This is a genomic window from Luteibacter jiangsuensis, assembly GCF_030812295.1.
Classification (GTDB): domain Bacteria; phylum Pseudomonadota; class Gammaproteobacteria; order Xanthomonadales; family Rhodanobacteraceae; genus Luteibacter; species Luteibacter jiangsuensis_A.
Genome location: NZ_JAUSSK010000003.1, coordinates 281,121 through 338,471 on the forward strand (window position 1 = coordinate 281,121; position 57,351 = coordinate 338,471).

The following is a 57,351-nucleotide window of genomic DNA, read 5'->3' on the forward strand; positions in this document are numbered from 1 at the left end:
ACGAGCCATCGCGTCCTACGTGGCCACCGGCGAATGTTTCGGCAAGGCGGGCGCCTATGCGATCCAGGGCGCCGCGGCGGCCTTCGTGGAACATCTATCGGGCAGTTACTCCGGTGTCATGGGCCTGCCCCTGTTTGAAACCTTCCAGCTCCTCCACGGTCAGTGACAGGCTGTCGACGCGCGGGCTATAAAGCACGATGACTCAAGGAAAAGGGGCGCCGGTGAGCGAGGAAATACTGATCAATGTCACGCCGCGTGAGACGCGGGTGGCGATCGTCGAGAACGGCATGCTCCAGGAAGTCCACGTGGAGCGTGCGCAGAAGCGCGGCTACGTGGGCAACGTGTACAAGGGACGCGTGCAGCGCGTGATGCCGGGCATGCAGGCCGTGTTCGTGGAGATCGGGCTGGAGCGTGCCGCGTTCCTGCATGCCTCCGATATCGTGCGCCCGCCGTTGCCACCGACCGATGCGCCGATGGACGGCAAAGGCAACGGCCATGGGCCGGTGCCGTCGATCTCCGAGTTGGTGCACGAGGGACAGGAAATCGTCGTGCAGGTGGTCAAGGACCCGATCGGCAGCAAGGGCGCGCGTCTTTCCACGCACTTGTCGATTCCATCGCGCTATCTCGTCCTCTTGCCGCATTCGCGCACGCTGGGCGTGTCGGTGCGCATCGAGGAAGAAGCCGAGCGCCAGCGGCTCAAGGACATTCTCAATCCGCTGATCGGCGAGAACCACCTGGGTTACATCGTGCGCACCAATGCCGAAGGCCAGTCGGAGGAATCGCTCGCGTTCGACGTGACCTACCTCGGCAAGGTCTGGCGCGTGGTGCAGGAAAACATCCAGAAGGCCAAGGTCGGCGAGCGCGTGTACGAGGAACTTTCGTTGCCGCTGCGCTCCCTGCGCGATTCGCTCAACGACGGCATCGAGAAGGTTCGCGTGGATTCACGCGAAACCTACGAGAAAACGGTCAAGTTCGTGCACAAGTTCATGCCGGTGCTGTCCGAGCGCATCGAACATTACGCGGGCGAACGGCCGATCTTCGACCTCTATGGCGTGGAGGACGAGATCCAGCGTGCGCTGCGCAAGGAAGTGCCGCTGAAATCGGGCGGCTACCTGATCGTCGACCAGACCGAAGCGATGACCACCATCGACGTCAACACGGGCGGTTACCTCGGTACCCGCAACCTCGAGGAAACCGTGTATCGCACGAACCTCGAGGCCGCGCAGGCGGCGGCCCGCCAGCTGCGGCTGCGCAACCTCGGCGGCATCATCATCATCGACTTCATCGACATGATCGACGACGAGCACAAGCGCCAGGTATTGCGCATGCTCGAGAAAGGCCTGGCGAAGGATCACGCGAAGACCACGGTTTATCCGATGTCGGCCCTGGGCCTGGTCGAGATGACCCGCAAGCGCACCACCGAAAGCCTGGAACGCCAGTTGTGCGAACCGTGCCCCGCTTGCAGCGGACGCGGCACGCTGAAGACCGCCGAAACGGTGATCTACGAGATATTCCGCGAGATCACGCGGGCGGTACGCCAGTTCAACGCGCAGAAACTCCTGGTGATGGCCAGCCCCAAGGTGGTCGGCCGCATCCTCGAGGAGGAATCGGCGGCTGTCGCGGAACTGGAAGAATTCATCGCCAAGAGCATCCGCTTCCAGGCGGAAGAGCATTACTCGCAGGAACAGTTCGATGTCGTCCTCCTCTGAACCCGGCGCGCACCGCCGGAACCCGGGCCGGTGAATCCGCACTGGCGCCATCGCGCACGACGCCTGCGGTTCTTCTTCCTGGGTCTGGTCGCGAGCCTGTTGGTCGCCCTCGCGATCGTGATGGCGCTCGGCCAGCTGTTGCTGCCCCTGGCGGCGCGTTATCCGGAACGGGTGGCCGCCATGCTCAGCGAACGCCTGCACCGGCCGGTGCGTTTCGCCTCGCTGGAAGGCTTCTGGCGACCCTCCGGTCCACTGTTCGTGATGCGCGACGTGAGCATCGCGCCCACGGAGGGCGGTGAACCGCTGCATTTGCCGCAGGCGGCGGTGAAGCTCGATTTCGGCGCGTTCGTGCTGCCGTCGCGGCATCTCGTCAACCTGCGCCTGAGCGATCTTCGCCTCGGCTTGCGCCGCGCCGTCGACGGGCGTTGGAGCATCGACGGTTTCGGTGCGGGAGGCGGCACCCAGAAGGTTTCCCTGGGCAACCTTTCGGCCGATCTCTGGCTTGGCAACCTGCACCTGGACATCGCCGACGACACCACCCAGCGGCATTACGGACTGGTCGCCGACAAGCTCCGGATCAGCCTGCAAGGCAGGACCATCCGCTTTGGAGGCACCTTGCGCCGCGAGCATGTCGGCGGGCTGCTCAGCGCCGCGGGCCGGTTCGCCGACGACGGCTCGAACGGACGCGTCTACGTAAAGGGCGCCGATGTCGATTTCGCGGCGCTCACCGGCGATTTCGACGCCAACGGCTATGCCCTGGCGGGTGGCAAGGGACGTTTCGAAACGTGGCTGGACTGGCGCGATGCGCACGTGGTGCGCGCGACGTCGCGGCTCGACCTCGATAACCTCGCCATCCGCGGGCCCGCACGCACGGTAAGCACGGCGGGGTTGCATGGCGTCGTCGATTTCCACCGCACCGCCGACGGGCAGCGGATCGACTGGGCGGGAAACGACGGCAGCGATGTCGCCCTCGTACTGCGCAAATCGGGTGAACGAAGCGACGGTACGCTGATGGGGCGCACGCTCGACCTGGCGCCCTTGCTGCCCTGGGCGGGCGTCTTGCCGCAGATGTCGCCATCGCTGGCGCGCTGGCTGGGCGAAGGGCATCCACACGGACGCTTCGACCAGCTGCGCGCCGACTGGAATTCCGTCGACGGAGTGAGCTTCGCGCATGCCACCTTCTCCGGAGTGGGCATCGATGCGAGTGGCGGGTTGCCGGGCGTGTCGTCGCTGAAGGGCGAGGTGTTCGGCGATGGCGAGGCACTGGCGCTCAGCCTGCCGAAGCAGCCCACCACGATCGACGCCACGGGTGTATTCCGCAAACCGTTCGTCATGTCTTCGTTCGGCGGCGACATCGCCGTCTACAAGGATGACGGTGACTGGCACGTCGGTGTCGATCCGCTGGATTTCCGTGGCGAGGGTTACGGCGGACAGGTGCGTGGCGAGCTGGTCCTGCCTGCCGCGGATACCGGGCCCTTCATGGACATGTACGTCGCGCTCGGCGAAGGCGAGGTGCCAGCCGCCAAGCTGTTCTGGCCGATCCATTCGATGTCCGAAGGCGCGCAGAACTGGCTCAACCGCGGTCTCGTGTCCGGTCGTATCGAAGGTGGGTCGGCGTTGCTGCGCGGCAACCTGCGCGATTTTCCCTTCAGGAACCAGGAGGGCCGTTTCGAGGCACGCGCGGCGATCGCCGATCTGGTGCTCGACTACGGCACGGGGTGGCCGCGCGCCGAGGGCGTCGCCGCCGTCGCCAACTTCATCGGCAACGGCATGTATGTCGAAGCGACCGAAGGCCATTCGCTCGGCAACGCGGTGAGTTCCGCGTCGGCCGCCATTCCCGATTTCGCCGATGGCATCCTCGATCTCAAGGTGAGCGGCGCGGGAACGGGCGGCAGCTACCTCGACTTCATCAAGAACAGCCCGGTCGCCAGTCGCAGCCGCGAGGCGCTCGACGCGATGAAGCTCGGCGGTACGGGCGAATTCGGCTTCAACCTGCTGATGCCCCTGAAGAGCGCGAAGGACTTCACGCTGCAAGGCAAGGCAACCATCAAGGACGCGGATCTTGTCGCCGACGCGTGGAAGCTGCGCCTCGACAAGATCACCGGGCCCATGACGTTCGATGGCACGGGCTTCTCCGCGAAAGGCCTGAAAACGGCATTTCACGGCCAGCCGGCGGATCTCGACGTCGCCATCGCGGGCGCCACTGGCGATCCGGCCAGGATCGTCGACGCCTCGCTCACCGGTGCCTTCACGGTCGGCGAGATGATCGGGGATTTCGAAAACCTGAAATGGCTGGCCGACATCGCGAAGGGACGCGGCACGTTCCGCATCGGCTTCGACCTGAGCAAGACGGGAGAGGGAGACGCTGCCGCGCAGACGCTGCGCGTCGATTCCGACCTGCGTGGCGTGGAATTGACGATGCCCGCGCCTGTGAAGAAACCGGCGAACGCCGCCACGCCGCTTTCGGTGCGTGTCGGGCTTCCCGTGGACGGGGCACGCCTGGATGTCGCGCTGGGCGATGTCGTGCGTGGCCGCCTGCGCCTGCCGACCGACACGGCTCCTATCGCCGCGGCGTTCAATCTCGGCAGCACGGTGCCGGCGACGATGCCAGCGCAGGGTTACCTGATCGGCGGTCGCGCCGCCCGGCTCGATGTCTCCGGCTGGGTCCAATACGTGGTCGGCCTTTCCACCGGCGGCAGTGGACCTGGCCTGTCGGCACTGGACGTGAGTGCGGACGACGGCGAAGTCTTTGGTCAGCATTTCGCCAACATGCATCTTGTCGCCCGTCCCGGCACGCAAGCGTTGTCACTGCGCGTGGATAGCGACGCCATGGCTGGCCAGATGACCGTGCCGAACGATGAGTTGCGCCGGCGCGGCATCACCGCGCGCATGGATCGTCTGTGGTGGCCCGCGGCCGACGACGCGGCCGACGCCGCGAAGAAAGGCAAGACGGTGGCGTCTGCCGCCACGACCGTCGCCGCCACGGTGACCAAGGCGGAAGAGGCCAGGGAAACGCCTGCTCAGGCACCGAAACCGCCGGATTCGAACGAAGCCGGCGTGGCTCCCGCCAGCCTGCCGCCATTGCATCTGCAAGTGACCGACATGCGGCTGGGCAAGGCGCGCCTCGGCGAGGCGCGGCTGGAAACCTGGCCGACCGACGAAGGCATGCACATCGACCAGCTGCGGGCGCAGTCGAAGAACATCCAGATCACCGCCACAGGCGACTGGAACGGTGACGAGAAGCGCAGCCGCACCCATCTGTCGATGGATTTCGCTTCCGAGGACGTCGCGCGCATGTTCGATGCGCTCGGCTTCGCCGGCATCCTGCAAGGTGGCCGCGCCGAGGCACGCCTGGACGCGGCGTGGCCGGGCGGACCTTCGGCGCTGGCATTGGCGAACATGGATGGCACCCTGAGGGTCGACGTCGCCAACGGACGCATCCTCGAAGTACAGCCCGGCGTGGGCCGGCTGTTCGGACTCGTCTCGGTCACCGAACTTCCCCGGCGCTTGTCGCTGGATTTCGGCGACGTCCTCGGCAAGGGTTTCGCCTTCGATTCGATCACGGGCGATTTCCGTTTCGCCGACGGCAACGCCACCACGCAGAACCTGAAGATCCGCGCACCCGCCGCGGAGATCACGATCACCGGCCGCGCCGGCCTCAAGGCGCGCGATTACGACCAGGAAGTGCTGGTCGTCCCACACCTGGGCAGTAGCCTGCCCGTCGTGGGCGCCCTGGCCGGCGGACCGGTCGGCGCGGCGGCAGGCCTGGCGGTACAGGGCATCCTGGGCAAGGGCCTCAACCAGGCCGCGCGCAAGCGTTACCACGTCACGGGCAGCTGGGATAAACCCGTCTTCACACCCATCGACAAGGGTGGCCCCTCGACCGCTCCCGAAGCGCGCTGACCGATCGGGGAAATCCAAGTGTGACTCCGGGGTTTAACCTGATGGTTCCAGGCCCCATCATCGGGGCTCCCGTTTCCGCTACCGGCTGCCCAGATGGATTCCCTGATTTCCCTCGCCGAACGTCGCCTGCTCACGCCGGGCGGCCTTGCCTCGAATGACTTGGACCGGGTGTTTTCACAGCTCATGGGTCCCTCGATCGATGCCGCGGACCTGTATTTCCAGCATTCGCGCAGCGAGTCCTGGGTGCTGGAGGAAGGCATCGTGAAGGATGGCAGCCATTCGATCGAGCAGGGCGTCGGTGTACGGGCCATATCCGGCGAGAAGACCGGCTTCTCGTACTCCGACGAAATCGTCCTGCCGCAGCTGCTGGAAGCGTCGCGCGCCGCGCGCGCCATCGCCCAAGGCGGTGCGGGCGTGGGCAAGCCGCTGGCGATCGCCACCGGTCGTGGACTGTATCCGGCGATCGATCCGGTGGAGAGCCTGCCCAACGAAGAGAAGATCGCCCTCCTGCGCGAGGTGGACGCCTATGCGCGTTCGCGGGATCCACGGGTGAAACAGGTGGTGGTGAGTCTGGCGGCGACCATGGATACGATCCTTGTCGCCGGTTCCGACGGCACGCTCGCCGCCGACGTGCGCCCGCTGGTGCGCCTGAACGTGCAGGTGATCGCCGAACAGGGCGGGCGCCGCGAGCAGGGGCATGCGGGTGGTGGCGGCCGCTATGGGTACCGTGAGTTGATCGAGAACGGCCGGGCGCATGCGTTCGCCGCCGAAGCCGTGCGCCAGGCGCTGGTCAACCTAGAGGCCGTGGACGCCCCGGCGGGCAGCATGACCGTCGTGCTCGGTCCCGGCTGGCCGGGCATCCTCCTGCACGAGGCCATCGGGCACGGTCTCGAAGGCGACTTCAATCGCAAGGGCAGCTCCGCCTTCGCCGGCCGCATCGGCCAGCGCGTGGCGGCCGAGGGCGTCACCGTGGTGGACGATGGCACGCTGCCGGGCCGGCGCGGTTCGCTCAGCATCGACGACGAAGGCACGCCCACCGAGTGCACCACGCTGATCGAGAACGGCATCCTCAAGGGTTACATGCAGGACAAGCTCAACGCTCGGCTCATGGGCGTGAAGTCCACCGGTAACGGCCGTCGCGAATCGTTCGCGCAACTGCCGATGCCGCGCATGACCAATACGTACATGCTCGCAGGCAACCGCGAGCCGGAGGAAATCATCCGCTCGGTGAAGCGCGGCATCTATGCCGTGAACTTCGGTGGCGGGCAGGTGGACATCACCAATGGCAAGTTCGTCTTTTCCGCGAGCGAGGCGTACCTCATCGAGGATGGCAAGGTCACCCGTCCGGTGAAGGGCGCCACCCTGGTCGGCTCGGGCCCGGACGTGCTCACGCGCGTGTCGATGATCGGCAACGACCTGGCGCTCGACGAGGGCGTGGGCGTGTGCGGCAAGGATGGCCAGAGCGTGCCGGTCGGCGTCGGTCAGCCGACGCTGCGTGTGGATGGCATGACCGTCGGTGGCACCGCGGCCTGACCTCGCTTCGGCTCCCCTGCCTCGAGGCTAAAAAGCCGTCTTGTCCAAACCTATCCACTTGCGCTAAACCGGACGCGTGTCACGGAACGCGAGCGTATGGTGGACGTTTTCGGGGCGGTACCCCTAATTGGTATTGTGACTGTCATTACGCAGGCGGATGATCCGCGCAGACAGCGTATGGATGGCTAAACCCGGTAGAGCTGCAGGGGCTCGCAGAGACCGGCATCAGGGTTGACAGTCCACTCACCGCAGAACGACACAGGCAGCCGGCGATTCATTCGCCGGCTCATGGCGTCGTGCGCGCCGAGCATCGCGCTGTTCCCACGCGGCACAAACAGGGGACTCCGATCCAATGAAACGACCATCCGCATCACCCGGCAGTACGCAAAGGCGAGCGAGGCTATGCGCCTTGCTCGCCTTCGCGTTCGTCGGCGTTACCGCGACGGCCCAGGCCGTCACGCTCGCGCCGTCGGATCGCCAGGACATCAACCTCGGCGCACGGCCCTGGAAGTACACCAAGCAGGCCGTCGTCAATCCGAACGATCCGGTGGTGTACGCACCGGTGCCCAATGGCGACGACGGTGCCAATCCGGCCTTCAACGACAGCGGCTGGCTGACCGTCGGTATCCCGCACGCCGCCAACGACTTCACCACCTTCATCAACCAGGAGTCCGGTGGCGGCCAGGGCAGCCTCGATGGCGAGACCAGCTGGTATCGCGTCAAGCTGACCGACTCGGCGAAGTTCGCCGGTAAAAAGGTGATGGTCGAGTTCGAGGGGGCGCACACGGGCGACCGTGTCTACCTCAACGGGCAGTTCATCCACGGCACCGGTGTGCTCAACCAGGCGGGCCAGCCGGACGAGAACGCCACCCACGTCATCGGCTTCCTGCCGCATATCGTGGATCTGACGCCGCTCATGAAGTTCGACGGCACCGACGTGCTGGCGGTCAAGGTCAGCCGAAGCGGCGGCGGCTTCTTCGAGGACCCGGGATTCTCCGGCTCGTTCCGTTTCGGCCAGGCCGAAGCCGGCCTGTTCCGTCCGGTAAAACTGCACGTGACCAACTTCGTGCACATTCCGGAAAACGTGTACGCGGGACAGAACACATGGGGCACGTACGTCGGCACGCAAAGCATCGCCGCAGACCACAGCACCGCCACCGTCCGCGTACAGACCAACGTCGTGAACGAGACGAAGGACCCGAAGTCGGTCATCCTGACCACGCAGATCGTCGACGCCCAGGGTAACCTCGTCGCGACGGACCAGCAGCAGAAGACGCTCGCTCCGAATTTCGTACCGAATGACCAGACGCCGGTCTTCGACGAGACGCTGACGGTTCCGCATCCGACGCTCTGGTATCCGAACAACAGCCTGGACGGCAAGCCGTACCTCTACAAGGTATTGCACACGGTCAGTATCGACGGTGTCGTGGTGGATGCGAAGCAGAGCACGCTCGGTATCCGCACCATCACGTGGGACAAGGATTTCCCCTACGTCAACGGCAAGAAGCAGTACATGTGGGGTGGCTCGGGCCGCTACGATTACCCGGCGCTCGGTTCCTCGGTGCCCGAGGAACAGCAATGGCGCGATCTGCAGCAGCTTGCCGCCGGTGGTGGCAATCTCTGGCGTCCGGGCCACTCGCCCTCCAGCCCCGAATTCGTCGAGGCGGCCGATGCGCTGGGCGTGTTCATCGTGCAGCCCAGCGGCGACGGCGAGAACGGTTTCGCCAATCCCTGTGCCGCCGGCGACAAGGCCTGCAACGACATGTGGACGATCAAGCGGGAGGTCCATCGCGACATCGTGATCCGCGATCGCAGTCACCCGTCGATCCTGGCCTGGGAACACGACAATGGCGCGATGTTCACGCCGTTCGCGGTGGAACTGCGTGCTCTCGCGCGTTCGTGGGACACCATCGCCCCTCGCGCCGCCGCCGACCGCACGCCCGATGCCGCCAATGGCGACATCCTCAGCTGTTCGAAGGCAGGATGTGAGACCTACCTGCACTCCACCGAATTCCCGAACAAGCCCGCATGGGGCGCGGAATACTGGGGGCCGGGTACGCTGCGCCACTCGTACGACCACGAGCTGGCCTTCGCCTTGAACTACCTTGTGCCGTACTCGCAGGCGCGCAAGGTCGGCACGTTCGGCATGGCGCAGTGGTACATGTCCGATACCCCGGGCGAAGTCATCGAGATGGTGGAAGGCCTCGAGGACGATACCCATTGGGTATACCAGCGCGACGCGAACGGCAACATCATGAACCACCCGGACGGAAACCCCATCAAGGCGTTCCGTCACAACGTCCGCGGCAACAACGCGTCGATGACCGATGCGAACCGTTTCCCGCGCATGCTGTACTACATCTACGAATCGGTCTGGGTTCCTTACGAACTCCGTCCGGTCGTCAAGCTGGCGCACCACTGGAATCGCGCAGGCGATATCCAGGTCAACGCGTTCAGTAACTGCCCGAAGGTTCGCCTGTTGATCAACGGCGTGCCACAGGGCCTCGACCAGACGCCGAATACCTGGGATACGATCGACGATGCGTCCTATAACGCCGAGAACGGCGCGACGGACGAACTGACGGGCAAGATCGTCGGTTCCGACAAGGCGCAGATGACCACGAAGTTGCCGGGCCAGGTCCACTGGAACGTCACGTGGCAGCAAGGCAACGCGACGGCACAGTGCATCGACGCGCTGGGTAACGTGCGGACCGACGACAGCGGCAACCCGGTGGCCGATACGGTGACGACCGCGGGCAAGGCCGACCATATCGAACTCGATGTCGTGCCGGCGGTGGTGAGGCCGGACGGCACCCGTTTCCAGGTGACCGCGAACGGTTCGGACGCCGCCTTCATCGTCGCCAAGGTGGTCGATGCCAACGGCGTCGTCGTGCCGGACGCGTCGCAGAAGGTGACCTTCGACGTGGCATCGGGTGCCGACATCGTCACCTACCAGGGTGGCACGCAGCAATATGTCGACTACGGCGCCGGTCTTCAGCCGGGCGAGCAGCCGGCCAACCCGGGCGTTTATGTTCCGGAGCCGTTGCACAGCTACCATTCCCCGGGCTCGCATGAACTGCAGTTCGAAGGCGGCCTGCAGAAGATCGCGTTGCGCTCGAAGTTCGCGGCCGGCCAGGTCACGGTGACCGCCTCGGCACCGGGTCTCCTGACGGGCTCCGCGACGTTCAACATCGTCGACGTGCCTGCCGCGCCGACCGTCTCCGGTCCGCCCGCCATCATCGCGCAGCCGATCGGCCAGCAGATCACCGTCGGTGACGTCGGCCGCTTCTCCGTGACGGCCTCGGGCGCTCCGCCGCTGACCTTCACCTGGAAGAAGAATGGCGTGGAGATCCCGGGTGCGACGGGTGCGAGCTATACCACCCCCGCAACGACGCTGGCGGACGACGGTTCCACGTATTCGGTCGTCGTCCATGGCCAGGGGCCGGACCAGGAATCGGCACCGGCCACGTTGAAGGTATTCCCCTTCAGCCAGGTCGTGATTTCGGCCCAGCCGCAGCCGCAAAACGTGGACGAGGGCCAGAGCGCCCACTTCCAGGTCACGGCATCGGGATCGCCGACGCTGACCTACCAGTGGATGAAGAACAACGTCGTCATTCCTGGGGCCACGAACCCCGGCTACGACACGCCGACACTGGGCGTGGCCGACAACAACGTCGGTTACTCCGTGGTTGTCAGCAACTTCGGCAGCTCCGCGCCGTCGATCACCGCACCGCTCACCGTGAATGCGGCGCGCCCGCCGGTGATCACCGGAACGATGGCCGACGTTCGCGCGAATCCCGGGCAGCCGGCCATCTTCGATGCATCCACGCTGGTGGCCGGCACCTCGCCGTTCCACTACAAGTGGTCGCACGACGGTACGCCGGTCGGCGACGACCTGCCGACGCTGACGATTCCGTCGGTGCAGCCGGGCGACGTTGGCACGTATACCGTTTCCGTCACCAACATCACCGGCGCGTCGGCGACCGTATCCGCCAAGCTCACCCTTGCTCCGCCGGGTGCGAACCTGGCACGTGAAAAGGCGACGCTCGCGTCGGAAGTGGAAAATCCGCAGGGTACCGCGGCGTGGCAGGCCGTCGACGGCGACGAGACCACCCGCTGGGGTTCGAAGATCGGTGACGACAAGGCGTTCATCACGGTCGATCTCGGTGCTTCGCGCACGTTCAACCGTGTGGTGCTCAAGTGGGAGAACGCGCACGCCACATCGTACGAGATCCAGTACTCGGATGATCCGGACACCGGTTTCGACACCCATGTCGCGTACCACACCGACACGAGCATCGGCGGCACCGAGGATGTCACCTTCGACAAGCCCGTCACGGGACGCTATGTCCGCATGCAGGGCCTCGTCCGTGCGACTGACTACGGCTACTCGTTGTACGAGTTCGAGGTGTACAACTCGCCCACCTGCTGCAACCTGACCGACCGTTACACGACGACGGCCGGTTCCAACCTCGTGACCGACACCCTGAGTGGCCTGCAGTGGGACCGCATCCAGCGCGGCTTCCCCGACCAGGGTGCGCAGTTCACGCAGTCCGTGGCGATCTCGACCTGTACAGCGGCCAGCATGCGCCTGCCGACGGTCGCCGAAGCGCTGGCCATCAGCGGCCAGAACTACTCGACGGCGGCGTTCCCCGGTGCCTGGACCACCTGGACGGAAGGCAAGGATCCGAACGATTCGACGTTCGCCTTCCAGGTGAACTCGACCGGCGATGTCCATCGCGAAGTGGCGGAGAACAATCCGGGCCACGTGCTGTGCGTGAAGGGAGCCAAGGCGGTCGCTCCGGTGATCACCGGCCAGCCGGCCGACCAGAAAGCGGGCGTCGGCCGCTCGGCGCATTTCGCGGTGACCGCGTCGGGCGTGGGTCCGTTGACATACGACTGGTACACCGTGACCAAGGACGCCAACGACCAGGATGTCCTGTCCCTGCTCTCGAGCACGGCTGATGGTACGTACGCGACGCGAGCCCTCACGGCGGCGCAGAACGGCAGCGTCCTGCGTGTGAACGTGGTCAGCGCCCAGGGGATCACGACGGCAAGCGACGATGTGACGCTTACCGTCGACAACTCCACCGACGGCTTCAACCCGCCTGCGTGGGCTGGTCCGGCCCCGCAGCAACCCCAGCAACCGGGTGATGGTGGTGGCAGCAACCCGCCAAGCCCGGGTACGCCGGGTGACGGCAAGGGTGGCGTGAACATCGCCCTCGGCGCCACCGCTTCGTCGCACGTCGATCCCGAGCGCGGCGACCTGGATGCGTCCAAGGCGGTCGATGGCGACTTCACGACCCGCTGGAGCTCGGCACCGGGCGTCGACCCGACCGACCTGGTACTGAACTTCGGCACCCCGAAGACCTTCGACCACGTGATCCTGCGCTGGGAGAACGCCTATTCGAGCTCGTACACGCTCGACACGTCCAATGACGGCCAGACCTGGACCCCCGTGTTCAAGGACCCGATCGTCGGCAAGGGTGGCGTGGATACGCAGACGTTCGCGGCGGTGACCGCCCAATACGTGCGCATCAACAGCACGGCGCGCGCCACCGGGTACGGCAACTCGCTGTTCGAGTTCGAGGTCTACCAAGCCGCCGCCACGTCGCAGCCGCAACAACCGGTGAGCGACCAGCCGCAGCAGACCCAGCCGCAACAGCCCGACGTGGGCGTTCCCGCCACGGGCAATCTCGCCCTGAAGAAAACGGTGCTCGCGTCCGACAGCGAGAACGCGGTCGCCTTCAAGCCCGAGAACGTCAATGACGGCGATGCCGGGACACGTTGGTCTTCGGGTTTCACCGACGACCAATGGATCCAGGTCGACCTCGGTTCGGTGCAGGTGATCGGCAAGGTGGTGCTGTCGTGGGAGAACGCGCATGCGCTCGCCTACCGCATCGACACCTCGATCGATGGCAAGACCTGGACGCCGGCGTACGACAACGAGAACAGCCAGGGTGGCGTGGAAACCGTTGCCTTCCCGGCCAGATCGGCCCAGTACGTGCGCATGACGGGCCTCAAGCGTTCGAGCCCCTATGGGTACTCGCTGTGGGAAATGGGCGTCTATGCCGCCGATGGCGGTGGCGACACCGGCACCCCGCCGGAAAACCCGCAGGCCAACGATCCGTCGCAGGGCTTCAACTACGAGACGTACCCGGGCTTCATCGGCACGCAGCTGCGCAACACGACCAACGGCAAGTACCGCGACGACCAGATCTACGTCGCCGTTATCGGCCGCGATCCGACATCGCAGGTGTTCTCGTGGGTCAAGCCGGACGGCACGCTGACCGCCGCCGCGGTGGAAGACAACGATGGCCCCGGGCATCTGACCAAGAACGGCCAGAACTACCCGAACTACTTCTTCACCCTTGCGCAGGCGAAGTTGCTCAAGCTGCCGAAGATGGATTCGGGCCGGATCTTCGTGTCGGTCGGCGAGCCGATGTACATCAAGATCCTCAAGGCGGCCGATGGATCGATCGGTTTCGCCGGTCCGAACCCGCTCAACGGCACCGATCCGAACATCGGCGTGTACTACGACTGGTATGAGTTCACCTGGAACGACAACGCCATCTTCATCAACACGACGCAGGTCGACCAGTTCTCGATCCCGTTGTCGCTCGATGTGTATGGCGGGGACAAGACGAGGCACGAGTCGTCGGGCATCACCCAGACGCGCGCGCAGATCTTCGCCCAGTACAACCAGGAGGTCCCCGCTGAGTTCCAGTTGACCGATGCCGACCCGATCCGCATCCTCGCACCGGGCAAGGCGGCGTTCGATGCCGGGCAGCCGCAGGGGCATTACTTCGACGACTACATCGACCAGTCGTGGACGTACTACCAGAACCATGTGCTGCAGATGACGATCGGCAACAAGCAGTTCGAAGGTACCGTGATCGACGGCGTGTTGACCTTCACCCACACCAATTGGGCCGACACGCACGAACAGGACGAGCCGGAAGGCATGCTGTTCAAGGTGGCCAAGCCCAACACGCAGGACGTACTCGAAGGCAAGGGCGCGCTGGCCCGGTCGAACGATCCCTGGGGTGTGGAAGGCCAGCTCGAAGCGCAGATCTGCGCCGCGTTCAACCGTCACGTGATGGAAGACACGACGCTGTGGAAGGATTCCGGCTCGTTCTACCAGCAGTCACCGGCGAATTACTATTCGCGCTTCTGGCACCTGCACGGCGTGAATGGCAAGGCCTACGGTTTCGCCTACGACGATGTTTCCGACCAGAGCTCGACGCTGATCGAGACCCAGCCGGAGCATCTCGAACTCGGGATCGGCTTCTAAGCGATAGCCGGTAAAACCGGTAGTAAAAGAAAAGGGCGGTGGATTTCTCCACCGCCCTTTTTATTCGGCGCGACCGTCGTCGCAGTCGCTTGGATGTAGTCGCCTTCCCTTGGATAAGGCATGCTCTGGTGGGAGCCGACCTTGTCGGCGATCCCGCGGCAGCGGGCCAGGTCGAGGCAAGCACCTATCGCCGACAAGCTCGGCTCCCACCCGGGGTGGCTCCACCGCGCGGGGATCTTCCTCATTCCCCTGGCGAGGATGCTTCCAGCTCTTTCAATATCCGGTACAGCTCACGGAACGCGTGCAGCGGCTTGTTCGCCTCGCGTTCGGCCTTGGCCTGGCGAACCAGCGAGCGCAGGTGCTGTCGGTCGAGGTCCGGGTACTGGTCGAACAGTTCGCCGAGGGCGACGTCACCACCTTCCATCAGGCGTTCGCGCCGTGCCTCGAGACGATGCATGTGCGCGGCTTCCTGACGCTGGCGGTCGCGATCCTCGCCCAGCGCGGCGCGCGCATCCGCGAATGCCTCATCGCCATGCCGGCGCATCTGCTTGGCGAGGAAGGCCAGCTGGCGCTTGCGTGCGATATGCGCGGTGATCTTCCGCGTCCGGCCGATCTCGTCGACGATGTCGTCCGGCAAGTTCAGTTTCGGAATGCGGCTCGGCGGCAACTCCATGAGCTGGCCGGCCAGCTTCAGGATGTCGAGGGCATTGCGGCGCTTCTCGCTGCGGCTCGGACCGAAGTCCTCTTCGTCTCCGTCGCGCGGGCGGTCGTCGACAGGCTTCATGGCTGGGCATCCGTGATGGGCTCGAAATCCGCTTCGCGTTCGAACGTGAAACGGGGGAAGGTCTTGCCGTCGCGTTCCACCGTCTCGGCGAACATCGCGGCGGGACGCACCCACAAGCGGTGCTGGTCGTAGAGGTCCTGGTAGAGCACCATTTCCTCCATCGACTCGCTGTGCAGGGCGGTACCCAGCACCCGGTAGGGCATGCCCTTGAAGTGGCGGTAGTAGCCGACACGGACGCTCATACGGTATTTCCATGGCACCATGCGCGGTGCGTTGCTTTTGATCGGGTGACGCGACCCCATGTGTATCGGGTCGGCCGCGTGCGGCCTGCCATTCTAACCGCCAGCCCCCGGGATGCCCACGTGAGCCAAGTTGCCACCCTCGACACCAGCCACCAGGACCTCGACCGCCTTGCCAGCCTGGCCGAGGACACGATTCGCCGTGCCCGCGCCGCGGGGGCGACCCAGGCCGAGGTTTCCGCGAGTGTCGACGTGGGACTGAACGTGAACGTGCGCCTGGGCGAGGTGGAGACGGTGGAACACACGCGTGACCGGGGTTTCGCCCTGACCGTGTACTTCGGCCAGCGCAAGGGCTCGGCCAGCACCGCCGACCTCAATCCGGACTCGATCCAGGCGACCATCGACCAGGCCTGCGCCATCGCCAGGTTCACCGAGGAAGACCCTGCCTCGGGCCTTGCGGACGCCGATCGCATGGCCACGTCGTTCCCCGACCTCGACCTATGGCACCCGTGGGACATCGACGTGGACGGGGCCATCGCCCTGGGCCAGGAGATCGAGGAGGCCGGCCGGGCCATCGCCGGTATCACGAACTCCGACGGATCCAGCGTGAACGCGGGGCAGAGCCTATCGGTGTACGCCAATTCCCACGGGTTCCTCGGTCGCGAGCGTGGCACGCGGCATTCGCTCTCGGTGGCGTTGATCGCGGGCGACGACGATGGCATGCAGCGCGACTACTGGTACGACAGCGTACGGCGCGCGGGTGATTTCATGGACGCCGCCGCGATCGGCCGCAAGGCTGCCGAACGTACGCTGTCGCGGCTTGGTTCACGGCGCATCGGTACCCGTCAGGCGCCGGTGCTGTTCGCGCCGGAAGTGGCGCGATCGCTGCTCGGCCATCTGCTGGGCGCCGTGAGCGGGGGTTCGCTGTATCGCCGCTCCAGCTTCCTGGTGGACCACGCGGGCAAGCAGATCCTGCCGTCCTGGTTTCGCATCGATGAAAAGCCTTTGATTCCCCGTGGCCTGGGCTCGTCGGTGTTCGATGCCGAGGGCGTGGCCACGCTGGACGCGCCCCTGGTGGTCGATGGCGTGCTACAGCGCTACATCCTCGGCAGCTACTCCGCACGCAAACTGGGCCTGTCGTCCACCGGCAACGCGGGCGGCGTGCACAACCTCTTCGTGAAAACGGGTGACGACGACTTCGCCGGCATGCTGCGCAAGCTGGGCACCGGCCTGCTGGTGACCGAGGTGATGGGGCAGGGCGTGTCGATCGTCACCGGCGACTACTCGCGCGGCGCCTCGGGTTTCTGGGTCGAGAACGGCCAGATCGCCTATCCGGTCGAGGAGATCACCATCGCCGCCAACCTGCGCGACATGTACGCGAACCTGGTGGCGGTGGGCGCGGACGTCGACCGCCGGTCGCATATCCTCACCGGCTCCTGGCTGGTCGAAAAGATGACGATCGCCGGCGAGTGATTGCCTGCACGGGCGGGCCGCCCATGTGCCGCAAGTCGGCTTGACAGGCGGCCGGGCGAATCGGACAGTGGGCGCGACATCGCCCACGGAGTTGCGCCATGAGTACGCCGTCCGATCAGGTCCCGCCGTCGCCCCCGCCGTCCCCGCCGCCTTACGAGCCCACCGGTCCCGTGGCGCCGAACACCGACGACAAGAACATCGCGATGCTGACCCATCTCTCGGGGATCATCTTCAGCATCATCGTGCCGCTCATCGTCTGGCTGGTTCACAAGGATCGTGCCGAAAAGAGCTACCTCGTGACGGAAGCCAAGGAGGCGCTGAATTTCCAGATCACCGTGCTTATCGGCTATGTGATCTGCTGGGTGCTCGCCTTCGTCATCATCGGCGCGTTCCTGACGCCGCTGCTGTGGTTGTTCAACCTGGTGTTCTGCATCATCGCGGCGATACGGGTGAGCCAGACCGGCAGCTACCGATATCCCTTCGCGTTGCGCCTGATCGCCTGATTGGGGAGTGTCTTGATGGAAAGCCCGCTTCGGCGGGCTTTCTTTTGGTACTCCGCGCATTTCCGGTGATGTTGCGCCGTCAGGCTCGGCCTTCCAGCAAGGACGTTTCTTCTTGCCGGACATCACGTCCTATCCATCCAAGCGGATGGAACGGGATCAGTGGCCGCGGTGTGCGGAATAGCGTGCCAGTTCGGCCAGCCATTCGCCGCGTTCGCCCAACGGTTCGATGGCTTCGAGGGCTTCGTCGACAAGACCGGCGAGGCGCACGCGGGAGGCGTCGAGGCCGATGATCGACGGAAAGGTGGGCTTGTCGGCGGCGGCGTCCTTACCGGCCGTCTTGCCGATCACGGCGGACTCACCCTCGACGTCGAGGATGTCGTCGCGGACCTGGAAGGCGAGGCCGACGGCGTGGCCGTAACGATCCAGGCGGGAGAGCATGCCGGCATCCGAGCAACCGGCGGCTAGCGCGCCAAGGCGGATCGACGCCCTGATCAACGCACCGGTCTTGTAGGCATGCATGCGCTCCAGTTCGTCGAGCGAGAGTTGCTGGCCCACACCGGCGAGATCGAAGGCTTGTCCCCCGGCCATGCCCTCCGCGCCACAGGCGGCGCCCAGCGCGCGCAGCATGGCGATGCGCCGGTCGGCGTCACCGCCGACGTGTGGCGTGGCGAGGATCTCGAACGCCAGCGCTTGCAAGGCGTCGCCGGCGAGGATCGCCATGGCCTCGCCGAACACGATGTGGCAGGTGGGCCGGCCACGACGCAAGGCGTCGTCGTCCATCGCGGGAAGATCGTCATGCACCAGTGAATAGGCGTGGATGATCTCCACCGCGCAGGCCGGTGCGTCGAGGATCGTGTCATCGCACCCCAACGCATGGCCCGCCGCATAGACGAACAGGGGGCGCAGGCGTTTGCCGCCGCCGAGCACGGCATAACGCATCGCCCGGTGCAGGTCGCTGGGCGGGAGGTTTTCGGCGGGCAGGGCGCGCGCGAGCGCGTCGTCGGCCCGGCCGACCAGCGCCCTGAGGGGGGCCGGCAGGTCAGTCGATGCGGGAGTCAAAGGGTTCGGCGGTATCGGGGGCTTCAGGATCGAGCAGCAGGCGCACACGCAGTTCCGCCTGCTCCAGCGCGGTCTGGCAATGCCGGTAGAGACCGATGCCGCGCTCGAACGACTTCAGTGATTCGTCGAGGCTGAGTTCGCCGCCTTCCATGCGGGTAACCAGCTGTTCGAGCTCGTCCAGCGAGTGCTCGAATTCGGCAATCGAGGAGGCGGGCACGGGGGTGGCGGGAGACTTCGGCATGGCCGCAAAACTAGCTCACATGGCGGTTTCGATCAATCGCCGCGGTGCCACACCGGTCGTCCGCCGGCTGCGTCGAACAGGCTTTTTCCTTCGTCGTTTAGCCACTTGTCGGCGACCGCGATGAGGCGGCCATCGATCTCGACCAGTGGGATTCGGGGACGTTCCCAGGGGGGCACGGCCGCTTGCTGGAACAGGTCCCGCAGTTCGCGTGTGTGCTTGTCCCCGTGGGGGCGCAGGGCTTCGCCTCCGCGCCGGTAACGAACCGTCACGGCGTGGGCGAGCCTGCCGTGGGACAGGGAGAGCATGCCGCCGCCGGGAAGCGCGAGCGGCTCGCCGTGCCAGGAGGCCGACCAGCCGCCGTCGAAGGCGTCGCACCGAGGCATGGCCCAAAGACGGCCCTTCCATACGCGCACCTCGGTGCCATCCCAGCCGACCAACGGCAGGCGTTCGGCGGCGGCCTCGCGGACCTGCCGTTCGAGCGCTTCGCGTTGTGCGGTGGTCGGTGCGGAAAGCCCCGCTTCATGGAGCCAGTGTTCCAGCAGGGGTGCGCGCCATGCCGGAGGCAGGGCGAGCCAGCCGTTGGCGTCCAGCGTATCGTTCTCGCCGCTCAGGCGGAGCAGGGCGTCCATCCACGCCTCGCGAAGGTTGTCCGCGGCCTCCCGGCACAAACGGGCACCATGCGCGATGCTGGTGGCCGCCTGGGGCCAGCGCGCGGTCAACGCGGGTATGATCGTGGCGCGCAGATAGGCGCGCGCGATGCGCGGGTCGTCGTTGGAGGGGTCGTGGATGACGTCCAGCCGGTACTCCGCGACGTGGTCGAGCAGGGCCGCGCGTGGCAGGTCGAGCAAGGGGCGCCACAACGTGCCCGCGCCCAGCGCACGTCGTTCGCGCATGCCGGCGAGGCCTTCCGGACCGGCGCCGCGCAGCAGCTTCAGCAGAATGGTTTCCACCTGGTCGTCGCGATGATGGGCCAGCACCAGCTGCTCGCCCGGCTGGAGCGAAGCCGTGAACGCGGCGTACCGTGCGCGACGTGCCGCCGCTTCGACACCTTCGCCCCGCGTCAGGTCGACCGCCACGCGAACCACGTCGCATCGCACCTCCAGCGACTCGCAGAACCGGCGGCAATGCAGGGCCCAGGCGCCGCTCTCCGCGTGCAGTCCGTGGTCGACATGAAGCGCGCGCAACATGGGGCGGTGCGTCCGGCTGGCAAGCGCGTGCAGCAGCGCGGTGGAATCGGGGCCACCACTGTAGGCGACGACGAGCGGTGCGTCTTCCGCCTCGCGCAGCGAACGATCGAGATGATCGGCGAGCGATACGCTCATTTTGCCTTGCCGCGCAAGCGCACGTAGAGATGCTTGGCATTGCCGAACTGGCGTTCCTCGACGTCGAACAGGCCGATCCCGTTGATGAGCCCGCTCAGCTTCGAATAACCGTAATTGCGCGAATCGAAATCGGGGGAGCGCTTGCTGAGGATGCTGCCGATGCCACCGAGCGCGGCCCAGCCGTTTTCGTCGGATGCGGCCTCCACCGCGTTGCGCAGCAGGTTCATCAGCTTGGTATCGCCGCGCAGTTCGTGCGCGCTCCTGGGTGCGGGCGCGACCTCGTTCTCGTTCTGCTCGGTACCGACCAGCACTTCGGTATAGATGAACTTGTCGCACGCGGAAACGAAAGCTTTCGGCGTCTTCTGCTCACCGAAGCCATAGACGATGAGGCCGGCCTCGCGGATGCGCGATGCGAGGCGCGTGAAATCGCTGTCGCTGGACACGATGCAGAACCCGTCGAAACGTTCCGCATAAAGCAGGTCCATCGCGTCGATGATCATCGCCGAATCGGTGGCGTTCTTGCCCGAGGTATAGGCGAACTGCTGGATCGGCTGGATCGAGTGATCGAGCAGCGCGGTTTTCCAGCCGTTGAGGTTCGGCCCCGTCCAGTCGCCGTAGATGCGCTTGACGTGCGCCGTGCCGTATTTCGCTACCTCGGCGAGCAGCCCATCGACGATGGCCGGCCTCGCGTTGTCGGCATCGATCAACACGGCGAGCTTCTGGGTGACGTCATTGGCCATGGCGGGCTCCGGTGTCGGCGATGAGCCGATGGTACGCGTTAGCCGTGCGCCCCGTCCCTTTCGGCTCGCCGCTTGCTTCAGCCCTCGCTGAAGGCGCCGTAGGCACGCAGGCGCTTGTAACGTCTTTCCAGCAGTTCGTCGGTGGACAGGGTTTCCAGCGCGTCGAGTTCGTTGAGCAGGACGGCCTTCAGGCGGATCGCCATCGACTGGGGATTGCGATGCGCGCCCCCGAGTGGTTCACGCACGATCTTGTCGATGAGACCGTTCTCGAGCAGGCGCGGTGCCGTCAGGCCCATGACCTCGGCGGCGTCCTTGGCCTTGTCGGCGCTCTTCCACAGGATGGAAGCGCAGCCTTCCGGCGTGATCACGGAATAGGTGGAGTACTGCAGCATCAGCGTGCGGTCACCCACGCCGATGGCCAGCGCGCCGCCGGAACCGCCTTCACCCGTGACCGTGCAGATGACCGGAACGCGAAGGTCCGCCATTTCGAGCAGGTTGCGCGCGATGGCTTCCGACTGCCCGCGTTCCTCGGCATTGATGCCCGGCCAGGCGCCCGCGGTATCGATGAAGGTGAACACGGGGATGTGGAAACGCTCGGCGAGCTTGAACAGGCGCAGGGCCTTCCGGTAACCCTCGGGGCGCGGCATGCCGAAGTTGCGCTTGACCTTCGACTTGGTGTCGCGTCCTTTCTGGTGGCCGACGATCATGATCGAGCGGCCGTTGATCCGGGCCAGGCCGCCGACGATGGCCTGATCGTCGGCGAACATGCGGTCGCCCTTGAGTTCGTGGAATTCCTCGCACATCGCCTGGATGTAATCCAGCGTGTAGGGCCGTGCCGGATGACGCGACACCTGGCTGACCTGCCAGGGCGTGAGGTTGCGGAAGATCTCGGCCGTCTTGACCTTGAGCTTTTCGCGCAGCCGACCGACTTCCTCATCGATATTGAACGCCTGGCCACTGCTGGCGTGACGAAGTTCTTCGATCTTCGCTTCCAATTCGGCAATGGGTTGTTCGAAATCGAGGAAATTGGGGTTCATGGGCAACGGTGGTTCGGAAAGACCCGACAGTATACCGGGTGCCGTGGGAGGCCGGTGTGCGCCGGGGTACGGTGCGGGGGCTGTCTGCTAAGTACTTGACTGGACAGCCGTGACGGGCCTTCCCGGTCTGGATGTGTGTGGTCCGGGCGGGAATGAAAGGTTATTCGGAACTGGTTGTCGGCGCAGCCCTTGCCTGCTGTGGGGCACGCCCCAGTACCGGTCTGGATTTGATGCAATGCCCGCGCCTGCCGGGACAAGCCCGACGGGCGAACATGACCTCGGCCGGTGCCCCGGGAAGGGCGCCGCCCCACTTCAAGGAGAAACCACGATCATGAAGAAGAAAGTGTTGCTTTGTTCGGCGCTGCTCACGCTCACATGCCAGACGGGTGCCGCCGCGCAAGCGCAGGCATACATGGCTCCGGGCCATGCCCCTGGTGGAATGTCCTTGGCCAGGGGCGGCGTGGTGCCCATCTCGGGAGCCCTCATCAACGTATCGATCCTGGGTCTCATCCAGCAGCCCCGGCGCGACGCCGCTCCCAGCGGCATGCCGGTGTGCGAGGACACGGGGAAGCAGACCTTGTGCCGCGTGGGTCTTGGCAATGGTGATTTCGAACATCCCCACGATCCGGAAGCAATCGCAGGATGGGTGTTGAAAGCCGGCGAGTACTCGCTCAATCCCTATCTGGGCGCCACGCCGGATTCGCGCGTGCTTGCCATGCCGGGGCGGTACGCCCTGGCGGCTTCGGGGGCATTGCTTCCGCAGGCATCGACGAGCGCGGCATCGGCAGTACACACCTACACGGTCCGGCTTCGTGCACGTGGTTCCGGCCCGATGCCGGCCAACGTCGAGACCACCCTGATGCTGGGCGGCTCGAAGGAGGGAGACGCGATCCACTATCTTGCCTCGGCCGACGAGACCGTGGGTTGGGATTGGAAGGATATCGAGTTCAAGGTCGAGACCGCCGTCGAACCGTCCGAGGCATTGATGCTGATAGGTATCGAGCGCAAGGACAACAACACGCCGACCATGCTTTGGGTCGACGATGTCCGCATCATCCGTACTCCCGCCGGCGTGACTCCCGACGCCGATTGATCGATGCGTGTTTCCGGAAAACTCCCACACAAGGAAAGTGCATGATCTCGTTAAAGTCCCTTTATCGCCCTGCGTTCGCCATGGCCCTGTGCGCGACCGCGGGCACCGCCGTCGCGGGCAATGGTCCCGATCCTTCCGGCTTGCCACTCTGCCAGCAGGTCAGCGGTGCGGACGCGTGCCGTCTGCCTGTAAGGAATGGCCAGTTCGATAACCTGGATGGCTGGACACGTACCTCGGGACTGCCGTCCATCGGTTATGACCCGTCCGGAAATCCCTACGCTTCGCTCTACACCGGCGCCGGCATCCATCAGGCGGTCTACGCGCATTTCGGCACGTTGTCCCAGGAAGCCGCGTATGTCCTGCGCTTTCGTGTTCGTTCCGACAACGGCGACACACAGGTCAGGGCGACGTTGTCGATGAGCGACGGCGACGGTGCCAATGCCCTCCCGCTTGGCTCGACGGCGACGATGGCCCGCGAGGGGGAGTGGAGCAGCGTGGAGTTGGTGGTCAATGGCGCGGCGTTCGCGGCGCCGGCACATGTCCTGCTGGAGATCGCCAATGAAGGCGGCAATCACGACACCGTGCAAGTGGACGACGTCTACCTCGTCCAGTCTGTAGGTGTCGAAATGCTTCGACGCCGTTGATGTCGATCGTGGCCCGGGCGGGATTCGCCCGGGCCACGTTTCAGTCAGCCGGACGTACCAGGCGTAATTCGGTGCCGAGTACGCCCGGCAACGTGCGCAGCGTACGCATGAGATCGGGCAGGGCGCGCACGCGCCACGCGTCGCCCAGTTCGAAGCTCGCCTGGCCCACGGCGTTTCGATAGCCGGCGAGCAGCAACGGCGTGCGTCCGCCGCGATAGCCCATGAGCGCCTGGCGCAGGTGCTGGGCGAAGTCCGGGCCGACACCATTGAGTTTCAACGTGAGCAGACGGCCGAAGTGCTCCATCGCATCGGCGAGCGAGTAAGCCTTGCGGGCGCGTAGCTGGTAACCGCCGGCGAAATCGTCGATGCGCAGGCCACCTTCCACCACGATGAGGTTGCCTCGCGTCAGCAAGGGCGCCGCGTCGGTGAATACTTCACGGAAGAAGCTGGTTTCCAGCAGGCCGGTCGCATCCTCGATCTGCACGAAAGCGTCGCTGTCGCCGCGCTTGCGCATGCCCACGACCATACCGGCAACCGTCCAGGGGGTTTCCGGTCCGCGGCGGAAACGGCTGGCGTTGTCGTCATCGTCGTTGCGCCGTGGCTTGGGCGGTTGGTAACGCTGCGGGATCTCGCCGATCGGGCAACTGGAAAGCTGCGCCAGTTCCGCCTTCCACGGATCGGTGGGATGGCCGGAGAGATAATGACCGAGCGTGTCGTGCTCGCCCTGCAGCAATTGCTCGAGGGGCCACTCGGGCACTGCCCCCGACAATTCGATGAGACTGGGCGCCTCGGCGGCACCGAAGGCGTTACCGAAGATGTCGACCTGGCCGGACGCGCGGTTTTTCGCCTCCTGGTCGGCCGCGCGCATCGCTTCGGGAATGTGCGTCAGGAGCGTCGCGCGGTTTTCGCCCAGGGCGTCGAGCGCGCCGGATTGCACCAGGGCTTCCATCGTGCGCTTGTTGAGCTTGTTGGAGCCGACGCGCTGGCAGAAATCGACCAGGCCGCGGAACGGCCCCTTCGCCTTGCGCTCGGCGACGATCTCTTCGCAGATGCCCTGGCCCACGCCCTTGATCGCGCCCAGTCCGTAGCGGACCACGCGCGGTTCCACCGCTTCGAACATCCAGGCGGATGCGTTCACGTCCGGCGGCAGCACCGTGATGCCGATCGCGCGGGTTTCCTCGAGGAAGGTGACGACCTTCTCGGTGTTGTCCATGTCCGACGAGATCGTCGCGGCCATGAACTCGGCGGGATAATGCGCCTTCAGCCAGGCGGTCTGGTAAGAGACCAGCGCGTAGGCGGCCGCGTGCGACTTGTTGAAGCCGTAGCCGGCGAACTTTTCCATGAGGTCGAAGATCGCATCGGCTTTCTCGCCGTCGATCCCGTCCTTGGCGGCACCTTCGCGGAACGTCGCGCGGTGCTTGACCATCTCCTCGGCTTTCTTCTTGCCCATCGCACGGCGTAGCAGGTCGGCGCCGCCGAGCGTGTAACCGCCGACGATCTGCGCCATCTGCATCACCTGCTCCTGGTAGACCATGATGCCGTAGGTCTCTTTCAGGATGGGCTCGACGCGCGGATCCGGGTATTCCACCGGCTCGCGGCCATGCTTGCGGGCGCAGAAGCTGGGAATGAGGTCCATCGGACCGGGCCGGTACAGCGCCACCAGCGCGATGATGTCCTCGAAGCGGTCGGCCTGCGCGTCCTTGAGCATGCCCTGCATGCCGCGCGATTCGAGCTGGAAGACGGCGACGGTCTGTGCCTTCTTCAGCAGGTCGTAAACCTTGGGATCGTCCAGCGGGAGCGCTTCGATCACCAGGGGCTCGATGCCTTCCCGTTCCCGGCGCGTGTTGATCGCCTTCACGGCCCAGTCGATGATCGTGAGCGTGCGCAGGCCGAGGAAGTCGAATTTCACGAGGCCGACGGCTTCGACGTCGTCCTTGTCGTATTGCGTGACGACGCCGTCGCCGCTGGCTTCGCAGTACAACGGCGCGAAGTCGGTCAGCGGTGTCGGCGCGATGACCACGCCGCCGGCGTGCTTGCCCGCGTTGCGGGTGAGCCCCTCGAGGCTCAGGGCGAGGTCGATGAGCTGGCGAGGCTCCTCTTCCTGCTCGTAGACGTCGCAGAATTCCTTGACGATGCGGTCGGGTTCTTTTTTCGATTTTTCCGTGCGACCGAGCGCGTCGCCGAGGGTGAGGTCGAGGGGGCGGTTGGGGATCAGCTTGGCGAGCCGGTCGACCTGGCCATAACCCATGCCGAGCACGCGGCCGGAGTCGCGCAGCACGGCCTTCGCGGCCATCGAGCCGTAGGTGATGATCTGGCTGACGTGGTCGCGTCCGTACTTGCGCGACACGTAGTCGATCACCTCGTCGCGGCGATCCATGCAGAAGTCGATGTCGAAGTCGGGCATCGACACGCGTTCCGGGTTGAGGAATCGCTCGAAGAGCAGCTCGAACTGGAGCGGGTCCAGGTCCGTGATCTTCAGCACCCAGGCCACCAGCGAGCCCGCGCCGGAACCGCGGCCCGGGCCCACCGGGATGCCGTTCTGCTTACCCCAGTTGATGAAGTCCGCCACGATCAGGAAGTAGCCGGGAAAGCCCATCCGGATGATGACGTCGACCTCGCGATCCAGGCGGGCCTGGTAATCCTCCAGGGTTTTCCCCGGTGCCAACGGGTGGTTGCGCAGGCGCTCGTCGAGTCCCAGCTGCGCCTGTTCGCGGATGTACGTGTCGAGGGTATGGCCTTCGGGCACCGGGAAGTTCGGCAGGTAATACGTGCCGAAGCTCAGTTCCAGGTTGCAACGCTTCACCAGTTCGACGGTGTTCTCGAGCGCTTCGGGAATGTCGGCGAACAGCGCCTCCATCTCCTCGGGCGACTTGAAGTACTGCTCTTCGCTGTAGTCGCGCGGACGCTTCGGATCGGCAAGGACGCGGCCCTGGTTGATGCAGGTGCGCGCTTCGTGCGCTTCGAAACCGTCCCGCTCCAGGAAGCGCACGTCGTTGCTGGCGATGACCGGCAATTCGTACTCGCCGGCCAGCGCCATGGCCGCGCGTACCCAGTGTTCCTCGTTCTCCCGGCCGGTGCGGGTGAGCTCCAGGTAGAGGCGGTCGGGAAAAAGGCGACGCAGCGACTCGAGGCGCGGGCCCGCCGCGGTCAGGCCCGCGCCGAGTGCGACCCGCGCCACTTCGCTTTCGCGCCCGGCGACGGCGATCAGGCCACGCACGCTCTCCGGGTGCATCCAGGCGGCGTCGACCAGCGCGCGGCCCGTACCCTGGCCTTCGCGCCAGGCGCGGGAGACCAGTCGCGACAGGTTGAGGTAACCGTCGCGGTCCTGGCAGAGCAGGGTGAGGCGCCAGGGGCGCGGGTCGTCGGGGCTGGACACCCAGATATCGCAGCCGGCGATCGGCTTGATGCCAGCCGCGGTGCACTGCTTGTAGAACTTCACCAGGCCGAACAGGTTGTTCTCGTCGGTCAGTGCGACCGCCGGCATCCCCGCACGCACGCAAGCGGCGACCAACTGCTTGATGCGGATGGTCGAATCGACCAGCGAATACTCGCTGTGCAGGTGGAGATGGGCGAAACGGACGGACATGGGCGACGCCGGACAAGGCAGAGGGAAGGCTACCCGTGGGAGCCCGGCAGGACAAGAATTGACATCAACGCATGTGCGCCTCGGGATGGTCGATGAACCAGAGCCCGGCGAACAGCTTGGCGTCGATGGAGAACCCTTCCTTGGCGCGGTCGAACAGCCATTTGCCGGCCTCGGCGCGCGGAACCTCGTGGACGATGATGTTCTCGGTCTCGTCGCCGCCGCCCGCACCGACGCGCACCAGGTCCCATGCCCGCACGAAGGCGATCATCTCGGTGCTCATGCCGGCCGACGAGGGCCCTTCGTGTACGAACTCGAGGTGGCCGCAGCGATAGCCGGTTTCTTCCTCGAGTTCACGCCGGGCCGCGATCAGGACGTCTTCGTCCTCCGCGCCGGCGATGTCACCGACCAGGCCGGCCGGCATCTCGATGGTGTTCGCGAGGATGGACACGCGGTATTGCTCCACGAAGACGACCTTGTCGTCCGGTGTCACCGCGAGGATGATCACCGCGCCACCGGCGTTGTTGCGCACGGCGTATTCCCAGCGCCCGCGCTTCTTCATGGTCAGCCATTTGCCCTGGTACAGCGTTTCCTCGGGCGCGGCGGCGTCTTCGGGCACGGGCGAGGCGTGAGGCAGGGGACCGGTCGGCATGGGTGGGCTCCTTGAGGGGACGGCGAAGTATCCGCACAAGAGTATCGTGCCCGTGTGACGTCGGGGGATCAGATCAGCGCGCGCAGCCTCGTGCGCGTCAACGGGCCGAAGCGGATGCGTTCGCAGAGGTCGTCGACGGCGGAAGCGTCGCCGGCGCGCCGGCTGAGCGCGTCGGCCGTATCGGCCACCGCGATATCCAGTGCGATGCGCGTCAGTCGGCGGCATAGCAGCGCTTGGTCGGCGTGCTCGCGCAGGCGGACGGCGCAGGCCGCGGCGCCACGGATGCGCAGGTAGGGCACTTCGTCGATGCGCTCCAGGATGGCGTCGAGGCTGCCGAAGTGGCCGAGCAGCGCGGCGGCGGTCTTGGCGCCGATCCCCGGAACGCCGGGGATGTTGTCCACGGCATCGCCACACAACGCGAGATAGTCGGCGACCTGGTGCGGATGCACGCCCATGCGTTCGAAGACACCGGCAGCGCCCCAACGAACGTTCTTCGCGAAATCCCATTGCTCGTCGAACTCACCGAGCAACTGGCCGAAATCCTTGTCCGCCGAAACGATCACGCCGCGGAACCCGTGCGAGCGCAGCCCCCATAAGGCGCTGCCGATGAGGTCGTCGGCCTCGTACTGGTGATCGTTGAGCACGGTGAGGCCGAGCGCCGCGGCGATCTCGCGGCACAACGCGAACTGGCGCACGAGCTGGGGCGGCGGCAGGTCGCGATTCGCCTTGTAGGCGGGATAGATCGCATTGCGGAACGAGGTGGTGAGCGACGCGTCGAACGCCACCGCGATGTGTTCCGCGCGGCTGCGCTCGAGCAACTCGCACAGGAACCGGGCGAAGCCGTGCACCGCGTTGACCGGCTCACCCTCGTGGTCGTGGAATTCGTCGGGCATCGAATGCCAGGCGCGGAAGACGTAGAGGCTGCCGTCGACCAGGTGGACGAGTGAATCGCCGCTCACGGTTCCCACGTGCTCACGATGTCGTCGTAGGCGGGGCGATCGCGCTCGGGGGCCTCCATGGCGGGCGTGCCGACGTGGATGAACCCGATGACGTGTTCGTTCTTCTTCATGCCGAGCAGTTTCGCCACGTCGCGGTCGTAGGCGGCCCAGCCGGTGAGCCACTGCGCGCCGTAGCCCAGGGCCTGCGCGCCGAGCAGGATGTTGTAGGCGACACAGCCGGCGGCGAGGTCCTGTTCGAGCTCGGGAACCTTGCTTTCTTCGTCGATCCTGGCCGAAACGACCAGCACCAGCGGCGCGTGTTCGTAACGGCGCTGTTCCTTCTCGCGCTTCGCTTCTGACAGGTCAGGGTTTGCCTCGACGGCGCGCTTCGCCAGCTTGCGCCCGAAGGCCCGTTTTGCCTCGCCGCGCAGGATGCGTATGCGGAAGGGCTCGAGCTTGCCGTGGTCGGGCACGCGGATGGCGGCCTCGAGCAGGCGGCGCAGCGTGGTGTCGTCGGGAGCCGGTTCGCCGAGCTGGCGCGAAGGCACGGAGCGGCGGGTGTCGAGGAAAGCCAGGGCGGTCTGGGTCATCGCCCTAGTTTACCTGGGTGGGACGGTGCCAAGCGCCTTGGTGGGAAATGGCCAGGCACCATGGTGGGAGCCGACACCTTGGTGGGAGCCGACTTTGTCGGCGATCCCGCGGCAGCGGGCCAAGTTACGGCAAGCACCCATCGCCGACAGGGTCGGCTCCCACCTTAGGGGGCTGCCACCGTGGAAGGGACAGCCACAGTCAAAGGGGCGGCAGCCACGGTCAACGGCCCCGCCGTCAGTCGCCGGGAGGAGGCCTGGGGCCATCCGGAGGCGGCCTGTGCCCATCGGGCGGTGGCGGTGGCGGGGGCAACGCATCGTTCGGTCCCAGGTGGTCGATCGCTTCGCGCTGCTGTTCCGGCGACTGTTGCCGCCACTTGTCCATCAGCTGGCGGCGCTGTTCCGGCGAGAGGTTACGGAAGCGCTCGAAGGCATCGTGCAACTTCGCGCGCTGCTCGGGCGTGAGGTCCTGAAACTTCTGCCGGTTCCTGCGCGCTTCGGCACGCTCCTCGGGTGTCATGTGTTGCCACCGCTCTATGCGCTCGCGGATTTCGGCGCGGCGCTCCGGCGGCAGGCCGCGCCAGCGCTGCGCCTTGTCGAGCATCCTCGACTGGCGCTGGGGTGGAAAACCGTCCCATTCACCGGCAAGCGGCGAGAGGATGTCTTTCTCGTCGGCTGACAGCGCGCTCCAGGGACGCGGTGGCGGGAGCGGCTCCCCCTCGCCCGGAGGCGGGGGCGGCGGACGATCCTGCGCCGATGCGGCCACGGGGGCCGTCAGTGCGAGAAACATGGCGAGGACGAGCGAAACGCGGCGCATGGGAGTCACTTGCGGGACGAGGACGGGGTGTCGTTGTAGGCCAGCCAGCTATAGAACTGGAGGTCCTTGTACAAGGCCGGATCGGCGACATCGGCATCCGGCGGCAGGTCGTTCGGATCCGTATCCGCCGCCTGGCTGGCAACGGGCGGCGCCGATGGCGTCACGCCAGGCTGCCAGACCATCAACGTGGCCAGGGCGAGCACCGCGAACGCCCCCGCCGGCAGCAACAGGCGGCGAACCGCCGACTCGTGTGGCTGGGCCAGCGCGTTGCGGCGGGCGGCGCGCAGGCGGCCGGCCACCGCCGGGTCCACGTCGCGGCTGGCGCGCAGGTACAGGTCCCTGGCGCGGCGTTCCAGTTCCCGATCGTGCTGGCTCATCGCCATGCCTCCAGTTGGTCGCGCAGCGCATGCATCGCGCGCGAAAGATGGGTCTTCACACTGCCGTCGGAGCAACCCATGGCTGCCGCCGTTTCGGCCACGTCCAGGCCTTCCATGATGCGAAGCATGAAGGCTTCGCGCTGACGCCGGGGCAGGTTGCGCAGGGCCGCCACGATATCCGCGTAGGCCTGGGAATCCTGCAACCGGGCCGATGGATCGGGGCTGTCGTCGGCCGGTTCCCAGCTCGGCAGTTCGTCGCCGTCGTCGTCCTTGCCGCCACCCAGCCAGCCCACCACGATCGAGCGCACCTTGCGCCGACGTTGCAGGTCGACGATGCGCCTGCGCAGGATGCCCCAGAACAACGGGGTCCATTCCTCCGCGGGCTTCTCGCCGTAATGGCGGACCAGCCGCAACATGGCGTCCTGCACCGCATCCAGCGCGTCCTCGCGGTTGCCTAGGTGAATCTCGGCCATGCGCCAGGCGCGGCGCTCGATGGATGCGAGGAAGGCATCCATGCTCGCGGGCACGTCGCGCAGGCCGTCGAGCGATGCGCTGTCGATCGCGATAGAGGCGTTCACGGCCTTCCCCGCGTCGTCGGTCTTCGCATCCTCGTGCTCCATACGGCCTGATCTACTCCGGTTAACGCGGTCGGCGACCGCCGGTTGACTGCTTGTTTCGCGCAATATCTTCCGGGGCAAGGGATTTACGGCTTATGAAGTCAATAGGTGCGACGGCCGCGAGCACGCAGGGGCCAGGCGACAAGGGCCGCCAGTACCGCGCCCGCCAGGGCCAGGACGATGTCACCCGGACCCTGGGCCAGGCGGGCCAGGTCGATCAGCATGGCCGGCCCGGCATCGCTCATGGCCTGGGCCATACCCACGCCCATCATTCCCGAAATAGTCGCGGCAGCCACCAGGCAAGCCGTGTAGGCGGCGGCGATCAAGGTGGCCACGGCGGCCAGCAGCGCACCCGCGGCACCGCGGAAACGCAACCAGCGGCGCACCACCACGCCTAGTATCCAGCCGGCCGGCAGCACCAGGGCGGGCAGGGCGCGGCCGAACATCATCGACGGCACCATCCAGACGGCGCCCACGGCGAAGCCGAACATGACGGCACATAGGGCGCCGAAAAGGAAGCCGGGAAGATGAATGCGCTCAGTCGGCATGGGTATCGGTCAGGTCGCGCATGGGATCCTGGATCGGGCAAAGCGGCCATGATAGCGGGCGGGACGGCGCGGTGCTCTTGAGGGCGTAGGCCGCAGCCCCGACCTTAGAGCCCGTAGACGCTTACCGCCGGCCCGCGGCGGGCGCATAATCGATAACTTTGCGGCCGCGGCGCGGCCTTCACAGGACAGCAATGAGCGGTTTCAGCCTCAGCAGCGAGCCCTTCACCCTCGAGCGTGACTGCCAGGCGGTCATGGTCCCGCAGGGCGAGACGGTGACGCTTCCGGCCGGGCAGATCGGCTACATCACCCAGGCCCTGGGTGGCAGTTTCACCGTGTACGTGGAAGGCAACCTGTTCCGGATCGCGGGAAACGATGCCGATGCACTGGGCAAGGAACCGCCGAAGGCCATCGAACTGGACGACGACGCGTCCGACGAGGACGTCGAGAAACTGGTCTGGCAGCAACTACGCACCTGCTTCGACCCCGAAATCCCCATCAACGTGGTCGAGCTCGGACTCGTCTACGACGTGACCCTCGAGACCACGCAGGAGGGTGCCCGCCGCGCCTACGTGAAGATGACCCTGACCGCGCCCGGTTGCGGCATGGGCGACATCCTCGTTGACGATGTGCGCACCAAGCTCGAACTCATCCCGACGGTGATCGAGGCGGATGTCGACCTCGTCTTCGATCCGCCCTGGAACCATTCGATGATGTCGGATGCGGCGAAGCTCGAAACCGGCATGCTCTGACGCCACCCGCGTCGCATTTTCCTTCGGCCTAGGGAAATCCCTAGGTAGTCGACCGCGAGATCTTGCGCTAGGTTGACCGTGACTTGCGGCGGGGAGGCCGCCAAGTCGGAACAAAACGGGCATCGCGCTGCGGCGCGAATTCATATCGTTCGGAATGTGGTCCCCACGGCCGCAATGGCTTCGTGCGGCCCGTTCCCGGAGGAGGAACGTAATGGCAAGTCATTTTCGCTTGAAATTGCTGGTCGCTTCGCTGGCCATCGCGGCTACCTCGGTGGCCACGGCCGGTACCGAGCAGACGCTGCGTGCGCAGAATCTCGGAGCCGTCCCCGCCAATCAGTTGGCGACAAAGCTCGGCCTTTCCGCGGACAACTCGTTCGTGGCCAGGAATGCGCTGCCGACGGTGAAGGGAACCCAGACCGTACGCATGCAGCAGACGTTCAAGGGCGTGCCGGTTTATGGCCGCAGCATCGCCGTGGAGCAGGATGCCCAGGGCAATGCGCTGGTCGCCAACGGCGTCGTGGCCACGGACCTGCAGGTCGACCTCACCTCGGTGACGCCGAAGATCGACCAGGCCAGCGCGATCGCCTTGCTGACGAAGCAGGCGCGCACGCTGGGCGCGGCGGCGGTCAAGCCTGAAAACGCCAAGGCCGACCTCTACGTGTATCCGGTGGACGGCGCTCCGGCGCGCCTCGTGTACCTGACCTCGTTCTTCGTCGGCGGCGATCATCCCACGCGCCCGACCGCGATCATCGATGCCAACACCGGGCAGGTGATCGAACAGTGGGAAGGCCTCACCAACGCCGAGGTGGACGCGACCGGGCCGGGCGGCAACCAGAAGGTCGGCCAGTACACATGGGGAGCGAACGGCTTGCCCGCGCTGCGCGTGACGCAGTCCGGAACCACCTGTACGGCGCAGAATTCCTACGTGAAGTCGTACAACATGAAGAAGGCGACCTCCGGCAGCGGTACGTTGTGGAGCTTCACCTGCTTCAACTCCAGCGGCGATGCGGTGAACGGCGCCTACGGACCGATCAACGATGCCCATCACTTCGGTGGCGTGGTTCATGACATGTATACCGCCTACACCGGCGCGGCACCGTTGAACCAGGTGCTGATCATGAAGGTGCACTACGGCAACAACTACGAGAACGCGTTCTGGGACGGCAGCTCGATGACGTTCGGCGACGGCGCCAGCACGTTCTATCCGCTGGTCGCGCTCGACGTCACCTCGCACGAGATCAGCCACGGCTACACGGAACAGCACTCGAACCTCGCCTACAGCGGCCAGTCCGGCGGCATGAACGAAGCCTATTCGGACATCGCGGGTGAAGCGGCGGAATACTACGATCGCGGCAGCAACGACTTCCTGGTCGGTTCGGACATCGTCAAGACCAGCGCCGGCATCGGCGACGCGTTGCGCTACATGTGCAACCCGACCCAGGACGGTGGTTCGATCGACAACGCGGCCGATTACTACAGTGGCCTGGACGTCCATTACTCCTCGGGTGTGTATAACAAGGCGTTCTGCGTACTGGCCAAAACCAGCGGCTGGGATACGGTCAAGGCGTTCAAGGCCTTCGCACGCGCCAATGCCCTCTACTGGACCGCCAGCTCCACCTTCAACAGTGGCGCGTGCGGCGTGGCGAGCTCGGCGACCGACCTGGGTTATTCGGCGACCGATGTCGCCGCGGCGTTCACGGCGGTGGGCGTGACCTGCTCCACCGGTGGCGGCGGCACGCAGTTGCAGAACGGCGTGGCCAAGACCGGCCTGGCCGGAAGCTCGGGCACGGAGCTCAGCTACACGGTCGTCATCGCGGCCGGTGCGTCGAACCTTTCCATCGTCACCAGCGGCGGCACGGGTGATGCGGATCTCTACGTGAAGTTCGGCTCCGCGCCGACGACCTCGAGCTACAACTGCCGTCCGTACCTCAACGGCAACAACGAGACCTGCACGTTCGCGGCACCGCAGGCCGGCACCTACTACGTCAAGGTTCGTGGCTATACCACGTTCTCCGGCGTCTCCCTAAAGGCGACCTGGACGCCGTAAGCGACGACATCGACGTGCGTTCGACGAGGCCCGGGCGGTAGCGCCCGGGCCTCTTTCGTTTGCGGTCGTTTTTCCTACGTGTTCCCGTGGGCAGGGTCGGATAGGACCTCCATCGTCGCGGCCTTACGTTCGTTCGACCTCCGCAGCTTTGCTGCGCCATCGAAGGAACGTCCCCCATGCGATTGGCTCTCCTCGCCGCTTTCATCCTGTTCGCTTTCCCTCCGCGCGTCCGTGCGGACGAGGCTCGTTACATCGTTCATTTTGTCGACGCGGAATCGGCGCGTGCCGCGCGCATGCCCCGTTCGATGACCGGCACCGCGCGGCTCGATGTGCCACGTCATGTACGTTCGCTGGCGGCGGGCGGCGAACTCTTCGAGGTACACGGCGGCGACGTGTCCCGGCTTGCCGGTTTGCCGGGCGTCGCCGCCGTCGAGGAGGACCTCGTCCTCACCGCCACGGCCGTCGTCGACCCGCTATGGAAGCGGCAGTGGTACATGCACGATCCCAAAGTCGGCGTGGACGCGGAAGTGGCGTGGCGCTACACGCGCGGGACGGGAGCGGTGGTGGCGGTGCTCGACACAGGCATTACCCCGCATCCCGAGTTCGATGGCCAGTTGCTGCCTGGCTACGATTTCGTGAGCGACGCCGCCGCCGCGCGCGACGGTGACGGCCGCGATGCGAATCCCGCCGACGAAGGTGACTGGAGGGACGCCGGCGACTGTGGTTCGCCGCGCGTCGCCTCGTCGTCGTGGCACGGATCGCATGTGGCCGGCCTCGTCGTGGCGCGTTCCGGCAACCGGCCAGGCATCGTGGGGCTCGCGCCCGAGGCGAAGCTGTTACCTGTGCGCGTGCTCGGTCATTGCGGTGGGCGGCTTTCGGATGTTGCCGATGCGGTCGTCTGGGCCAGCGGCGGCACGGTGCCGGGCGTGCCGCCGCTCGAACATCGTGCCGATGCGATCAACCTGAGTCTCGGCGGGCCGGGCGCCTGCGGTATCGCCATCGCACGGGCCATCGAACAGGCACGTGGGCGCGGCACGGTGGTGGTCGCCGCCGCAGGCAACGATCAGGCGAAGGCCTCGACCAACGTGCCCGCGAACTGCCCGGGCGTGGTCACGGTCGCGGGCCTGGCGCGTGACGGCTCGATGGCGTGGTACTCCAATCACGGTGAACGCGTCACGCTCTCCGCACCCGGTGGCAGCTTGCGCGAGCGTGGGGCAGACGACATCGTGTCCACGATCGATGCGGGCAAGCGCGGTCGAGAGCGCCCCATCTTCGCGTATCACGCAGGCACCTCGATGGCGGCACCGCAGGTGGCGGCGCTCGTCGCGCTGATGCGTTCGGCCGATCCCGCCATCGGTGTCGACGACGTGACGCGGCAGCTGGTCGATAATGCGCGGCCTTTGCCGGGAGCTTGCCCGAAGGGTTGCGGAGCGGGCCTGATGGATGCCGGTGCGACCGTCGACGCGGTGGTCGAGGATCGCGCGCGGCGTTGAGCGTGTCCCGGCCTCAGACGGCTTCGAAACGATTCGCGTCACGGTTCTTGCGGACCGTGGCCGGATCCCACACGCGGCCGTTCATGGCGATGTAGACGCCGTCGGCCAGTGTCTGTACCGCACCCACGGCGCAACCGATGTTGAACACCGCGTCGGATCCCTGGAAGCGCGCTGGGTTGAGCGCGCCGGTGAGTACGATGACCTTGCCGGGAATGCCGGCCAGCACGCGGGCTGTCTCGACCATCGTGTCGGTACCGTGCGTCACCAGCACATGACGATGCGGCTGTGCCTCGATCGTGCTGCGGATCAGGGCGCGATCCTCGTCGGTCACATGCAGGCTGTCCTTGCGCAGGATGGGGATCACGTCGAACCGGAACGCGACGCCCAACTGGTGGAGGATCTCGCCGATTTGCGGCGAGCCGATCTGGTAGTCCGACTTGTCGTCGAAATACACCTTGTCGATGGTGCCGCCGGTGGTGACGATGGTGAGCTGCTGCATGATTGACCTGGGAAGCGGGGTGGAGCGGAGCGGGCATTCTACATCGCATGTCCCGGATGAGCCGCCTCAGCGATGAAGGCTTGTCGCCAGCGCGTCCGAGGCAAGGGCCATGTCCTGGTCGTTTGCCGGTAGCGCCAGCCGGTCCAGGCCGTGCGCGATGAACCGCCGGGCAGCGGCGGCAGGCCGTGAATCGCCCGAGGTGGCCGCCCAGGCCGCCGATCGCAGGAGGAGCGCGGCGGCCATCGTACGCGCGAGGGTAAAGGCGATCCCGCGTGCGGAGGCCTCGAGTGCGGCGCGATCCGCCGCGATATCGCCCAGCAAGGCTTCCGTCGCGTCGATCGTGGCCACGATGGCCCCGCGCTCCGGCGCCCCCTCCGGCACCAGCGCGCCAATGGCCTGCCTGAGCGGTTCGAGGCCGCTGGCCAGCGCACGCAGCATGTCCAGCGAGAGCACGTTCGTGGTGCCTTCCCAGATCGCATATACCTGGGCGTCCCGCAGCAGTTGTGGAAGGCCGGTGTCCTCGATGTAGCCCGCGCCGCCGAAGCATTCCAGGGCCTCGGACACCACGCGGATCGAGACCTTCGCGGTCCACAGTTTCGCCAGGGGCGTCAGCAGCCGCAGCAGGGCCGCATCCTGGGCCTCGCCTTCGCCCTGTTCCGTGCGGCCCAGCAGCTCCGCAACGTGGAAGGTGAGGGAGAAGGCGGCTTCGTATTCCGCCTGCATATCGGCGAGCGTCCGCGCATGCAGGGGATGGTCGATGAGGCGGTGACCGAAGGCACTGCGCCGCAGGGCGTAGTCGCGAGCGAGGGCGATCGCCCTGGCCATGCTCGCCACCGCGCACACGGCGTTCCAGGTGCGCGTGACGTTGAGCATCGGGGCGATCTGGCGAACGCCATGGTCCAGCGGGCCGACGGGTGTCGCGGGCAGGCCGTCGAGGTGGATCTCGGCGGTGGGCAGTTCATGGGTGCCGAGCTTCTTCTTGAGCCGGTCGATGGTGATGCCACGCCATGCACCGTGTTCGTCCTTGGTCTCGACGTAGAAGAGCGCCAGCGCCGCCGTGCCCGTGGCCGCCCCTTCCGGACGCGCCAGCGCGAGCGCCGCCTCGCCGACGACGGCCGAACTGAACCACTTGCGGCCATACAGGCGCCACTGACCGTCGGCGTCCTGCCGGGCCGTGGTTTCGGTACGACCGACATCGGAGCCGCCGGGCGTTTCCGTCATCCATTGGCCCGACAGCCAGAAGTTGGCCGGATCGCGGCTGAGGAAATGTGGCAGCGCGCGCTCGATCAGGCGTGCGTTACCCGAGGCGCGCAATGCCGTCGCCGCGCCATCCGTCATCGCCAGCGGGCAGCAATAGAATTCGCTGGCCACGTGATAGAGGTAGACGCGCGCGAATTCCTCGACGCGTGCCCAGCGCGACGGTTCGTGCCCCGCGGCCAGTACCGCATGTTTCGTCGTCAGGCCGGGGCCTTCCTCCCAGGCGGGCGTCAGGGCGATGCGATCGACGCGGGAGCCCCACGCATCCCACTGGGTGAGGATGGGTTCCCCACGTGGCGTGCGTCCACGACGATCCCAGGCCATGACGGCGTAATCGGCCAGCGCCTCCAGGTCCGGGCGCACCGGCGCCAGGCGGTCGGCGGGCAGCGTATGGCCCAGCCATGCGTTGAGTACGCGGTCGTCGCGGAAGGGATGCGCCAGCCGCGGCGCTTCCTGCACAAAACCCATCGTGGCGTCCTCATCGTCGTCGGATTCGATGCCTAGCCTGCGCCGGCCTCGTCCGTCCGTCGATACGCTGCGCAACATGCGCCGCGCGGGGATCAGCGCCGGCGGCGGACACCCACGCCGAGCGTGCCGATAAGCAGCAGGGTAAGCACGATCTCCACGACCGCCAGCCAGCGGTCCGCCGTGGAGCTCCATGCCTCGGAGACACCGTGGCAGAAATAGAACAGGGCGAGGATGCCGACCCAGAGAAGGGCGCGGGTCACGTTGGGCAGCGAGAGCAGCGGCAGCAGCAAGGGAGGCACGGTGAGCGCGAACGCCACCCACGTCGGGATCGATACCGGCGGATACAGGGTGTACCAGAGCAGCTGCAAGGCCAGGAGGGCCGCCCACGCCGCAAGCCCGGCCTTCTGCGTGGTACTTGAGGCCTGGCTCACGCGGGCGTGCCCAGGCGCCGGGCGACGTCGGCGAGGCGCTTGCCCAGCGCACGCGCGAGTTCGCGTTCGTGCTCGCTGATGCCGTTGTCGCCGCGGCTGCCGGAGACATGGCTCGCCCCGTATGGCGTGCCCCCGGTCGTCGTGCTGCTCAATGCCGGCTCGGTATAGGGAATGCCGACGATGAGCATGCCGTGATGAAGCAGCGGCAGCGCCATCGACAGCAGGGTGGCTTCCTGGCCGCCGTGCATCGTGCTGGTCGAGGTGAACAGCGCCGCCGGCTTGCCGGAGAGGGCGCCCGAGGCCCATTCCGCACCGGTGGTATCGATGAAATGCTTCAGCGGGGCGGCCATGTTGCCGAAGCGCGTGGGGCTTCCCATCGCCAGGGCCACGCATTCGACCAGGTCCGCGCGTGTCACGTAGGGGGCGCCTTCCTCGGGTTCCGGTGGCATCGCCGTTTCGGTGACCGGCGCCACGGGTGGTACCTGGCGAAGACGCGCCCGCATGCCTGGCACTTCCTCGACCCCACGGGCGACGAAACGGGCGAGCTGGGCCGTGTGGCCGCTACGGCTGTAGTAGAGTACGAGGACGTCGTGGGACATGGATGGCCGCCTTTGCGAAGGCGCTAGTCTCGCAGAACTGCCACGCGTTCCCAATCGTTTGGGACTGGATGAGGATGGACATGCCACTGCGCATCGATCGCGACCGCGCGTTGAGTTTCTCGCGCTTCACCTGGCTGCGCTTCGTCGACGACAAGTGCTTCGAGACCGCCGGTGCGCTCTCGTACACCACCCTGGTGTCCTTGGTGCCGCTCACGGTGGCGATCTTCGCCATCCTCTCGGCCTTCCCCGTGTTCGCGGAATGGCGCGGCTCGTTGGCGAACTACGCGTTCCAGAATTTCGTGCCGGCCACCGGCATGAAGGTGCAGGAATACATGCTGGCCTTCGCCGACAAGGCCAGCCAGCTGACCGGCATCTCGATCCTGGTGATGCTGTTCAGCGCCGTTTCGATGATGATCAGCATCGAAGACCGTCTCAATCGGATATGGCGCGTGCGCAAGCCGCGTGGGTGGGCCTCGCGCCTGCTGTTGTACTGGGCGGCGCTGACCCTCGGTCCGATCCTGGTCGTCGGTGGGCTGGCCTTGTCGTCGTATATCACCGCGCTCCCGATGCTGCATGAGGCAGCCGACCAGATCGCGACGCAGAGCCGCCTGCTCAACCTGCTTCCGTTCGTGATCACCTTCGTCACGCTCGTGCTCATGTACACGATGGTGCCGAACCGTCGCGTGTCGTGGCGGCATGCGGCCATCGGCGCGATGCTGGGCGCGATCCTGTTCGAGTTCGCACGCTGGGGGTTCACGGAGTTCATTCGCAACTCGCCCAACTACGAAGAAATCTACGGTGCGCTCGCGGCGATCCCGATCTTCCTGCTGTGGATCTACCTGTCGTGGATCATCGTGATCCTCGGCGCCTCCATCGCGGCGTCCATCTCCGCGTTCGAATACACCGTACCCCATGAGGCCTTGCCGGAAGGAGCCGAATTCATCGGCCTGCTCGTCGTGTTGCAGCATTTCGTCGATGCGCAGCGTTCGGGCGAGAGCGTGGATCCCGCCACGATCCGCCTGCGCGAGCCGTATCTTCCGACGAGCGCGATCGCATGTTATTTCGACGACCTGCAGCGGGCCGACATGATCCAGCGCGGGGAGGCCGGCGGCTGGCTGCTCAGCCGCAGCCTCGACTCCACCGAATTGCTGCGTTTGTACCGTTGCACGCAGTACCGCCTTCCCTTGCGCCCGCGTGAACAGGTGGAACGCCTGGGCATCCAGCTGCCGCCGGAGCTGCTCGGCCTGTTGGATAATCTGGCCGAGGCACTCGGCGCCACGCTTGGTGCGCGCCTCGACCAGTTGTTCCCACCCACGCCCATCCCCGCCCCCACCGAGGACACCCCCGCATGATCCCTCGCCTGCTTGCCATCGCGGCCCTTGCCATCGTCACGCCGGCGATCGCCGCCACGGCAGCCAAACCCGAACTCAAGGTCACCACGCTCGATGGCAAGCCGTTCGACCTTGCCGCGCAGCGAGGCAAGTGGGTGGTGGTCAATTACTGGGCCACCTGGTGCGTCCCCTGCATCAAGGAAATGCCAGACATCTCCAACTTCGTGAAGAGCCGCAAGGACGTCTCCGCGATCGGCCTCGCGTTCGAGGATACCGAGGCCAGCGATATCTCCGCCTTCCTGCGCAAGCACCCCGTCGTGTATCCCATCGCGCAGGTCGACGTCACCGCGCCACCGAAGGATTTCGATTCGCCCAAGGGCTTGCCCACCACCTACCTGATCGCGCCGGATGGCCATGTCGCCCAGCGTTTCGTGGGCCCGGTCACGGCGGAAAAGCTCAACGAGGCCATCGCCAAGGGGTCGTGACATGAAAGCCGCGCGATTCGTCGTCAGGGGAAAGGTGCAAGGCGTGTTTTTTCGCGCGTCGGCGCGCGAGCAGGCGATGGCGCTGGACCTCACCGGCTATGCGCGCAATCTTGTCGACGGCAGCGTGGAGGTGGTCGTGTACGGCGAGGCCTCCGCGATCGACCGCCTCGAAACCTGGCTGCGCGACGGCCCCGACGCGGCCGAGGTCGACCAGCTCTACCGAGAGGAGATCGGCGCGCATGACGTGCCGGCGGAGTTCCTGGTCAAGTGATGTCGGGACGAGCCCCCCGTTTGTGGGGGAGCCGCTTCAGTGGCGATCCCGCGCCAGCGGGCCGGGTTGAGGCAAGCACCCATCGCCGCTGAAGCGGCTCCCACAAGAGCTTGCTCCACGGAAGTGGGTTAGTCCTCCACAGAAGCTTGCCCCACGGAAGTGGGCCAGCCTCCACAGACTGGCTTTATCAGTCCGTCGGGCCGCTGGCGTTCGCCGGTCGCGCGATCAGTGTCGCCGGGATCGTCCCGCCGTCCGACAGCTTGAACGTGATCGTCACCTTCTCGCCCGGTTTCACCGGATGCTTGGCCTGCATCAGCATCACGTGGTATCCGCCGGGAGCGAACGTGAGCTTGGCCTTCGGCGGTAGCGCCACGGTATCGACCATCTCCATCCGGCCCATGCCGCCTTCGGTGCTGCTGCGGTGGATCATCGCCTCGGCGTAGTCCGGGCTTTCCGCGCCGACGATCGTCAGTGCGCGATCCGTGGTGTTATCGAAGGTGACATAACCACCGGCGGGCAGGCTGCCCGGCAGGACACGCAACCAACCCCCGGTCACCTGCACGCCGGCGGTATCCGCGGCGTGCGAGGTGCCGGCGGTTCCGGCAAGCAGGAACAGGGCGACTGCGAGCGAGCGGTACCTCATGGGCGGGTCTCCATCGATGTAAGCAGGTGAAGGTCGTGAACGATGTCGTCCTGCGAGGCGGACGGCGTGGCCAGCAGGCGCGCCTTGCCTTCGGCGTCGAACAGGTAGATGGCGGAACTGTGGCTGACCTCGTAGTTCCCGTCGGCGCGATCGGGCTCACGGGTGAAGGCCGAGCGGTAACGCTTCGCCAGCGCCTCCACGTCGCCATCGGAACCGACCAGCCCCACGGCGCGCTTGTCGAAGGCGTTCACGTAGTCGTGCATGATCGCCGGCGTGTCGCGCTTGGGATCCACGCTGACGAACAGGATGCGCACCTTGTCCGCCGGCGCGCCGAGGCGGTCGAGCACCACGTGCAACTGGGTCAACGTCAGCGGACAGACATCGGGACAGTGCGTGTAGCCGAAATACATGAGCACCACCTTGCCCTTGTAGTCCGCGCCGGTGACACTCTTGCCGTTATCGTCGGTCAGCTTGAAATCGAGGTCCGGAAGATGGCCCGATACGTCGGTAAGACGCCATTCGGGCTGCGGCTCCCGTTGGCATGCGCTGAGCGCGGCCAGGGCGAGCAAGGCGATCAGGGCCAGGACGAACCGGCGGCAGGTGGACGGCTTCATGCGACACTCCGCGAGATATCCCGCGCAGGATACGCCACCCGTGCCGGCGAACAGGCACGCCCGCCAAGGAAACCCCCGCTCATGCGACAACATGTCAGTACGGCCGCCGCACTGCTCGCCGGCCTGGCGGGCGCGTCCGCCGTGGCCCTGGGCGCCTTCGGCGCGCATGCGTTGCGTGGCGTCCTGGATGCATCGGCGCTAGCCACCTGGCATACCGGCGTGGAATACCACTTCTGGCACGCACTGGCCTTGCTCGTCGCGGCAGCGTGCCTGCCCGAAGGAAAGGCACGCGCCGCCGCGGTGGGCTTGTTCGCCGTGGGTATCGTGTTGTTCTCGGGAAGTCTCTACGCCCTGGCGCTCGGTGCGCCGCGTGTGGTCGGCGCGATCACCCCGATCGGCGGCGTGGCCTTCATCGCCGGCTGGGTCGCCATGAGCGTTTCGCTCCGTCAACGCGGTCGCGTCAATCCTCGGGATCGTCCACCGGCTGGACCTTCGTCGGCTTGAGACGTCCCGCGCGTCGCAGCGCGTCGCGCAGCACGTACTCGATCTGCGCGTTGAGCGAGCGCAACTCGTCCTCGGACCACGCCTGCATGGCCTGCAGGACAGTGGCGCTCACACGCAACGGATAAGCTTTCTTCTCGCTCATCGTGCGCCCCCGGACTTTAGTGCGACACGTTTGCTTACCGTCGCCACCATACGTTCAGTTGTATAGCGAACCGGCGTTGACCACCGGTTGTGTCGAGCGGTCGCCGCAGAGGACGACGAGCAGGTTGGAGACCATCGCCGCCTTGCGCTCCTCGTCCAGTTCCACGACACCTTGTGCCCGAAGCTGGTCGAGTGCCATGGCCACCATGCCCACGGCGCCTTCCACGATGCGCTCGCGGGCGGCGACGATGGCGCTCGCTTGCTGGCGTTGGAGCATCGCCTGCGCGATCTCCTGCGCGTAGGCGAGGTGGCTGATCCGGGACTCGATCACCTGGACGCCCGCCTTCGTGAGGCGCGCCTCCACCTCCTGGCGCAAGTGGTTGTTGATCTCATCGCCGTGGCTGCGCAAGGAGGGCTTCGAATCGTCGTGGGCATCGTAGGCATAGCTCTGCGCCATCTGCCGCAGCGCCGATTCGCTCTGGATCTGCACGAAGTTCTCGTAGTCATCGACGCAGAACACCGCTTCGGCCGTATCCACCACCTGCCATACGACGATCGCCGCGATCTCGATCGGGTTGCCGTCGTTGTCGTTGACCTTCAGCCGGCTGCTCTCGAAATTGCGCACGCGCAGGCTCACCGGGCGGCGGGAATAGAACGGGTTGGTCCAGCGCAGGCCCTCGCGCCGTTCCGTGCCGGCGTACTTGCCGAAGAGTTGCATCACCTGGCCCTGATTCGGCTGGACCTGGAAAAAACCCTTGGCGAGGAAGGCGAAGATCGGTATCAGGACAACGGCACCCGCGACCGCCGGGTTGCCCCCGGGCGTCACCTGCGACAACACCCCCATGCCCGTCAGCAGGACGATGACGATCAATACGAGGGCGGCCGGGATCCCGGGCAGGGAGGAGGCGGGACGTTCGTTCATGACGGAATGACCCCTGGAATGGTGGGATCATATGATATCAATGTGATATCAAAATCAAGGTGTCTTGCGTCATGGAGCTCCGCGCCCGCCTGCCACCGGACCGCTTGCGTTGCTCGGTGGGGGCAGGTCGAGAAGCGCCGCGCCCGGCATGGCGCGGTCGATTCTGATCTTGCCCAACGCGTTCATCGCGGCGAAGAAACGCCAGGGTTCGCCGTTGCCGGTGCCCAGGGCGATATGGCTCGAATCGAAGCGGCGCTGCGCCGAATCGAAGCTGATCCAGCGATTGTCGATCCATGCCTGCGCCCACGCGTGGGGAACGAATACGCGGCTGGCGCCGCCCATGCGATCGGCATAGACGACGCCGGTCACCACACGTGCGGGAATGCCGAGGGCCCGCGCCATCGCGGTGAGGAGGACGGCGTGTTCGGTGCAATCCCCGCGCCGCGTCGCGATCGTCTCGAGGGCCGAGGCGTAGCCCACGTCAAGTCCCTTGACGTTGATGTAATCGGATAGGAAGGAGCGTAGGCGGCGCATGCGTTGCAGGTCGGTCGTCGCATTGCCCGCGGCGCGTTGGGCCAGTGAGCGCACTTCGTTGGAGTCCGATTGCACCCACGCATTGGCGGCCGTGTCCTCGGCCAGCGGGCCGGGTTCGTCGCCGTGCCGTGAGCCGAACCCGACGTCGACGATATACACCCCATCGCCCAATGGCTTCACCCGCTGCTCGTCGGTGTCGATGAACGGATTCGGGATCGCCCCGCGCACGGTGATCGTGTAGCGGATGGGAGCCACGCGCATCGCCGCGACGATAGGGCGGGGCGCCGAGATCATCGCGGCGCGCAGCAGGTCGATGTCCTGGTCGGGCGCCTGTGCGCAGGCGATGTCGCAGGCCGCCATTTCCAGGCGGAAACCCAGAAGCGGAGCGAGGCTGCGATGGATGAAACCGTTGTCGTCGACCCAGATGTCGACACTGCGATCGCTCGCTGCGCCCGCGATCGACTGGCGCAGGTGATGGAGGGTCCGCCGGGTCTCGTCCGGCATGATGACGACTTCGTCGCCGATGACCTCTACGTCGACATTCGCCACCTGCTGCCTGATCGAGTCGAAGTTGCGCAGGCGATACGACGTGCCCGGCTTGAAGCCATGGGCCGCCATGGTGAGGCGCTGGCCTTCGGCGAGCGTCGCCCCGGTCGGCCAGATGAGCAGGTTGACCTTCGATTGCCCGCCAACGGTATTCGCCACCTGGAACGTACCGTCGTCACGCGCTTCACCGGTCGCCAGGTTCTCCTGGGTCGACATCCGGGTACTGGCGTAGAAGGCGAGGGGCGTTCCGCTCTCCGATTCCGTGGAGCGCAGTTCGGTGCGCAAGGCCAGCGGCGTGCGCGCCCGCGTCAGCCGGAAATCCAGCACCTGCGAGGTGACCACGCGATCGCCCTGGATCTGGCGGTCGATCCGCAGGCTCCCCACTTTCCGGCCATCCAGCAGGACAGTCATCCAGCGCTCCTCCGCCCGGAGGGTCGAAGGGGCCAGGCACAGTACGGCGAGGACGGCAAGATAGCGTCTCATGAGCGTACTTCCGGATTGTTGGGGACGGCTCCATCACATCACGTTCGCGGCGCGAGTCAATCCCCCCTTTGGCCGGATGGCAGGGCGGCTAGAATGGCGGCTTCGCCCTCCCTGGATTCCTCCCCATGACGACCTTCGGCACCCCGCATTCCCACACCGCGCTCAAGGTGCTCCTGCTGGGATCGGGCGAACTAGGCAAGGAAGTGGCGATCGAGTTGCAGCGTTTCGCCGTCGAGGTGGTGGCCGTGGACCGGTATCCGAATGCGCCAGCGATGCAGGTGGCCCACCGCAGCCATGTGATCGACATGCTCGATGGCGCGGCGCTGCGCGCCGTGATCGAGCAGGAGGAACCGGACCTGGTGGTGCCGGAGATCGAGGCCATCCACACGCCCACGCTGATCGCGATGGAGAAGGAGGGACTCAAGGTCGTGCCCACGGCGAAAGCCGCGTGGCTCACCATGGACCGCGAAGGCATCCGCCGGCTCGCTGCCGAGGAACTCGGCCTGCCCACTTCGCCCTACCGCTTCTGCGACACGCGCGAGGACTTCCTTGCCGCGGTCGCGGAGCTGGGCACGCCATGCGTGGTCAAGCCGGTGATGAGCTCCTCCGGCAAGGGGCAGAGCGTGGTGCGCTCGCCGGACGATGCCCCTGGGGCATGGGAGTACGCGCAATCGGGTGGACGCGCAGGGCGCGGTCGCGTCATCGTGGAAGGCTTCGTCGACTTCGACTACGAGATCACCCTGCTGACGGTGCGCCATCGCGACGGCGTATCGTTCTGCGCGCCCATCGGTCACCGCCAGGAGGATGGCGACTATCGCGAGTCGTGGCAGCCCCAGCCGATGAGCGATGCCGCACGTGCCGACGCCGAACGCCAGGCCGACGCGGTCACCGCGGCCCTTGGCGGCTGGGGCGTTTTCGGCGTGGAATTCTTCGTGCGCGGCGACGAGGTGATCTTCTCGGAGGTGAGTCCGCGTCCGCACGATACGGGGCTGGTCACGCTTATCTCGCAGGATCTCTCGGAATTCGCCCTTCACGCGCGCGCCATCCTCGGCCTGCCGGTGCCCGAGATCCACGCCTTCGCTCCCGCGGCATCGTGCGCGGTGCTCGTCGAAGGCGAGGGCAGTGCGCCGAAGTACCACGGCGTCGGCGACGCACTGGCCGAGACGGGCACGATGCTTCGCATCTTCGGCAAGCCGGAAGTCCACGGCCGCCGGCGCATGGCGGTGACGCTGGCGCGCGCGGCCACGGTCGAAGAGGCCCTGGAGAAAGCCAAGCGGGCGGCCAGCCGCATCCGCGTGGAGCTCTGACGATCCTGCCTACAACGGCCGTTCACGCCCGAATGTTAAGCTGCGACGCTCCTATGGAAGATGCCTTGCCATGAGCGGACGCAGAGACGATAACGACCGCGCATCGCGCGGTCGCACCGAACCCACGCTGGGCCGGCTCGACGACCTCGACGCACCGGCCCAGCCGGTCGACGACGGCTTGCCGCATATGGTCGTCGACACGCCTCGACGCCGTGGCGGCACGCAGCCGCCTTCCGCGCCGCGCCGCCCGCGCAAGCGCGGCTGGTTGATCCCGGTGCTCGTGCTCGTTCTGATCGGCGCGGCGACAGCCCTGTGGCTGCAGCAGGACAGGCTGCGCAACATGGTGCCGGCCACCGAACTCAACGACACACTCGCCCAGGCCAACCATGCGCTGGACGAGGGGCACCTCGACGGTACCAACGGCGACAGTGCCCGCGAACTCTTCGAGAAGGCGCGCGACCAGCAGCCCGACAGCGACGTGGCCCGCGATGGCCTGCGCCGCGTGGGGCAGGCGGAAGTGGCCAAGGCGGACGCGGCCCTCAATGCGGGCAAGCTGGACGAGGCGGAAGCCGCGCTCAACGTCGCCCGCGAGTTGCTCGGCGGCGGCAACGACGTCGAGCGCATCGCCCAGCGGTTGTCGCAGGCGCGCAATCCGCAGGGACGCACCGAATCGCTGGTCGACCAGGCGCAGCAGGCCTACGCCGCCGGGAAGTTCGATGGCGACGACGGCGCCGGCGCTTTGTACCGGCGCGTGCTGGACGCGGACAAGACCAATGCGGTGGCGGCGCGCGGGCTCGACAAGGTGGGCGATGCGCTTGCGGCGCAGGCACGCCAGGCCATCGCGGCGGGTGACAAGGCCAAGGCCAACGCACTGGTGGATCGCATCGCCCTCCTTGTACCGGGTTACGGCGACCTGCCATCGCTGCGGGCGGCGCTCGCGGAAACGAAGAAACAGGACGACCAGGCGGTCAACGCGCTGATCCAGCAGGGCAATGACGCGATGCGTGCGGGCCGCTTCATCGGTGAAGGCGATGACAACGCCCTGGCGCGGTTCCGTGCCGCCCTCGCCGCGGATCCTGACAACGCCGACGCCAAGGCGGGGCTCGGCCGGGTGGCGCAGGCGCTGATCGTCCAGGCCAATGCCGCGCTCGACAGCGAGGACGACGTCCAGGCGACGCGCTTGCTCGACCAGGCGGCGAAGCTCGCGCCGAAGTCGGCGGAACTGGCCGCCGCGCGAGCGCGTATCGGTGGGGGCGAAGCGAAGGCGGGCACACCGGCCATGGCAGGGCAGCCCACGGGTGACGACGCGATGCCGGAAACCTCCATGGAGGTCACGCCGGAGCAGAAGGCCAAGGTCGCCGATCTCGTCCGTCGCGCCCAGGCCGCCGCGTCGCGCGGCGACATCATGGATCCGCCGGGCGACAGCGCCTACGACCTGTACCGCAATGCCCTGGCCATCGATGGCAACGACGCCTCCGCACGTGCGGGGTTGCAGGGCCTGCCCACCCAGGTGGAGAAGCAGATGCAGCAGGCGGTTGCCAGCGGCAACGTCCAGCGTGCCGAGAACCTCTACGCCACCCTGTCCGATCTCGCGCCCGGTGGCACCTCGCAGGCCGACCTGCGCCACCGGCTGGGTAGCGCCTGGATCGACAACGCCCTCCAGCGGGCCGGTCAGGGCGACCGTCAGGGCGCTTTCCAGGCGCTTGACCACGCGCGCCGCTACGCGCCCGACGATCCGCGTCTGCAGAGCGCGTACGAGCGCATCGCGACCGGCCGTTGAGTGGCGGCATGAGGGTTCTCGTCATCGGCGGTTCGGGTCAGATCGGCCAGTTCCTGCTTCCCCGGCTCGCCGAAGGGGGTACGGATATCCTCGCGGTCAGCCGGAGGCCGCCGCCGGCGGATCCGCGATGGCTCATGGGGGCGCTGCCGGACGCGATGCCCGAGTTGCCCTCGCTCGACGCCGTGATCAGCCTCGGGCCGCTCGACCACCTCGCGCCATGGCTCTCCGCCACCCGCCTGGTGGGTACGCCGCATGTCATCGCCACCTCGTCGATGAGCGCCGAGACCAAGCGCGATTCCGATGTCCCGGAAGAGAGGGAACTCTCGCGCCGCCTGCGCGATGCGGAAACGACCCTGATCGCCACCTGCGCGTCTCGCGGGATGCCGTGGACGCTGTTCCGTCCGACGTTGATCTACGGCGCCGGTGTCGACAAGAGCCTCACGCCGATCGTCCAGGCGGCGTTGCGCCGCCGGGTGTTCCCGATTCCCGCCGGCCGCGGCCAGCGGCAACCGGTGCACGCCGAGGACATCGCGACCGCGATCATGGCCGCGCTCGGCTCGCCCTTCGCCCGTGGCCACACGTTTCCGATCGGTGGCGGCGAACGCATGAGCGCCGCGGAAATGTTCCGCCGCGTCCATCGAAGCGCGGGCGGCCCGTCGCTGCCTGCGCCGATTCCCCGCCTGGCCCTCGATCTCGCGGCACTGGTCTCGCCGGCCATGCGTGGCCCGATCCGCCGGCTGGATAGCGACCTGATCGCCGACAATCGGGAGCTCGAGCGGGTCCTGGGCGTCCATCCGCGACCGTTCCAACCCCGCCCGGAGACCTGGCGGCCGATGCGCTGACGCGCGGCGCCACGGTTCCGCCAGCGTTCGTTCAGATGGGCGCCGGGGGAGTGCCCCTATCATCCGGGTACGTCTCCTTCCCCAGGATTTCCCAGCGTTGGCTTTCTTGACCCGTCTCGGCTCCCTCCTGCGTACCAGCTGGCCCTGGCTGCGCATTCCCTTCTGGCTGGTGATGGGCCTGGTGTTCGGCTTCCTCCTGCCGTACACGCTGATCCTCAACGCGCGCCTGCAGGAACGTTTCAACGACCTCGTATTCGCCGTGCCCACGCGCGTCTACGCGCGCCCATTGCCGCTGGCCCAGGGCGTGCCGCTGACCCCCGCCGCGCTCGAGCTGGAGCTCACCTTCGCCGGCTACACCACCGAAGGCGGGGGCAAGGTACAGGGCAGCTATTCGAAGAACGGCTCGCGCTTCGTGATCGCCTCGCATGGCTACGCCGGACCCGATGGCGGCGAACTGCCGCATCGCATCCGCGTGGCGCTGTCCGACGGACAGGTCGCCTCGGTGGTGGACGACACCAACAACAAGCCGGTCAAGTCGATCCACCTGGATCCCGCACGCATCGCCACCTTGTATGGCGCGCAGCAGGAAGAGCGCCGCATCGTCCGCCTGGAGAACGTGCCGCCGCTGCTCGTGCAGGGTTTGCAGGCCGTGGAAGATCGTGATTTCAAGAACCACATCGGCCTCGATTTCTCCGCGATCGCGCGCGCGTCGTTCGCCAACCTCCGTGCGGGCCACACCGTGCAGGGCGGCTCGACGCTCACCCAGCAGCTCGTGCGCAACCTGTTCCTCGATCGCAGCCAGAACATGCTGCGCAAGGTGAACGAGGCGATCCTGTCGCTGCTGATGGAGGCGCATTACTCCAAGGGCCGCATCCTCGAGGCCTACGTCAACGAGGTCTTCCTCGGCCAGCAGGGCAACCAGGCCGTGCACGGTTTCGCCGCCGGTGGCGAGTTCTTCTTCGGCCGCCGCCTTGAAGACCTTCGGCCGCAGGAGATCGCGTTGCTTATCGGCCTGGTGAAGGGGCCGAGCTACTACGACCCGCGCCGTTATCCGGATCGTGCGCTGGCGCGGCGCAACCTCGTGCTCCAGCAGTTCCACGATACGGGGTTGCTGGACGATGCGCAGACCAAGGCCGCGCAGGCGACGCCACTGGGTATCGCGGCCAACGCGCAGTTGCCGCACAACCGCTTCCCCGCCTTCATGCAACTGGTCCGTTCGCAAATCACCGCCGACTTCGACGAAGCCGCGTTGCGCGACGGCAGCCTCTCGATCTTCACCACGCTCGATCCGTCCGCGCAGTTGTACACCGAGCAGGCAATTCTCAGCACGATGAAAGCGCTGGGCAAGCGTGGTGCCGCCGCGCAAGCCGCGGCGGTCGTCACCGATACCTCCAATGGCAGCGTGCTCGCCGTGATCGGATCGCGCGATCCCGGCGACCAGGGTTTCAACCGCGCGCTCGACGCGCGCCGTCCCATCGGTTCGCTGGTGAAGCCGCTGGTCTATCTCGTGGCGCTCGCGCAGCCCTCGAAGTGGTCACTGGCCTCGATCGTCGACGATTCGCCGATCAATCTTCGCCAGCCCGATGGCAAGCCGTGGACACCGCAGAACGACGATCGCGAGATTCACGGCCAGGTGCCGATGCTCGATGCGCTGGTCCACTCGTGGAACCTCGCCACCGTGAACCTGGGCATGCAGGTGGGCGTGCCGCGGATCAAGGGTTTTCTGGAGTCGTTCGGGTTGGAGGACGTGAACCCGAGTCCGTCCTTGCTGCTGGGCGCGGTGGACCTCTCGCCGTTGCAGGTGGCGCAGTTGTACGAGTACATCGCGGCGGATGGCCACGCCTTGCCGCTGGTGGCGGTGCGCGGTGTCATGGACGGCAAGGGCCAGGCGATCAAGCGCTATGAGGTGAAGGGTGGGGAGGGCGAGTACCAGACCGCCGCGCGTCTCACCACCTGGGCGATGCAGCAGGTGGTGAATGGCGGCACCGCCGCGGCCATCGGCAACTCGGGCTTGTCCTGGCTGCACGCGGCGGGCAAGACCGGTACCAGCGACAGCCAGCGCGACAGCTGGTTCGCCGGTTTCACCGGCGACCGCCTCGCCATCGTCTGGATGGGCCGCGACGACAACAAGCCGACCGGCTTGTACGGGGCCACGGGCAGCATGCGGGTATGGCAGGAGCTTTTCCGCAAGCTGCCGACGCGCCCGTTGTCGGCCGCGCCCGGCGAAGGCCTGGAGATGGCCTACGTGAATACGCAGACCGGCAAGCGCACCGATCCCTCGTGTGAAGGCGCCCGCCAGTTCCCGTTCGTCGCCGGTTACGTGCCCGAAGCGGAGGAGGGCTGTTTCTGGCAGCGATTCAAGGGTATGTTCGGCGGCGGCGATGAGCAGCAGCCCACGCCGGCCGTTCCCAGTAATCCTACGGATTGACCCATGCATCGCCTTCGTTTCTGTGCCATCGCCACCGTCGCCCTCGTTGTCGCCTGTAGCCAGCCCGCGCCGCCGCAGGCCACCCGTCCCAGCAAACCCACTTACGACATCGTCGCTCAGGTCCGCGCGGCGGGTGAGCGCGAGAAGTCGGCGATCGAGGTCGCGCCGCTGCGCGATCCGGGTGTGCAGGGCCTGGAGCACGCCGCCCAGGCCGACGACCGTGCGGGCAAGTATGCCGACGCCGATGCCAAGCTGGCGCAGGCGCTGAAGATGGCGCCGGATGCCCCGGAACTGATCCAGGACCGCGCCGAGATCGCGATTCGCCTGCAGGATTACCTGTTGGCGGAGAAGCTGGCGAAGCAGTCGTTCGACATGGGCCCTAAGTCGGGCAGCCTCTGCGCACGCAACTGGCAGACGGTGGTGGAGATGCGCTTGCAGGCGGGCGACCAGAACGGGGCGAATGCGGCGCGCGGCGAACTGGCGAAGTGCCATATCGCAGGGCCGAACCGCTTCTAGTACCCGAATCGCCGACAGAGTCGGCTCCCACCAAGCCACTGCCACCAGGAAGCTCCGGTGGGAGCCGACCCTGTCGGCGATAGGCCCGTCTCAGCCCAGTCCCGTCTCAGCCCGCGCGGATCGCCCGGCCATGCTCGTGCACCGTATCCACGAGCACCTTCACGTTTTCCGGGTCCACTTCCGGCGTGATGCCATGGCCGAGGTTGAACACGTGCCCCGGATGGTTGCCGAACGCATCCAGCACCGCGCGAGCTTCGCGCGCGACCACCTCGGGCGACGCGCGCAGCACCGCCGGGTCCAGGTTGCCTTGTAGTGCCACCCGGCCGCCCACGCGGCGGCGGGCCTCGCCGATGTCCAGGGTCCAGTCGACACCGAGGCCGGTGCAGCCGGTATCGGCCAGTGCCTCGAGTTGGCCGCCCGCGCCCTTGGAAAACAGGATCACCGGAAGATCACGACTGGACGGGTCGGACTTCAACGCATCCACCACCTGTGTCATGTAGCGCAACGAGAACTCGCGGAACGGCGCCGGGCCGAGCAGGCCGCCCCAGGTGTCGAAGATCATCAGTGCCTGCGCGCCGGCATGCGCCTGCGCGACGAGATAGGCGGCCACGGAGCGGGCCACGGTGTCGAGCAGGCGGTGGGCGAGGGCTGGATCGTTCCACGCCAGCGCCTTCACCCGAGCGAAGTCACGCGAACCTTCGCCTTCCACCATGTAGCAGGCGAGTGTCCACGGGCTGCCGGAGAAGCCGATCAGGGGCACGCGTCCGCCGAGTTCCTTGCGGATCAGGCGTACCGCATCCATCACGTAGCGCAGTTCGCCATCCATGTCCGGCACGGTGAGCTTGCCGATCGCCGCGGCGTCGCGCACCGGGTTGGCGAAGCGAGGTCCTTCGCCTTGCTCGAACGAGAGGCCCAGGCCCATCGCGTCGGGAATGGTGAGGATGTCGGAGAACAGGATCGCCGCGTCCAGCTCGAACCGGTCGAGCGGCTGCAGCGTGACTTCGCAGGCGTATTCCGGATTCGTCGCCAGGCCCATGAAGCTGCCCGCCCTGGCGCGCGTCGCGCGGTATTCGGGCAGGTAGCGGCCCGCCTGGCGCATGACCCAGATGGGCGTCGTATCGGTGGGTTCGCGGCGCAACGCGCGCAGGAAGCGGTCGTTGCGGAGAACGTCAGCGGCCATGCGCCGACTCCTGTCCCTGGCTGAACATGAGCTTGAACCCTTTCTTGATCTGGGCGTCGCGCGCCTTGGTGAAAGCGGCCAGTGCGGCATCGCGGTCGACATAGACTTCGCGCTTGAGCATCGCCTTGCCGCCTTGCACGCCACTTTCGCGGTACAGGGTCCAGCCGCCGAGCAGGTCCTGTTCGAGCGTTATCTGGACGTAGCGGGGCGCTTCCGTCCCCGCTTCGGGCATGGTTTGCAGGTAGATCCGCATCGAGCGATCCGGGCTGGCGCAGGGCCGATCATTGTAGGCGGTTTGCCTGACGGCTGCTTCAGGCCAGAACGGCCAGGACATCGGCTTCGGCGACGCCGGAGACGATTTGGGCCTTGCCGATGCCACGCCAGAGGATCAACCGCAACGTACCGGCCGTGTTCTTCTTGTCCAGGCGCATCAGTTCGAGCAGGCGGCTGGCGGCATGCGCTTTCGACGGCTCGGTCGGCAGGCCGAGCCGTTGGAGCAGGGCGACGAGGCGCGCGGTATCTCCGCCGGGCGACATGCCCAGGCGCTCGGACAGGTGGGCGGCAAGCACCATGCCGATCGCCACGCCTTCGCCGTGCAGGATCTCGCTGTAGTTGCCGGCGGTCTCCAATGCATGCCCGAAGGTATGGCCGAGGTTCAACAGGGCGCGCTCGCCTTGCTCGGTTTCGTCGCGCGCCACCACGCCCGCCTTGTAGCGGCACTTGCGCGCGATCGCTTCGATCAGTGGCGCGGCCTCGCGGGCGGCGAGTTCGTCCGCATGCGCTTCGAGCCAGGCGAAGAAATCCGGGTCGCCGATGGCCGCGCCTTTCACGACCTCGGCCAGGCCGGCGCGATACTCGCGCTGCGGCAGCGTGGTCAGGACGTCGATGTCGGCAACCACCGCGCGCGGCTGGTGGAAGGCCCCCGCCAGGTTCTTCCCCACCGGCAGGTTCACGCCGGTCTTGCCGCCGACGGAGGAATCGACCATCGCGAGCAACGTGGTCGGCACCTGGATGAAATCGATGCCGCGCATCCAGCATGCGGCGGCGAAGCCGGCGAGATCGCCGACCACGCCGCCGCCGAGCGCGATAACGCAGGCGTCGCGCGTGGCGCCGAACTCGCCCAACGCTTCCAGCACGCGCTCCACGTTGGCGAACGTCTTGTGGATTTCGCCGTCGCCGATCAGGTAGGACGACCAGTGCAGTCCGTCGAGGCCTTTCGCCAATGCGTCCAGATACAGCGGAGCCACGGTGGTGTTGCTCACCACCAAGACGTGCCTGCCGCGAATCGCCGCGCGCCAGCGTGCGCTGTCGGCGATGAGGCCCGGTCCGATCCAGACGGGATAGCTGCGTCCGGCCAGGTCGACGTCGACGGTTTCCATCAGGTGCGTTTCCAGTGGCGTTCGAGGAGGGCGATCGCACGCGGCACCGCATCGTCCACGCTTTCATGGCGGCCGTGGAAGATAAGGTCGGCGATGTCCTCGTAGAGGTAGTTGCGGTGTTCGGCGAGCGCCTTCAGGCGGCCGAGACGGTCGGGACCCGCGATCATCGGCCGCGCGGTATCGTGTTCGAGCCGGGCGAGCTGTTCCTCCACGCTCACGCCGAGCATGAGCACCGTGCCGCGCGACATCAGCGCTTGCCGGTTCGCCGGGTCGAGCACGGCGCCCGCGCCGGTGGCGAGCACGATGCCCTCGCGCAGACTAAACTCGTCCAGGTGCGCACATTCGCGCGCACGAAACCCCGTCTCGCCCTCGCGTTCGAAAATGTCGGCGATCGTCGTGCCGCAGCGCGCCTCGATCTCCACGTCCAGGTCGACGAAGGGCAGGCCGTAGTGCGCCGCGAGGCGCTGTCCGATCGAGGTCTTGCCGGCGCCCGTGGGGCCGACCAGGAACAGGTTGGGCGAAGGATTCATCACGCTCATGCTAGCAACAAGCCCTGCGCAGAGATACGAGACCGTCCTGGTCGCCGGTGCCGGCGATGTCGGCACGCGTCTGGCGCGGCGCCTGGCCGTGGAGGGACGCCGCGTCTTCGCCCTGCGCCGCGGGGAGACGCCCGCTGGCGATGGCATCGTCTGGTTGCGCGGCGACCTCACCCGGCCGGAGACGCTTGCCGGCTTGCCGAAGATCGATGCCCTGGTCTTCGCGCCGACGCCGGACGCCCGCGAGGAAGCCGCGTACCGCGCCGTCTTCGTGGATGGGCTGCGGCATGTGATCGAGGCCTTGCCGGTCATGCCGCATCGCACGGTATTCGTCTCCTCGTCGGCGGTGTATGGCGAGCACGGCGGCGATTGGATCGACGAAGATACGCAGCCGTCGCCGCCCGGCTTCAATGGCCGTGTATTGATCGAGGCCGAGGCTTGGCTGGCGGCCGGGCCGGTGGGCGGGGTATCGCTTCGACTGGCGGGGCTCTATGGACCTGGCCGCACGCAACTGTTCGACCGGCTGCGCGAAGGCAAGGTGGCCGTGCCCCGCGGGCGGCAGGTTTACGCCAACCGCATCCATGTCGACGATGCGGCGGCGGCGATCGCGTGCCTGCTCGATATCGCCGCGCCCGAGCGGGTTTATATCGGCGTGGACGACACGCCCTTGCCTATCGACGAACTCTACGACCATCTCGCGCGCTTGATCGGCGCGCCACTGCCACCGGACGGTCCGGCACCGGCGGGCGTGGGCAACAAGCGGTTGTCGAACGCACGTCTGCGCGCGACGGGCTTCCGCTGCGCGTGGCCGGATGCGCGGGATGGTTACGCCGCGCTGGTCTGAGGCAAGCACCCATCGCCGCTGAAGCGGCTCCCACAATCACGGCAGGCAGAGACCAGTCCCTGTGGGAACCGCTTGTGGGAACCTCTTGTGGGAGCCGCTTCAGCGGCGACAAGCGCGCCGGTGCTCGTCAAGCCGCAACACCACATCGGCCTTCGCCTCCAGCGACCGCAATGCCCGCCGGCTGATCCGCTCGTAATGCTGCAGGAACCTCGAAAGCTCCAAGTCATCCATCGCTCGCGGTTCACCGCGCTCCCGCAGCGGGCGTTCGGCTTCGTCACGCCATGCCGCCACCACGTCCCATGAGGGCGCTTGCAGCACCACCAGGGCGTCGAGGCGTTCCCAGAGGGAGCGGTAGCCCGAGAGCCGCGCATCGACCCAGCGCCGCCACCGGCCATCGGCATCTTCCCCGCGCTCCAGTGCATTCACCGGCTCGGCGAGCTCGTCCGGCCCGGCCGGCTCCACGCCCAGGCACCATCCTTCCAGGACCACCAGCCGGGGTGGTTCCGCGATCGTAGGCCACTGCGCTTCCTCGTAGCGGTCGTCGTGCCCCTTGTCGAAACGGGGTATCGGTACCGGCCGTTCCGGCGAAGCCTTCTCCAGCGCGCTGAGCGTGGAACCGAGCAGGGCGAGGTCGTGCGTGCCCGGCACGCCGCGGGTACGCAGCAAGGGGTGAACCTCGACAGCCAGCGCTTCACGCTCGGCGCGGGTCAGGTAGACATCATCGAGCGACATCGCCACCGCGCCCCAGCCACGCTGGTGCGCGGCTTCGATCAGCGCCGCGGCGAGGGTGCTCTTGCCACTGCCCTGCAGGCCGGAAATGCCCAGGACG

General features: G+C 66.6%; 51 protein-coding genes (2 of these 51 running past the window's edge). 22 read left to right on the forward strand and 29 right to left on the reverse strand.

The genetic code is table 11. From position 1 onward, the window contains the following. From J2T07_RS11435 to J2T07_RS11455, 5 genes are all read left to right on the forward strand, one after another. Window positions 1–166 carry the final stretch of a Maf family protein gene (locus tag J2T07_RS11435; protein WP_306850080.1) on the forward strand. Its footprint begins 392 nt before the window's first position, so 166 of the gene's 558 nt are visible here — the last part of the coding sequence; its start codon lies off the left edge, out of view; the stop codon is at window positions 164–166. 55 nt (window positions 167–221) lie between these two features. Further along, window positions 222–1,709: a ribonuclease G gene (gene rng, locus J2T07_RS11440; RefSeq protein WP_306850082.1), complete on the forward strand. Its 1,488-nt coding sequence runs from the start codon at window positions 222–224 to the stop codon at window positions 1,707–1,709. A gap of 30 nt (window positions 1,710–1,739) precedes the next feature. Beyond that, window positions 1,740–5,612: a YhdP family protein gene (locus J2T07_RS11445; protein ID WP_306850084.1), complete on the forward strand. Its 3,873-nt coding sequence runs from the start codon at window positions 1,740–1,742 to the stop codon at window positions 5,610–5,612. Window positions 5,613–5,705: 93 nt separating this feature from the next. Continuing rightward, window positions 5,706–7,145 carry a metalloprotease TldD gene (tldD, locus tag J2T07_RS11450; RefSeq protein WP_306850086.1) on the forward strand — a complete coding sequence of 480 codons (1,440 nt, stop codon included), beginning with the start codon at window positions 5,706–5,708 and terminating at the stop codon, window positions 7,143–7,145. Window positions 7,146–7,554: 409 nt separating this feature from the next. Beyond that, window positions 7,555–14,439: a beta-1,3-glucanase family protein gene (locus J2T07_RS11455; RefSeq protein ID WP_306850088.1), complete on the forward strand. Its 6,885-nt coding sequence runs from the start codon at window positions 7,555–7,557 to the stop codon at window positions 14,437–14,439. Between the two features lie 241 nt (window positions 14,440–14,680). Here J2T07_RS11455 and yjgA read toward each other — a convergent pair whose 3' ends face one another. Next, window positions 14,681–15,223 (reverse strand): ribosome biogenesis factor YjgA, encoded by a 543-nt coding sequence (gene yjgA, locus J2T07_RS11460; protein ID WP_306850090.1) that lies wholly within the window; start codon window positions 15,221–15,223, stop codon window positions 14,681–14,683. Beyond that, window positions 15,220–15,465 carry a DUF1653 domain-containing protein gene (locus tag J2T07_RS11465; RefSeq protein WP_306850092.1) on the reverse strand — a complete coding sequence of 82 codons (246 nt, stop codon included), beginning with the start codon at window positions 15,463–15,465 and terminating at the stop codon, window positions 15,220–15,222. The genes yjgA and J2T07_RS11465 overlap by 4 nt, the downstream gene beginning before the upstream one ends. A gap of 120 nt (window positions 15,466–15,585) precedes the next feature. Between J2T07_RS11465 and pmbA the strand changes: the two genes are divergently transcribed. Both pmbA and J2T07_RS11475 read left to right on the forward strand, forming a co-directional pair. Further along, window positions 15,586–16,935, forward strand: a complete 1,350-nt coding sequence (gene pmbA / locus J2T07_RS11470) for a metalloprotease PmbA (RefSeq protein WP_306850095.1) — start codon at window positions 15,586–15,588, stop codon at window positions 16,933–16,935. A 98-nt stretch (window positions 16,936–17,033) separates the two neighbouring features. Next, window positions 17,034–17,438, forward strand: a complete 405-nt coding sequence (locus J2T07_RS11475; protein WP_306850097.1) for a DUF4870 domain-containing protein — start codon at window positions 17,034–17,036, stop codon at window positions 17,436–17,438. 156 nt (window positions 17,439–17,594) lie between these two features. Here the strand turns inward: J2T07_RS11475 and ispA are convergent, their stop codons facing one another. The 5 genes from ispA to J2T07_RS11500 form a co-directional block, all read right to left on the reverse strand. Then, window positions 17,595–18,497: a (2E,6E)-farnesyl diphosphate synthase gene (gene ispA / locus J2T07_RS11480; RefSeq protein ID WP_306850099.1), complete on the reverse strand. Its 903-nt coding sequence runs from the start codon at window positions 18,495–18,497 to the stop codon at window positions 17,595–17,597. Continuing rightward, window positions 18,478–18,738 (reverse strand): exodeoxyribonuclease VII small subunit, encoded by a 261-nt coding sequence (locus J2T07_RS11485; protein ID WP_306850101.1) that lies wholly within the window; start codon window positions 18,736–18,738, stop codon window positions 18,478–18,480. Before J2T07_RS11485 ends, ispA begins: the two co-directional genes overlap by 20 nt. A gap of 32 nt (window positions 18,739–18,770) precedes the next feature. Further along, window positions 18,771–20,060 (reverse strand): tRNA lysidine(34) synthetase TilS, encoded by a 1,290-nt coding sequence (gene tilS, locus J2T07_RS11490; RefSeq protein WP_306850103.1) that lies wholly within the window; start codon window positions 20,058–20,060, stop codon window positions 18,771–18,773. Beyond that, the gene (locus J2T07_RS11495) at window positions 20,057–20,800 is read right to left on the reverse strand and encodes an NYN domain-containing protein (RefSeq protein ID WP_306850105.1); all 744 of its coding nucleotides are present in this window, start codon (window positions 20,798–20,800) and stop codon (window positions 20,057–20,059) included. Before J2T07_RS11495 ends, tilS begins: the two co-directional genes overlap by 4 nt. A 77-nt stretch (window positions 20,801–20,877) precedes the next feature. Then, entirely contained in the window at window positions 20,878–21,837 is a 960-nt protein-coding gene (locus tag J2T07_RS11500) for an acetyl-CoA carboxylase carboxyltransferase subunit alpha (RefSeq protein WP_306850107.1), read from the reverse strand. 331 nt (window positions 21,838–22,168) lie between these two features. Between J2T07_RS11500 and J2T07_RS11505 the strand changes: the two genes are divergently transcribed. Together J2T07_RS11505 and J2T07_RS11510 are read left to right on the forward strand one after the other, a co-directional pair. Beyond that, window positions 22,169–22,930, forward strand: coding sequence for a hypothetical protein (locus tag J2T07_RS11505; RefSeq protein WP_306850109.1), 762 nt, complete (start codon window positions 22,169–22,171; stop codon window positions 22,928–22,930). A gap of 41 nt (window positions 22,931–22,971) precedes the next feature. Continuing rightward, window positions 22,972–23,574 carry a hypothetical protein gene (locus tag J2T07_RS11510; RefSeq protein ID WP_306850111.1) on the forward strand — a complete coding sequence of 201 codons (603 nt, stop codon included), beginning with the start codon at window positions 22,972–22,974 and terminating at the stop codon, window positions 23,572–23,574. 40 nt (window positions 23,575–23,614) lie between these two features. On the opposite strand, the gene dnaE is transcribed toward J2T07_RS11510, so the two are convergent. The 8 genes from dnaE to J2T07_RS11550 form a co-directional block, all read right to left on the reverse strand. Then, a complete protein-coding gene (gene dnaE, locus J2T07_RS11515; protein ID WP_306850113.1) occupies window positions 23,615–27,160 on the reverse strand; it encodes a DNA polymerase III subunit alpha in 3,546 nt (1,181 codons plus the stop codon). A 64-nt stretch (window positions 27,161–27,224) separates the two neighbouring features. Further along, a complete protein-coding gene (locus J2T07_RS11520) occupies window positions 27,225–27,809 on the reverse strand; it encodes an NUDIX hydrolase (protein ID WP_306850115.1) in 585 nt (194 codons plus the stop codon). Between the two features lie 68 nt (window positions 27,810–27,877). Next, window positions 27,878–28,702 (reverse strand): 5'-3' exonuclease, encoded by an 825-nt coding sequence (locus J2T07_RS11525; protein WP_430539359.1) that lies wholly within the window; start codon window positions 28,700–28,702, stop codon window positions 27,878–27,880. Between the two features lie 62 nt (window positions 28,703–28,764). Continuing rightward, on the reverse strand, window positions 28,765–29,337 hold the full coding sequence (locus J2T07_RS11530; RefSeq protein ID WP_306850119.1) for a nitroreductase family protein: 573 nt from the start codon (window positions 29,335–29,337) through the stop codon (window positions 28,765–28,767). A 235-nt stretch (window positions 29,338–29,572) separates the two neighbouring features. Further along, window positions 29,573–30,151, reverse strand: coding sequence for a DUF3106 domain-containing protein (locus J2T07_RS11535; RefSeq protein WP_306850121.1), 579 nt, complete (start codon window positions 30,149–30,151; stop codon window positions 29,573–29,575). Between the two features lie 5 nt (window positions 30,152–30,156). Further along, window positions 30,157–30,528, reverse strand: a complete 372-nt coding sequence (locus tag J2T07_RS11540; protein WP_306850123.1) for a hypothetical protein — start codon at window positions 30,526–30,528, stop codon at window positions 30,157–30,159. Continuing rightward, a complete protein-coding gene (locus tag J2T07_RS11545) occupies window positions 30,525–31,148 on the reverse strand; it encodes an RNA polymerase sigma factor (protein ID WP_306850125.1) in 624 nt (207 codons plus the stop codon). Before J2T07_RS11545 ends, J2T07_RS11540 begins: the two co-directional genes overlap by 4 nt. A gap of 98 nt (window positions 31,149–31,246) precedes the next feature. Then, window positions 31,247–31,693, reverse strand: coding sequence for a hypothetical protein (locus tag J2T07_RS11550; RefSeq protein WP_306850127.1), 447 nt, complete (start codon window positions 31,691–31,693; stop codon window positions 31,247–31,249). Window positions 31,694–31,884: 191 nt separating this feature from the next. On the opposite strand from J2T07_RS11550, the gene sufT reads away from it, so the two are divergent. The 3 genes from sufT (at window position 31,885) to J2T07_RS11565 (ending at window position 35,982) form a co-directional block, all read left to right on the forward strand. Beyond that, the gene (gene sufT / locus J2T07_RS11555; protein ID WP_306850129.1) at window positions 31,885–32,442 is read left to right on the forward strand and encodes a putative Fe-S cluster assembly protein SufT; all 558 of its coding nucleotides are present in this window, start codon (window positions 31,885–31,887) and stop codon (window positions 32,440–32,442) included. Window positions 32,443–32,653: 211 nt separating this feature from the next. Then, the gene (locus J2T07_RS11560) at window positions 32,654–34,489 is read left to right on the forward strand and encodes a M4 family metallopeptidase (RefSeq protein ID WP_306850131.1); all 1,836 of its coding nucleotides are present in this window, start codon (window positions 32,654–32,656) and stop codon (window positions 34,487–34,489) included. A 176-nt stretch (window positions 34,490–34,665) separates the two neighbouring features. Then, window positions 34,666–35,982: a S8 family peptidase gene (locus tag J2T07_RS11565; RefSeq protein ID WP_306850133.1), complete on the forward strand. Its 1,317-nt coding sequence runs from the start codon at window positions 34,666–34,668 to the stop codon at window positions 35,980–35,982. A 13-nt stretch (window positions 35,983–35,995) separates the two neighbouring features. Here J2T07_RS11565 and J2T07_RS11570 read toward each other — a convergent pair whose 3' ends face one another. From J2T07_RS11570 to wrbA, 4 genes are all read right to left on the reverse strand, one after another. Then, a complete protein-coding gene (locus J2T07_RS11570; RefSeq protein ID WP_306850135.1) occupies window positions 35,996–36,481 on the reverse strand; it encodes an asparaginase domain-containing protein in 486 nt (161 codons plus the stop codon). 66 nt (window positions 36,482–36,547) lie between these two features. After that, window positions 36,548–38,206, reverse strand: coding sequence for an acyl-CoA dehydrogenase family protein (locus J2T07_RS11575; RefSeq protein ID WP_306850137.1), 1,659 nt, complete (start codon window positions 38,204–38,206; stop codon window positions 36,548–36,550). A 92-nt stretch (window positions 38,207–38,298) separates the two neighbouring features. Next, entirely contained in the window at window positions 38,299–38,637 is a 339-nt protein-coding gene (locus J2T07_RS11580) for a DUF2069 domain-containing protein (protein WP_306850139.1), read from the reverse strand. Next, the gene (gene wrbA, locus J2T07_RS11585) at window positions 38,634–39,236 is read right to left on the reverse strand and encodes an NAD(P)H:quinone oxidoreductase (RefSeq protein ID WP_306850141.1); all 603 of its coding nucleotides are present in this window, start codon (window positions 39,234–39,236) and stop codon (window positions 38,634–38,636) included. The genes J2T07_RS11580 and wrbA overlap by 4 nt, the downstream gene beginning before the upstream one ends. Before the next feature lie 80 nt (window positions 39,237–39,316). Here wrbA and J2T07_RS11590 point away from each other — a divergent pair, with 80 nt between their 5' ends. Genes J2T07_RS11590 through J2T07_RS11600 form a run of 3 tightly spaced genes read left to right on the forward strand, consistent with a single transcriptional unit; the run spans window position 39,317 to window position 41,323 of the window. Further along, window positions 39,317–40,588 (forward strand): YihY family inner membrane protein, encoded by a 1,272-nt coding sequence (locus tag J2T07_RS11590; protein WP_306850144.1) that lies wholly within the window; start codon window positions 39,317–39,319, stop codon window positions 40,586–40,588. Then, window positions 40,585–41,052, forward strand: coding sequence for a TlpA family protein disulfide reductase (locus tag J2T07_RS11595; protein ID WP_306850146.1), 468 nt, complete (start codon window positions 40,585–40,587; stop codon window positions 41,050–41,052). Before J2T07_RS11590 ends, J2T07_RS11595 begins: the two co-directional genes overlap by 4 nt. A gap of 1 nt (window position 41,053) precedes the next feature. Then, complete coding sequence (locus tag J2T07_RS11600) at window positions 41,054–41,323, forward strand: acylphosphatase (protein ID WP_306850147.1); 270 nt, start codon at window positions 41,054–41,056, stop codon at window positions 41,321–41,323. A gap of 187 nt (window positions 41,324–41,510) precedes the next feature. Here the strand turns inward: J2T07_RS11600 and J2T07_RS11605 are convergent, their stop codons facing one another. Then, window positions 41,511–41,966, reverse strand: a complete 456-nt coding sequence (locus tag J2T07_RS11605) for a copper chaperone PCu(A)C (RefSeq protein ID WP_306850150.1) — start codon at window positions 41,964–41,966, stop codon at window positions 41,511–41,513. Continuing rightward, window positions 41,963–42,580 (reverse strand): SCO family protein, encoded by a 618-nt coding sequence (locus J2T07_RS11610; RefSeq protein WP_306850151.1) that lies wholly within the window; start codon window positions 42,578–42,580, stop codon window positions 41,963–41,965. Before J2T07_RS11610 ends, J2T07_RS11605 begins: the two co-directional genes overlap by 4 nt. 81 nt (window positions 42,581–42,661) lie before the next feature. On the opposite strand from J2T07_RS11610, the gene J2T07_RS11615 reads away from it, so the two are divergent. After that, window positions 42,662–43,084, forward strand: coding sequence for a DUF423 domain-containing protein (locus J2T07_RS11615; protein WP_306850153.1), 423 nt, complete (start codon window positions 42,662–42,664; stop codon window positions 43,082–43,084). On the opposite strand, the gene J2T07_RS11620 is transcribed toward J2T07_RS11615, so the two are convergent. The 3 genes from J2T07_RS11620 to J2T07_RS11630 form a co-directional block, all read right to left on the reverse strand. Then, complete coding sequence (locus tag J2T07_RS11620) at window positions 43,041–43,226, reverse strand: Arc family DNA binding domain-containing protein (protein WP_306850155.1); 186 nt, start codon at window positions 43,224–43,226, stop codon at window positions 43,041–43,043. The two genes, J2T07_RS11615 and J2T07_RS11620, sit on opposite strands and share 44 nt — an antisense overlap. 54 nt (window positions 43,227–43,280) lie before the next feature. Further along, window positions 43,281–44,147 carry an SPFH domain-containing protein gene (locus J2T07_RS11625; RefSeq protein WP_306850157.1) on the reverse strand — a complete coding sequence of 289 codons (867 nt, stop codon included), beginning with the start codon at window positions 44,145–44,147 and terminating at the stop codon, window positions 43,281–43,283. A gap of 69 nt (window positions 44,148–44,216) precedes the next feature. Continuing rightward, on the reverse strand, window positions 44,217–45,710 hold the full coding sequence (locus tag J2T07_RS11630) for a transglutaminase-like domain-containing protein (RefSeq protein WP_306850159.1): 1,494 nt from the start codon (window positions 45,708–45,710) through the stop codon (window positions 44,217–44,219). Window positions 45,711–45,835: 125 nt separating this feature from the next. On the opposite strand from J2T07_RS11630, the gene purT reads away from it, so the two are divergent. The 5 genes from purT to J2T07_RS11655 all read left to right on the forward strand — a co-directional run bounded on the left by purT (window position 45,836) and on the right by J2T07_RS11655 (window position 52,583). After that, window positions 45,836–47,017 (forward strand): formate-dependent phosphoribosylglycinamide formyltransferase, encoded by a 1,182-nt coding sequence (gene purT, locus J2T07_RS11635; protein ID WP_306850161.1) that lies wholly within the window; start codon window positions 45,836–45,838, stop codon window positions 47,015–47,017. A 70-nt stretch (window positions 47,018–47,087) separates the two neighbouring features. Further along, window positions 47,088–48,797: a hypothetical protein gene (locus J2T07_RS11640; protein WP_306850163.1), complete on the forward strand. Its 1,710-nt coding sequence runs from the start codon at window positions 47,088–47,090 to the stop codon at window positions 48,795–48,797. 8 nt (window positions 48,798–48,805) lie between these two features. Next, complete coding sequence (locus tag J2T07_RS11645) at window positions 48,806–49,639, forward strand: SDR family oxidoreductase (protein ID WP_306850165.1); 834 nt, start codon at window positions 48,806–48,808, stop codon at window positions 49,637–49,639. Between the two features lie 97 nt (window positions 49,640–49,736). Then, entirely contained in the window at window positions 49,737–52,067 is a 2,331-nt protein-coding gene (mrcB, locus tag J2T07_RS11650; protein ID WP_306850166.1) for a penicillin-binding protein 1B, read from the forward strand. A 3-nt stretch (window positions 52,068–52,070) separates the two neighbouring features. Continuing rightward, a complete protein-coding gene (locus J2T07_RS11655; protein WP_306850167.1) occupies window positions 52,071–52,583 on the forward strand; it encodes a tetratricopeptide repeat protein in 513 nt (170 codons plus the stop codon). Between the two features lie 106 nt (window positions 52,584–52,689). Here J2T07_RS11655 and hemE read toward each other — a convergent pair whose 3' ends face one another. Genes hemE through J2T07_RS11675 form a run of 4 tightly spaced genes read right to left on the reverse strand, consistent with a single transcriptional unit; the run spans window position 52,690 to window position 55,672 of the window. Next, the gene (hemE, locus tag J2T07_RS11660) at window positions 52,690–53,763 is read right to left on the reverse strand and encodes a uroporphyrinogen decarboxylase (RefSeq protein ID WP_306850168.1); all 1,074 of its coding nucleotides are present in this window, start codon (window positions 53,761–53,763) and stop codon (window positions 52,690–52,692) included. Continuing rightward, window positions 53,753–54,016, reverse strand: a complete 264-nt coding sequence (locus tag J2T07_RS11665) for a WGR domain-containing protein (protein WP_306850677.1) — start codon at window positions 54,014–54,016, stop codon at window positions 53,753–53,755. Before J2T07_RS11665 ends, hemE begins: the two co-directional genes overlap by 11 nt. 58 nt (window positions 54,017–54,074) lie before the next feature. After that, complete coding sequence (gene aroB, locus J2T07_RS11670) at window positions 54,075–55,142, reverse strand: 3-dehydroquinate synthase (protein WP_306850169.1); 1,068 nt, start codon at window positions 55,140–55,142, stop codon at window positions 54,075–54,077. After that, window positions 55,142–55,672, reverse strand: coding sequence for a shikimate kinase (locus J2T07_RS11675; RefSeq protein WP_306850171.1), 531 nt, complete (start codon window positions 55,670–55,672; stop codon window positions 55,142–55,144). Before J2T07_RS11675 ends, aroB begins: the two co-directional genes overlap by 1 nt. Window positions 55,673–55,679: 7 nt before the next feature. On the opposite strand from J2T07_RS11675, the gene J2T07_RS11680 reads away from it, so the two are divergent. Further along, window positions 55,680–56,522 (forward strand): NAD-dependent epimerase/dehydratase family protein, encoded by an 843-nt coding sequence (locus J2T07_RS11680; protein ID WP_306850173.1) that lies wholly within the window; start codon window positions 55,680–55,682, stop codon window positions 56,520–56,522. 99 nt (window positions 56,523–56,621) lie between these two features. Here the strand turns inward: J2T07_RS11680 and J2T07_RS11685 are convergent, their stop codons facing one another. Further along, on the reverse strand, window positions 56,622–57,351 hold the 3' portion of the coding sequence (locus J2T07_RS11685) for a kinase (protein ID WP_306850175.1). The gene runs 83 nt beyond the window's last position; only the last 730 of its 813 coding nucleotides appear in the window; its start codon lies off the right edge, out of view; its stop codon occupies window positions 56,622–56,624.

Coding starts and splice junctions, on each gene's coding strand:
- tldD (WP_306850086.1), top strand. CDS start 5,706: ATGGATTCCCTGATTTCCCTCGCCGAACGTCGCCTGCTCACGCCGGGC.
- yjgA (WP_306850090.1), bottom strand. CDS start 15,223: ATGAAGCCTGTCGACGACCGCCCGCGCGACGGAGACGAAGAGGACTTC.
- J2T07_RS11465 (WP_306850092.1), bottom strand. CDS start 15,465: ATGAGCGTCCGTGTCGGCTACTACCGCCACTTCAAGGGCATGCCCTAC.
- J2T07_RS11475 (WP_306850097.1), top strand. CDS start 17,034: ATGAGTACGCCGTCCGATCAGGTCCCGCCGTCGCCCCCGCCGTCCCCG.
- J2T07_RS11485 (WP_306850101.1), bottom strand. CDS start 18,738: ATGCCGAAGTCTCCCGCCACCCCCGTGCCCGCCTCCTCGATTGCCGAA.
- tilS (WP_306850103.1), bottom strand. CDS start 20,060: ATGAGCGTATCGCTCGCCGATCATCTCGATCGTTCGCTGCGCGAGGCG.
- J2T07_RS11495 (WP_306850105.1), bottom strand. CDS start 20,800: ATGGCCAATGACGTCACCCAGAAGCTCGCCGTGTTGATCGATGCCGAC.
- J2T07_RS11500 (WP_306850107.1), bottom strand. CDS start 21,837: ATGAACCCCAATTTCCTCGATTTCGAACAACCCATTGCCGAATTGGAA.
- J2T07_RS11505 (WP_306850109.1), top strand. CDS start 22,169: ATGAAGAAGAAAGTGTTGCTTTGTTCGGCGCTGCTCACGCTCACATGC.
- J2T07_RS11510 (WP_306850111.1), top strand. CDS start 22,972: ATGATCTCGTTAAAGTCCCTTTATCGCCCTGCGTTCGCCATGGCCCTG.
- dnaE (WP_306850113.1), bottom strand. CDS start 27,160: ATGTCCGTCCGTTTCGCCCATCTCCACCTGCACAGCGAGTATTCGCTG.
- J2T07_RS11520 (WP_306850115.1), bottom strand. CDS start 27,809: ATGCCGACCGGTCCCCTGCCTCACGCCTCGCCCGTGCCCGAAGACGCC.
- J2T07_RS11525 (WP_430539359.1), bottom strand. CDS start 28,702: ATGCCCGACGAATTCCACGACCACGAGGGTGAGCCGGTCAACGCGGTG.
- J2T07_RS11530 (WP_306850119.1), bottom strand. CDS start 29,337: ATGACCCAGACCGCCCTGGCTTTCCTCGACACCCGCCGCTCCGTGCCT.
- J2T07_RS11535 (WP_306850121.1), bottom strand. CDS start 30,151: ATGCGCCGCGTTTCGCTCGTCCTCGCCATGTTTCTCGCACTGACGGCC.
- J2T07_RS11540 (WP_306850123.1), bottom strand. CDS start 30,528: ATGAGCCAGCACGATCGGGAACTGGAACGCCGCGCCAGGGACCTGTAC.
- J2T07_RS11545 (WP_306850125.1), bottom strand. CDS start 31,148: ATGGAGCACGAGGATGCGAAGACCGACGACGCGGGGAAGGCCGTGAAC.
- J2T07_RS11550 (WP_306850127.1), bottom strand. CDS start 31,693: ATGCCGACTGAGCGCATTCATCTTCCCGGCTTCCTTTTCGGCGCCCTA.
- sufT (WP_306850129.1), top strand. CDS start 31,885: ATGAGCGGTTTCAGCCTCAGCAGCGAGCCCTTCACCCTCGAGCGTGAC.
- J2T07_RS11560 (WP_306850131.1), top strand. CDS start 32,654: ATGGCAAGTCATTTTCGCTTGAAATTGCTGGTCGCTTCGCTGGCCATC.
- J2T07_RS11565 (WP_306850133.1), top strand. CDS start 34,666: ATGCGATTGGCTCTCCTCGCCGCTTTCATCCTGTTCGCTTTCCCTCCG.
- J2T07_RS11570 (WP_306850135.1), bottom strand. CDS start 36,481: ATGCAGCAGCTCACCATCGTCACCACCGGCGGCACCATCGACAAGGTG.
- J2T07_RS11575 (WP_306850137.1), bottom strand. CDS start 38,206: ATGGGTTTTGTGCAGGAAGCGCCGCGGCTGGCGCATCCCTTCCGCGAC.
- wrbA (WP_306850141.1), bottom strand. CDS start 39,236: ATGTCCCACGACGTCCTCGTACTCTACTACAGCCGTAGCGGCCACACG.
- J2T07_RS11590 (WP_306850144.1), top strand. CDS start 39,317: ATGCCACTGCGCATCGATCGCGACCGCGCGTTGAGTTTCTCGCGCTTC.
- J2T07_RS11595 (WP_306850146.1), top strand. CDS start 40,585: ATGATCCCTCGCCTGCTTGCCATCGCGGCCCTTGCCATCGTCACGCCG.
- J2T07_RS11600 (WP_306850147.1), top strand. CDS start 41,054: ATGAAAGCCGCGCGATTCGTCGTCAGGGGAAAGGTGCAAGGCGTGTTT.
- J2T07_RS11605 (WP_306850150.1), bottom strand. CDS start 41,966: ATGAGGTACCGCTCGCTCGCAGTCGCCCTGTTCCTGCTTGCCGGAACC.
- J2T07_RS11610 (WP_306850151.1), bottom strand. CDS start 42,580: ATGAAGCCGTCCACCTGCCGCCGGTTCGTCCTGGCCCTGATCGCCTTG.
- J2T07_RS11615 (WP_306850153.1), top strand. CDS start 42,662: ATGCGACAACATGTCAGTACGGCCGCCGCACTGCTCGCCGGCCTGGCG.
- J2T07_RS11620 (WP_306850155.1), bottom strand. CDS start 43,226: ATGAGCGAGAAGAAAGCTTATCCGTTGCGTGTGAGCGCCACTGTCCTG.
- J2T07_RS11625 (WP_306850157.1), bottom strand. CDS start 44,147: ATGAACGAACGTCCCGCCTCCTCCCTGCCCGGGATCCCGGCCGCCCTC.
- J2T07_RS11630 (WP_306850159.1), bottom strand. CDS start 45,710: ATGAGACGCTATCTTGCCGTCCTCGCCGTACTGTGCCTGGCCCCTTCG.
- purT (WP_306850161.1), top strand. CDS start 45,836: ATGACGACCTTCGGCACCCCGCATTCCCACACCGCGCTCAAGGTGCTC.
- J2T07_RS11640 (WP_306850163.1), top strand. CDS start 47,088: ATGAGCGGACGCAGAGACGATAACGACCGCGCATCGCGCGGTCGCACC.
- J2T07_RS11645 (WP_306850165.1), top strand. CDS start 48,806: ATGAGGGTTCTCGTCATCGGCGGTTCGGGTCAGATCGGCCAGTTCCTG.
- J2T07_RS11655 (WP_306850167.1), top strand. CDS start 52,071: ATGCATCGCCTTCGTTTCTGTGCCATCGCCACCGTCGCCCTCGTTGTC.
- hemE (WP_306850168.1), bottom strand. CDS start 53,763: ATGGCCGCTGACGTTCTCCGCAACGACCGCTTCCTGCGCGCGTTGCGC.
- J2T07_RS11665 (WP_306850677.1), bottom strand. CDS start 54,016: ATGCGGATCTACCTGCAAACCATGCCCGAAGCGGGGACGGAAGCGCCC.
- aroB (WP_306850169.1), bottom strand. CDS start 55,142: ATGGAAACCGTCGACGTCGACCTGGCCGGACGCAGCTATCCCGTCTGG.
- J2T07_RS11675 (WP_306850171.1), bottom strand. CDS start 55,672: ATGAATCCTTCGCCCAACCTGTTCCTGGTCGGCCCCACGGGCGCCGGC.
- J2T07_RS11680 (WP_306850173.1), top strand. CDS start 55,680: ATGCTAGCAACAAGCCCTGCGCAGAGATACGAGACCGTCCTGGTCGCC.